This is a genomic window from Paraburkholderia sp. (genome assembly GCF_035501035.1).
Classification (GTDB): domain Bacteria; phylum Pseudomonadota; class Gammaproteobacteria; order Burkholderiales; family Burkholderiaceae; genus Paraburkholderia.
Window position 1 is genome coordinate 1 of record NZ_DATJWR010000268.1, and the last position, 48,728, is coordinate 48,728.

38 protein-coding genes, 1 tRNA gene and 1 riboswitch are annotated in these 48,728 nt (G+C 65.8%); of the genes, 18 read left to right on the top strand and 21 right to left on the bottom strand.

Features of this window, described 5'->3' with window-relative positions; translation table 11 throughout:
* The first annotated feature begins 281 nt into the window (after window positions 1–281).
* From pheS to VMJ11_RS19710, 6 genes are all read left to right on the top strand, one after another.
* Window positions 282–1,295, top strand: a complete 1,014-nt coding sequence (gene pheS, locus VMJ11_RS19685) for a phenylalanine--tRNA ligase subunit alpha (protein ID WP_325621056.1) — start codon at window positions 282–284, stop codon at window positions 1,293–1,295.
* 107 nt (window positions 1,296–1,402) lie between these two features.
* Window positions 1,403–3,856 carry a phenylalanine--tRNA ligase subunit beta gene (pheT, locus tag VMJ11_RS19690; RefSeq protein WP_325621057.1) on the top strand — a complete coding sequence of 818 codons (2,454 nt, stop codon included), beginning with the start codon at window positions 1,403–1,405 and terminating at the stop codon, window positions 3,854–3,856.
* An 82-nt stretch (window positions 3,857–3,938) separates the two neighbouring features.
* The gene (locus VMJ11_RS19695) at window positions 3,939–4,349 is read left to right on the top strand and encodes an integration host factor subunit alpha (protein ID WP_028216809.1); all 411 of its coding nucleotides are present in this window, start codon (window positions 3,939–3,941) and stop codon (window positions 4,347–4,349) included.
* 146 nt (window positions 4,350–4,495) lie between these two features.
* Entirely contained in the window at window positions 4,496–4,894 is a 399-nt protein-coding gene (locus VMJ11_RS19700) for a MerR family transcriptional regulator (protein WP_325621058.1), read from the top strand.
* 92 nt (window positions 4,895–4,986) lie between these two features.
* Window positions 4,987–5,063: transfer RNA gene (locus tag VMJ11_RS19705), tRNA-Pro, on the top strand.
* 267 nt (window positions 5,064–5,330) lie between these two features.
* Window positions 5,331–6,269: a DMT family transporter gene (locus VMJ11_RS19710; RefSeq protein WP_325621059.1), complete on the top strand. Its 939-nt coding sequence runs from the start codon at window positions 5,331–5,333 to the stop codon at window positions 6,267–6,269.
* A 126-nt stretch (window positions 6,270–6,395) separates the two neighbouring features.
* Here VMJ11_RS19710 and VMJ11_RS19715 read toward each other — a convergent pair whose 3' ends face one another.
* Window positions 6,396–7,781, bottom strand: coding sequence for an MFS transporter (locus tag VMJ11_RS19715; protein ID WP_325621060.1), 1,386 nt, complete (start codon window positions 7,779–7,781; stop codon window positions 6,396–6,398).
* Window positions 7,782–8,568: 787 nt separating this feature from the next.
* Between VMJ11_RS19715 and VMJ11_RS19720 the strand changes: the two genes are divergently transcribed.
* Both VMJ11_RS19720 and VMJ11_RS19725 read left to right on the top strand, forming a co-directional pair.
* A complete protein-coding gene (locus VMJ11_RS19720) occupies window positions 8,569–9,138 on the top strand; it encodes an acyloxyacyl hydrolase (protein WP_325621061.1) in 570 nt (189 codons plus the stop codon).
* A 295-nt stretch (window positions 9,139–9,433) separates the two neighbouring features.
* Window positions 9,434–10,294: a 3-hydroxybutyryl-CoA dehydrogenase gene (locus VMJ11_RS19725; RefSeq protein WP_325621062.1), complete on the top strand. Its 861-nt coding sequence runs from the start codon at window positions 9,434–9,436 to the stop codon at window positions 10,292–10,294.
* 77 nt (window positions 10,295–10,371) lie between these two features.
* On the opposite strand, the gene VMJ11_RS19730 is transcribed toward VMJ11_RS19725, so the two are convergent.
* Both VMJ11_RS19730 and VMJ11_RS19735 read right to left on the bottom strand, forming a co-directional pair.
* Window positions 10,372–11,469 (bottom strand): aldose epimerase family protein, encoded by a 1,098-nt coding sequence (locus VMJ11_RS19730; protein ID WP_325621063.1) that lies wholly within the window; start codon window positions 11,467–11,469, stop codon window positions 10,372–10,374.
* A gap of 55 nt (window positions 11,470–11,524) precedes the next feature.
* Window positions 11,525–12,739, bottom strand: a complete 1,215-nt coding sequence (locus tag VMJ11_RS19735; RefSeq protein ID WP_325621064.1) for a DNA-binding transcriptional regulator — start codon at window positions 12,737–12,739, stop codon at window positions 11,525–11,527.
* A gap of 307 nt (window positions 12,740–13,046) precedes the next feature.
* Here VMJ11_RS19735 and xylA point away from each other — a divergent pair, with 307 nt between their 5' ends.
* The 6 genes from xylA (at window position 13,047) to VMJ11_RS19765 (ending at window position 23,288) form a co-directional block, all read left to right on the top strand.
* A complete protein-coding gene (gene xylA, locus VMJ11_RS19740) occupies window positions 13,047–14,369 on the top strand; it encodes a xylose isomerase (RefSeq protein ID WP_325621065.1) in 1,323 nt (440 codons plus the stop codon).
* A 115-nt stretch (window positions 14,370–14,484) separates the two neighbouring features.
* The gene (xylB, locus tag VMJ11_RS19745; RefSeq protein ID WP_325621066.1) at window positions 14,485–15,975 is read left to right on the top strand and encodes a xylulokinase; all 1,491 of its coding nucleotides are present in this window, start codon (window positions 14,485–14,487) and stop codon (window positions 15,973–15,975) included.
* Between the two features lie 195 nt (window positions 15,976–16,170).
* Window positions 16,171–17,199 carry a D-xylose ABC transporter substrate-binding protein gene (gene xylF, locus VMJ11_RS19750; protein ID WP_325621067.1) on the top strand — a complete coding sequence of 343 codons (1,029 nt, stop codon included), beginning with the start codon at window positions 16,171–16,173 and terminating at the stop codon, window positions 17,197–17,199.
* 59 nt (window positions 17,200–17,258) lie between these two features.
* Window positions 17,259–18,824 carry a D-xylose ABC transporter ATP-binding protein gene (xylG, locus tag VMJ11_RS19755; RefSeq protein WP_414694430.1) on the top strand — a complete coding sequence of 522 codons (1,566 nt, stop codon included), beginning with the start codon at window positions 17,259–17,261 and terminating at the stop codon, window positions 18,822–18,824.
* Window positions 18,821–20,032, top strand: a complete 1,212-nt coding sequence (locus VMJ11_RS19760) for a sugar ABC transporter permease (RefSeq protein ID WP_325621069.1) — start codon at window positions 18,821–18,823, stop codon at window positions 20,030–20,032. The genes xylG and VMJ11_RS19760 overlap by 4 nt, the downstream gene beginning before the upstream one ends.
* A gap of 406 nt (window positions 20,033–20,438) precedes the next feature.
* Window positions 20,439–23,288 carry an ATP-dependent Clp protease ATP-binding subunit gene (locus VMJ11_RS19765; RefSeq protein WP_325621070.1) on the top strand — a complete coding sequence of 950 codons (2,850 nt, stop codon included), beginning with the start codon at window positions 20,439–20,441 and terminating at the stop codon, window positions 23,286–23,288.
* A gap of 75 nt (window positions 23,289–23,363) precedes the next feature.
* Here VMJ11_RS19765 and VMJ11_RS19770 read toward each other — a convergent pair whose 3' ends face one another.
* Window positions 23,364–25,655, bottom strand: coding sequence for an ATP-dependent DNA helicase (locus VMJ11_RS19770; protein ID WP_325621071.1), 2,292 nt, complete (start codon window positions 25,653–25,655; stop codon window positions 23,364–23,366).
* Window positions 25,652–27,415, bottom strand: a complete 1,764-nt coding sequence (locus VMJ11_RS19775; protein ID WP_325621072.1) for a VRR-NUC domain-containing protein — start codon at window positions 27,413–27,415, stop codon at window positions 25,652–25,654. Before VMJ11_RS19775 ends, VMJ11_RS19770 begins: the two co-directional genes overlap by 4 nt.
* Window positions 27,416–27,607: 192 nt before the next feature.
* Between VMJ11_RS19775 and VMJ11_RS19780 the strand changes: the two genes are divergently transcribed.
* Window positions 27,608–28,195, top strand: a complete 588-nt coding sequence (locus VMJ11_RS19780; RefSeq protein WP_325621073.1) for a hypothetical protein — start codon at window positions 27,608–27,610, stop codon at window positions 28,193–28,195.
* A gap of 114 nt (window positions 28,196–28,309) precedes the next feature.
* Here the strand turns inward: VMJ11_RS19780 and VMJ11_RS19785 are convergent, their stop codons facing one another.
* Together VMJ11_RS19785 and VMJ11_RS19790 are read right to left on the bottom strand one after the other, a co-directional pair.
* Complete coding sequence (locus tag VMJ11_RS19785) at window positions 28,310–29,614, bottom strand: DUF3443 domain-containing protein (protein WP_325621074.1); 1,305 nt, start codon at window positions 29,612–29,614, stop codon at window positions 28,310–28,312.
* Window positions 29,611–30,084, bottom strand: a complete 474-nt coding sequence (locus VMJ11_RS19790; protein ID WP_325621075.1) for a DUF2844 domain-containing protein — start codon at window positions 30,082–30,084, stop codon at window positions 29,611–29,613. The genes VMJ11_RS19785 and VMJ11_RS19790 overlap by 4 nt, the downstream gene beginning before the upstream one ends.
* A 376-nt stretch (window positions 30,085–30,460) precedes the next feature.
* Between VMJ11_RS19790 and bamC the strand changes: the two genes are divergently transcribed.
* Window positions 30,461–31,705, top strand: coding sequence for an outer membrane protein assembly factor BamC (gene bamC / locus VMJ11_RS19795; RefSeq protein ID WP_325621076.1), 1,245 nt, complete (start codon window positions 30,461–30,463; stop codon window positions 31,703–31,705).
* A 101-nt stretch (window positions 31,706–31,806) separates the two neighbouring features.
* On the opposite strand, the gene VMJ11_RS19800 is transcribed toward bamC, so the two are convergent.
* From VMJ11_RS19800 to VMJ11_RS19825, 6 genes are all read right to left on the bottom strand, one after another.
* Window positions 31,807–33,405 (bottom strand): L-lactate permease, encoded by a 1,599-nt coding sequence (locus tag VMJ11_RS19800; RefSeq protein ID WP_325621077.1) that lies wholly within the window; start codon window positions 33,403–33,405, stop codon window positions 31,807–31,809.
* A gap of 365 nt (window positions 33,406–33,770) precedes the next feature.
* On the bottom strand, window positions 33,771–34,205 hold the full coding sequence (locus VMJ11_RS19805; protein WP_325621078.1) for a hypothetical protein: 435 nt from the start codon (window positions 34,203–34,205) through the stop codon (window positions 33,771–33,773).
* Window positions 34,206–34,557: 352 nt separating this feature from the next.
* Complete coding sequence (locus VMJ11_RS19810) at window positions 34,558–34,779, bottom strand: glycine zipper 2TM domain-containing protein (protein WP_325621079.1); 222 nt, start codon at window positions 34,777–34,779, stop codon at window positions 34,558–34,560.
* 353 nt (window positions 34,780–35,132) lie between these two features.
* Entirely contained in the window at window positions 35,133–37,064 is a 1,932-nt protein-coding gene (thiC, locus tag VMJ11_RS19815; RefSeq protein WP_325621080.1) for a phosphomethylpyrimidine synthase ThiC, read from the bottom strand.
* Between the two features lie 195 nt (window positions 37,065–37,259).
* Window positions 37,260–37,389: riboswitch (TPP riboswitch) on the bottom strand.
* An 86-nt stretch (window positions 37,390–37,475) separates the two neighbouring features.
* The gene (locus VMJ11_RS19820) at window positions 37,476–37,883 is read right to left on the bottom strand and encodes a GreA/GreB family elongation factor (protein ID WP_325621081.1); all 408 of its coding nucleotides are present in this window, start codon (window positions 37,881–37,883) and stop codon (window positions 37,476–37,478) included.
* A 487-nt stretch (window positions 37,884–38,370) separates the two neighbouring features.
* A complete protein-coding gene (locus VMJ11_RS19825) occupies window positions 38,371–38,541 on the bottom strand; it encodes a hypothetical protein (RefSeq protein WP_325621082.1) in 171 nt (56 codons plus the stop codon).
* A 132-nt stretch (window positions 38,542–38,673) separates the two neighbouring features.
* Here VMJ11_RS19825 and VMJ11_RS19830 point away from each other — a divergent pair, with 132 nt between their 5' ends.
* Window positions 38,674–39,603 (top strand): EamA family transporter, encoded by a 930-nt coding sequence (locus VMJ11_RS19830; protein ID WP_414694431.1) that lies wholly within the window; start codon window positions 38,674–38,676, stop codon window positions 39,601–39,603.
* Between the two features lie 223 nt (window positions 39,604–39,826).
* Here VMJ11_RS19830 and VMJ11_RS19835 read toward each other — a convergent pair whose 3' ends face one another.
* Window positions 39,827–39,964, bottom strand: a complete 138-nt coding sequence (locus tag VMJ11_RS19835) for an entericidin A/B family lipoprotein (protein WP_325621084.1) — start codon at window positions 39,962–39,964, stop codon at window positions 39,827–39,829.
* 292 nt (window positions 39,965–40,256) lie between these two features.
* Between VMJ11_RS19835 and VMJ11_RS19840 the strand changes: the two genes are divergently transcribed.
* Window positions 40,257–40,799, top strand: a complete 543-nt coding sequence (locus VMJ11_RS19840; protein ID WP_325621085.1) for a ferritin-like domain-containing protein — start codon at window positions 40,257–40,259, stop codon at window positions 40,797–40,799.
* Window positions 40,800–40,851: 52 nt separating this feature from the next.
* Here VMJ11_RS19840 and VMJ11_RS19845 read toward each other — a convergent pair whose 3' ends face one another.
* The 7 genes from VMJ11_RS19845 to VMJ11_RS19875 all read right to left on the bottom strand — a co-directional run bounded on the left by VMJ11_RS19845 (window position 40,852) and on the right by VMJ11_RS19875 (window position 48,195).
* On the bottom strand, window positions 40,852–42,066 hold the full coding sequence (locus tag VMJ11_RS19845) for an MFS transporter (protein WP_325621086.1): 1,215 nt from the start codon (window positions 42,064–42,066) through the stop codon (window positions 40,852–40,854).
* A 127-nt stretch (window positions 42,067–42,193) separates the two neighbouring features.
* The gene (locus tag VMJ11_RS19850; RefSeq protein WP_325621087.1) at window positions 42,194–43,021 is read right to left on the bottom strand and encodes a phosphodiesterase; all 828 of its coding nucleotides are present in this window, start codon (window positions 43,019–43,021) and stop codon (window positions 42,194–42,196) included.
* A gap of 22 nt (window positions 43,022–43,043) precedes the next feature.
* Window positions 43,044–44,084 carry an ABC transporter ATP-binding protein gene (locus VMJ11_RS19855; protein WP_325621088.1) on the bottom strand — a complete coding sequence of 347 codons (1,041 nt, stop codon included), beginning with the start codon at window positions 44,082–44,084 and terminating at the stop codon, window positions 43,044–43,046.
* On the bottom strand, window positions 44,081–44,971 hold the full coding sequence (locus tag VMJ11_RS19860) for an ABC transporter permease (RefSeq protein ID WP_325621091.1): 891 nt from the start codon (window positions 44,969–44,971) through the stop codon (window positions 44,081–44,083). Before VMJ11_RS19860 ends, VMJ11_RS19855 begins: the two co-directional genes overlap by 4 nt.
* Window positions 44,972–45,032: 61 nt before the next feature.
* Window positions 45,033–45,857 carry an ABC transporter permease gene (locus tag VMJ11_RS19865; protein WP_325621089.1) on the bottom strand — a complete coding sequence of 275 codons (825 nt, stop codon included), beginning with the start codon at window positions 45,855–45,857 and terminating at the stop codon, window positions 45,033–45,035.
* A gap of 20 nt (window positions 45,858–45,877) precedes the next feature.
* Window positions 45,878–46,861, bottom strand: a complete 984-nt coding sequence (locus VMJ11_RS19870; protein ID WP_414694432.1) for an ABC transporter substrate-binding protein — start codon at window positions 46,859–46,861, stop codon at window positions 45,878–45,880.
* 242 nt (window positions 46,862–47,103) lie between these two features.
* Window positions 47,104–48,195: a LacI family DNA-binding transcriptional regulator gene (locus VMJ11_RS19875; protein WP_325621090.1), complete on the bottom strand. Its 1,092-nt coding sequence runs from the start codon at window positions 48,193–48,195 to the stop codon at window positions 47,104–47,106.
* Window positions 48,196–48,728 lie beyond the last annotated feature (533 nt).

The window sequence follows — 48,728 nt, forward strand, 5'->3', positions numbered from 1 at the left end:
TGCTGCGATCGTCAAGCAGGTGAAGGCCGCCGTCGCTGCCTGATAGCAGGTATTGCGCAGGTTCGTTGCAGCAGACATTCCGGTAGTCTCGGTGATGCTGCAACAAAAACGGGGCTCCTCACCGAGCCCCGTTTTTGTTGGCGAAGCGGTTCCTGCGCGCCTTCTGGCGCATCTTGCGCCGCTTCATGCAGTGCCTTCGCGCGGTCATTGCCACATTTTGTGATGGCGGGCCGTGAATGCTGCTCTAAGTCTCAAACTCTGAAGCTGAAAAGATGGGATCAATGGATCTGGACCAGATTGTCGCCGACGCGCAACGCGCTTTCGCTTCCGCCCCCGACGTCAACACGCTTGAAAACGAAAAGGCCCGCTTTCTCGGCAAGTCCGGCGCGCTGACCGAACTGCTCAAGGGCCTCGGCAAGCTCGACCCGGAAACGCGCAAGACCGAAGGCGCGCGCATCAACGCCGTCAAGCAGCAGGTCGAGGCGGCTCTCAACGCGCGCCGCCAGGCGCTCGCCGACGCACTCCTGAACCAGCGTCTCGCCGCCGAGGCGATCGACGTCACGCTGCCGGGCCGCGGCACGGGCACCGGCAGCCTGCATCCGGTGATGCAGACGTGGGAGCGCGTCGAGCGCATTTTCGGCTCGATCGGCTTCGACGTGGCCGACGGTCCCGAGATCGAAACCGACTGGTACAACTTCACCGCGCTCAACAGCCCGGAAAACCATCCGGCACGCTCGATGCAGGACACGTTCTACGTGGACGGCAAGGACGCCGATGGCCGTCAGCTGCTGCTGCGTACGCACACGAGCCCGATGCAGGTGCGCTACGCGCGCACGCACACGCCGCCCATCAAGGTGATCGTGCCGGGCCGTACGTATCGCGTGGACAGCGACGCCACGCATTCGCCGATGTTCAACCAGGTCGAAGGCCTGTGGATCGAAGAGAACATCAGCTTCGCAGACCTGAAGGGCGTCTACACCGATTTCCTCAAGAAGTTCTTCGAACGTGACGACATTCAGGTGCGTTTCCGTCCGTCGTACTTCCCGTTCACGGAGCCCTCGGCCGAAATCGACATGATGTTCGAGCACGGCAAGAATGCCGGCAAGTGGCTCGAGATCTCGGGCTCGGGCCAGGTGCATCCGACCGTGATCCGCAACATGGGCCTCGACCCGGAGCGCTATATCGGCTTTGCGTTCGGCAGCGGCCTTGAACGCCTGACGATGCTGCGTTACGGCGTGCAGGATTTGCGCCTGTTCTTCGAAGGCGACCTGCGCTTCCTGCGTCAGTTCGCCTGAGCTCATGCGACGCATCCGTTAGCACAGCGCGAGGCGGACGCAGCACTGGAACAAGGTGCGCGAGAAACCTTCGCTGCGGTCACAATCTGTCTGGAACGTAAAACCAAATGCTATTCCCCGAATCCTGGCTGAGAAGCTTTGTCGATCCGAAGCTCACGACCGATGAGCTTGCTCATGCGCTCACCATGGCCGGCCTCGAAGTCGAAGGTCTGCGCCCGGCCGCGCCGCCCACCGAGAGGATCGTAGTAGGCCGCGTGCTCGAAGTCGTCAAGCACCCGGACGCGGACAAGCTGAACGTGTGTCAGGTCGATGCCGGCACGGGCACCACGCTGCAGATCGTTTGCGGCGCACCCAATGTGTCGCCCGGCATCAAGGTTCCGGTCGCGCTCGTCGGCGCGGAGCTGCCGCCCGCCGAAGAAGGCGGCAAGCCCTTCGCGATCAAGCTCTCGAAGCTGCGCGGCGTGGAAAGCCAGGGCATGCTCTGCTCGGCACGCGAGCTCAAGCTCTCCGAAGACCATAGCGGCCTGATGATCCTGCCGGAAGCCACGCCGGTCGGTCAGGACATTCGCGAAGCGCTGAACCTCGACGACACCATCTTCGAAATCAAGCTCACGCCGAACAAGGCCGATTGCCTTTCGGTGTACGGCATCGCGCGCGAAACGGCCGCGATCACCGGCGCGCCGCTCAACGCGCCCGTGTACCCGAAGGTCGAAGTCAAGCTCAACGAAACGCTTCCCGTGAAGATCTCGGCGCCGGACCTGTGCGGCCGCTTCTCGGGCCGCGTGATCCGCGGCGTGAACGCGCACGCGAAGACGCCGCTGTGGATGGTCGAGCGCCTCGAGCGTTCGGGCCAGCGCAGCATCTCGGCGCTCGTCGACATTTCGAATTACGTGATGCTCGAGCTGGGCCGCCCGTCGCACGTGTTCGATCTCGACAAGATCCACGGCTCGATGGACGTGCGTTGGGGCAAGAAGGGCGAAACGCTCAAGCTGCTCAACGGCAACACCGTCGAAGTCGATGAAACCGTGGGCGTGATCGCCGACGATCGCGAGATCGAAAGCCTCGCGGGCATCATGGGCGGCGACAGCACGGCCGTGACGCTCGACACCACGAACATCTATCTCGAAGCCGCGTTCTGGTGGCCGGACAGCATTCGCGGCCGCTCGCGCCGCTACAACTTCTCGACCGATGCGGGTCATCGCTTCGAGCGCGGCGTGGACTGGTCGACGACCGTCGAGCACATCGAGCGCATCACGCAGCTGATTCTCGATATCTGCGGCGGCGAGGCCGGCCCGATCGACGATCAAACGGTGAACGTGCCGAAGCGCGAGCCGGTCAAGATGCGCGTGGCGCGTGCGAACCGCATTATCGGCGTGAAGATCGGTACCGATGAAATCGCGCAGATCTTCACGCGCCTTGGCCTCACGTTCGAGCGCAGCGTTGATAACGAGGGCGATACGTTCAGCGTGACGCCGCCGCCGTACCGCTTCGATATCGAGATCGAAGAAGACCTGATCGAAGAAGTCGCGCGCATCTATGGTGTCGAGAAGATTCCCGCGCTGCCGCCCGTGGCTCGCAGCGAAATGCGCGCGACCAACGAAACGCGCCGATCGATCCATGCGATCCGTCATGCGCTCGCCGCGCGCGACTACGCGGAAACGATCAACTTCAGCTTCGTCGACGCCGAGTGGGAGCAGGACTTCGCCGGTAACGACAAGCCCGTGAAGTTGCTGAACCCGATCGCGAGCCAGCTCTCGGTCATGCGCACGACCCTGTTCGGCAGCCTCATCAACGTGCTGCGCCACAACTTGAACCGTCGCGCGGACCGCGTGCGCGTGTTCGAATCCGGCCGCGTGTTCCTGCACGATCCGTCGATCAAGGCAGGCGAGATGACGGTGGAAGGTTTCGCGCAGCCGAAGATGATCGGTGCGCTCGCATACGGTCCCGCGCTCGAAGAGCAGTGGGGCGCGCAAACGCGAGGCGTGGACTTCTTCGACGTGAAGGGCGATCTGGAAGCGCTGTTCGCTTCTCATGGCGTGGCAAAGGCACCGCGTTTCGTGAAGGGCGAACATCCCGCGCTGCATCCGGGGCGCAGCGCGCGCATCGAAGTGGATGGCAAGGCCGTTGGCTGGATCGGCGAACTGCATCCGCGCTGGATGCAGAAGTACGACCTGCCGCACGCACCGATCCTCTTCGAAGTCGAGGCCGAAGCGCTGATGGCGCGCGACCTGCCCACGCCTGCCGAAGTCTCGAAATTCCCGCCGGTGCGTCGCGACATCGCGCTCGTCGTCGATCAGAAGATCGAGGTGCAGGCGCTGCTCGACGAGTTCCAGAAGGGCATGCAAGACGAGGCTTGCCGGATTGTGCAGAGGGTTGCACTTTTCGACGAATTTCGTGCAAAATCAAATACTTCCGGACTTGGCGCGGACGAGAAAAGCCTTGCCTTCCGGGTGACCCTGCAAGATACTGGCGGAACCCTTCAGGACGAAACGGTCGATGCGGCCATCAAGTCCCTGGTGGATCGTCTGGCTCGAGTGTATGGCGCCCGGCTGCGCGGATAAGCTCATCGGCTCATCACGTACCGACATCGGCTTCCGGTTTGCGATGTCCCAAGCAACCGGAAGCGCGCCATTTCATAGATAGATGAACGAAATGAACTCGAGTGATTTCGAAGCCCTTCTTGCGGCACAGCGTAGCGCCATGATTCGCGACATTCCTGCCTCGTCGGCAAGCGCCACGAACGACACGCCCACGCTGACCAAAGCCGAACTCGCTGAGCTGCTGTTCGACAATGTCGGTCTCAACAAGCGCGAAGCGAAAGACATGGTCGAGGCTTTCTTCGAAGTGATTCGCGACGCGCTCGAAAGCGGCGACAGCGTGAAGCTGTCCGGCTTCGGCAATTTCCAGTTGCGCGACAAGCCGCAACGTCCTGGCCGCAATCCGAAGACAGGCGAGGCGATTCCCATCGCCGCGCGCCGCGTCGTGACGTTTCATGCGAGCCAGAAGCTGAAGGCGCTCGTGGAAAGCGGCGCCGAGGCGAGCTTCACGCGTTGACCTTCTGATCTCGTACGCCCGCGCCGGTGGCAATATGGCGGGCGTGCAGGGAGCGGACGGCATGAGCTGACCAGACTGACCAGACCGACCAATCGGACCCAGGCGGCGACGCCTCATTGCGCAACCACCACGACGGCAACCCGGCGATGACATCGACAAGTGAAAAGGTCGTCTTGCCTCCCATACCCGCCAAGCGTTACTTCACGATTGGCGAGGTGAGCGAACTGTGCGGCGTGAAGCCCCACGTGCTGCGGTATTGGGAGCAGGAGTTCACGCAGTTGAAGCCGGTGAAGCGGCGCGGCAATCGCCGCTATTACCAGCACCATGAGGTCTTGCTGATCCGGCGGATTCGCGAACTGCTCTACGAGCAGGGGTTCACGATCAACGGTGCGCGCAATCGTCTCGATTTGCATGGCGCGATGGCCGGCGAACCCGCGCCGTCCGAAGCATCGGGCGAGCCCGTTGACGAAGGCACGAAGGCGCTCGTCGACGTCGATCAGTTGCGCAAGGAATTGCTGCATGTGCTCGACGCGCTCGGGCGCTGAAGCCGTAGTCGAACGCTTGCTTGCCCGTCGTACGAGAATTGCGCTTGAAGCGGTTCTAATTAGAGAAACTGTCTGTTATACTCTCTAGCTCTCGGGGCGTAGCGCAGCCTGGTAGCGTACCTGCATGGGGTGCAGGTGGTCGGAGGTTCAAATCCTCTCGCCCCGACCAGAAATAGAGCCCGCGTAATCGAAAGATTGCGCGGGCTTTGTCATTTACGCGCTCGCCAGGCGCGTAAATGCGGGCATGAATGCGCGGGTGAATGTGCGAGTGCGAATGACACCGCAAGATCCGGCTGTCAATTTTTCTCACATATCGGTGAGAATCCTTCGTTATACGGCGTGCGGCGCTCGCCTTACGATACGCATACCTTTGCGCCCGTCATACGCAGAATGCGCGCGCCCGCGCGCAACCCGTGCTCATCCAGGGCCACTTCACATGAATCCGATCGAACTCGCGCAACTCGTCGTTCTCGCCGCCCTGTGGGGCGGATCGTTTCTGTTCATCCGCGTCGGCGTGGCCGATTTCGGTGTGGCGCCGCTGATGGCGCTGCGGGTGGGCATCGGCGCGCTCTTTCTCCTGCTGGTGCTGTTTTCGCGACGCCCCGCACGTGAAGCGCTCGGCACGCTCCGCGAGCGCGCGTGGCCGCTGTTCGTGGTCGGCATCCTGAATTCGGCCGCGCCGTTTTGTCTCTTCGCGTGGGCCGAACTCACGCTTTCTGCAGGCGTCACGTCGGTCATCAACGCGACCACGCCGCTATGGGGCGCCGTGGTCGCGTATGTGTGGCTCAAGGATCGTCTGAGCGGATTGCGAGTGGCCGGGCTTGCGATCGGCTTCGCGGGCGTGCTTGCGCTGGTCTGGGATCAGATCGCGACGCGCGCCGGCGACGGCGCTTCCACGACGAGCGCGGCGCTCGCCGCCTGCGCGGCTTTGCTGGCGGCGGCGCTCTACGGGGTGGCCGCCAGCTATACGAAGCGCCACCTCACGGGCGCCGATCCGCTCTCGGTGGCTGCCGGCACGATGACGGGCGCGACCATCGTGCTCGCGCCGTTCGCCGTGGCGACCTGGCCCGCCGCGCCGATTTCGCTGCACGCCTGGGGCGCGGTGCTCGGCCTCGGCGTGGCGTGTACGGGGGTCGCATATCTGCTGTTCTTCCGGCTGATCGCGGCTGTCGGGCCGGCGCGGGCAATCACGGTCACGTTCGTGATTCCCATCTTCGGCATCTTGTGGGGCGCGCTCTTTCTCAGTGAGCGTGTTTCGTTGGGTATGGTCGAGGCTTGTGCGGCGATTCTCGTGGGCACCGCGCTCGCAACCGGTTTCGTGAAGCGCTTGCCGGGGTTCTCCGCACGGCGCAGCGGAGCAGGCGCGGAACGCTAACGCGAGCGCCTGCCCGCGCGCAGTGGGCGAGGCTACATTGCGTGCGCTGCGAGTTGGGCGCAACGCAGTCGCCGGTCTATCAGGTCTGAAAATCGCACGGCGCGCGCCGCCGCGCGATTCGTGCGCTCAGGCGGCCGCGCGCGGCACCGCCTTCACTTCCTTCTCGCGGCCGAGCGGCAGCGTCGCGACGATCACCGCACCCAGCACGAGCAGTACCGCGGAATAGACGAGCCCCGCGGCGTAGCTGTGCGTCGCATCCTTCAGCCAGCCCACCACGAGCGGATTGGCCGCCGAGCTGATATTGCCGATCGCGTTGATCACGGCGATGCCCACTGCGCGTGCCTGTGGCGTGAACGCCTGATCGGGCGTCGTCCAGAAGATCGACATCGCCGTATACGAGCCCGCCGATGCGAGGCACACGCCGAGCAATTGCAAGAGCGGCGCACCGCCTTGTGCGGTCAGCACGCAGCCGAAGCCGGAGAGCAGCATCGGCGCGGCGAGATGCCATTTGCGCTCCTGCAGCCTATCGGAGCGGCGCCCCCACACGATCATCGCGACGATGGTGACGAGCTGCGGAATCGTCGCGACGAGGCCCACGGTGACGTTGCTCGCGCCGGTGCTGAAGCCCTTCACGATCAACGGCGCCCATACGGCGACCATCGCGAGCGTGTTGACGAGGCAGAAGTATGCCGCTGCGAAGCGCAGCACCACGGGCGAACGCAACTGCTGCCAGAGGCCTGGCTTGTGCGCCGGCTGGACATGGGAGGCCCCTCGCATGTCGGAGGCTTCGGCGAGCGCGGCTTCGAGCGTGCGCTTTTCTTCGGCGCTGAGCCAGCGTGCGGCGCCCGGCGTGTCGTCGAGATAGAAGAACGCCACACAGCCGAGAAGCACGGCCGGCATGCCTTCGAGCACGAAGAGCCACTGCCAGCCGGCGAGTCCCGCATGGCCGTCGAGCTTGAGGATGTAGCCCGAGACCGCGGAGCCGAGCGCGGCGGTCACGGGCATGGCGATCATGAAGAGCGCGTTGGCGCGTGCACGCCACGCGCTCGGGAACCAGCAGGTGAGATAGAGCAGCATGCCGGGCAGGAACCCGGCCTCGGTCACGCCGACGAGCATGCGTAGCCAGTAGAGCGTGGTGGCATTGGTGGCGAACATCGTCGCCGTGGAGGCGAGGCCCCACGCAATCATGATGAAGCTGATCCAGCGGCGTGCGCCCACGCGCGCGAGCATGAGGTTGCCGGGAATGCCGCACGCGATATAAGCGACGTAGAAGAGGGTGGTGGCGAAGCCGAACTGCGTGCTCGACAGGCCAAGGTCCTTCATCATCGTCAGGCCGGCGAAGCCGATGTTGATGCGGTCGAGGAACGAGACGACGAACAGCAGGAACAGGAAGCCGAGCAGATGGCGCGACACCTTGCGTGTCACCTGCTCGGTAGCTGCGGCATGATTCGACTGCACTTGCGCGGACGATTGCGGCACGCGCGAAGCGTGCCCTTGCGGGATTGGGCTCATGGGTCTCCTCCGAAGCAACGGGACGTGAGCGCGGCAAGTGTTATGGCATTGTTGTTTGCCGACGATCACAATTCACGCGGATTATGCGAGCGCCTGGCGCGCTGTCTGTCCTCAATTTGGGTACAGCAGCCGCGCGCGATCTGGGGTGTGCGGGAATACCCGAGCCCGCATGCAACGTTGGTTTTGCTGAGCCGAGTAGGAGCCGAGTAGGAGCGATGGGGCAGCCGGCGCGCGCGGCGGCCGGTTCAATAAATTCCCGGCGATAAGCGACTCGAGCAAATGTACTTGCCGAATTCGAATGCTCCGGTAATCGAAAAGTAATCATTGGTGCAATGCCATTCGGAAATGCGCTGGCTAATATCTGCGATTGCTTTCTGCGGATGATTGAAGCTAGGTATTTAGTGGATTCGGCCATTTGCAGTGAAAGCTTTTAGTTAGAAGTCTCGGCGCCGCGCGGTTTGCGTGGTTACGATGCGATGGAGCACCAACGAGCGCTTTCGTTTTTTCAAGGCTAAACTCGAATCTCATATGCGCGCGGATCCCCTCATGAACGTTGCAGGGCGCCTGCGTTTCGCTTTGCACGGCAAATTGCGCTTTTGACTGTTTATTCATCCCTGCAGAACCCGTAGTTTTGTGCCCCACGTCGTGTTTCGGACCGAGCCCATCAGACGGCCGCGCGCCGCGAACCGGGAAGTTGATGTGAGGCATGGCGGCCCGCAATCCGGCCGCCGGCGCAAGCTGCGCCACATGCTGGCCTCGTGCTGAATCGTTCGAATCGGGGAAAAAGATGACAGAAAGAAACTCGATCTGGCGGGCTCGAGTCGCGCGCGGGGCATTTGCCGCACTCTGCGCGTTCGGCGCGGCCAGCGCGCATGCGCAGAACACGTTTGGCATCCAGTTGGGCGCGGGCGTGGCGGACAACGACGTGAAAAAGCTCGATCTCGGCTTTGTATGGGATCCGGCCCTGCAGTGGTGGCACTTCGGCGGCTTTCACTTCACGCTGCTTGGCGAGGCGCACGTCGCGTACTGGAAGCTGGACGACCCTGATGCCATCTATGCGAACACCTGGGAATTCGGCGTGACACCGGTTTTTCGCATCATCAAGGATACTGGCTGGTTCCGGCCGTTCTTCGAGGCGGGCGTGGGCGTGCGCCTGATCTCGCACGTGCGCCAGACGCCGTACCGCACGATGTCGTCGTCGTTCCAGTTCGCGGACATGGTTGGCGTCGGCGCACAGTTCGGCGAGCACGGGAATTACCAGATCGGATTTCGTTTCCAGCACCTCTCGAACGCGGACATCAAGCAACCGGACCCCGGCCTGAACTTCAGCGAGATCTACATCCAGTACAACTTCTAGCGCGGCGGCGGCCGAAGGGGCGCGTATCGGAATGATTCTGCATGCCGTCCGTCGCGCGGTGCATGGCGCCTGGTGACTGCATGGTGTTTTCCATGGTCGCAGGCGGCCAGCCCCCCTTCATGTTCCCGGCGCGTCGGCATCATTTTGCCGCGCCCCCCCGTCGCTCCAGTTCCGGTCGTGTTCCGCAACCCGTTACACTGTGGGTTTTGGTGCGGTGCACCACGCGCCGCGCCGCATGACCGGCATTTTCCATAGGCGACACGCCGGCGTCGCAGACAAGGAGTGAGGAGCAGGCATGGCAATCGAATCAGTAGGGATCGTGGGCGCGGGCACGATGGGCAACGGCATTGCCCAGGCGGTGGCGGTGGCGGGCCTGAAGGCGGTGATGATCGACGTTACCGACGCGGCTCTCGCCAGGGGCGTGGCGGCGCTCACGCACAGCCTCGAGCGGCTCGTCTCGAAGGGCAAGCTCGAAGCCGGCGCGCGCGACGCGGCGCTCGCGCGCATCGAAACGACCACCGACTATCAGCGTCTGTCCAGCGTCGATCTCGTGATCGAGGCGGCCACGGAGAACGCTGAGCTCAAGGCGCGCATTCTCAAGCAGATCGAGGCCGCAGCCCGCCCCGATGCGATCATCGCGTCGAACACCTCGTCGATCTCGATCACGGCGCTGGCGACGACACTCGCCGATCCGTCGCGCTTCATCGGCATGCACTTCTTCAACCCGGTGCCGATGATGCCGCTCGTAGAGGTGATTAGCGGCCTGCAGACGCGCCCGCAGGTTGCACAAGCGGTGCGCGAGATGGCGCTGCGTCTGGAGAAGACGCCGATCGCCGTGAAGAACGCGCCGGGCTTCGTGGTGAACCGCATTCTGGTGCCGATGATCAACGAGGCGTTCTTCGTGCTCGCGGACGGCATTGCGAGCGCCGAGGAAATCGACGCGGGCATGAAGCTCGGCGCGAATCACCCGATCGGTCCGCTCGCGCTGGCGGACCTGATCGGCCTCGACGTGTGCCTTTCAGTGATGGACGTGTTCCTGAAAGACTTCGGCGACTCGAAGTATCGTGCATGTCCGCTGCTGCGCGAAATGGTTGCAGCGGGCCAGCTTGGCCGCAAGACCGGCCGCGGTGTCTACCAGTACGACAAGGCTTCCTGATCCGCATAAATACTGCGTAATGCGACGTGAGTGCAGGCGGTGAGCCACACTGCCTGCCCAGCGGCCGGAATCTGGCTTCAGTTGAGCACGCTGACCTGGTACTGGGTGAGCTGGCGATACGTCTTGCCGGGTCGTAGCACGACTTCTTCGCACGCGGGTGCTTCCATGTTGATCTGGTTCGGGAAACCGCCCGCTTCCAGGCACAGGCCCGCGTAGCGCACACACGGGGCCCCGTGGCGCCCCGGCTGCCCCTCCAGATAGTTCCCCGTGTAAAGCTGCAGGCCGCGCTGATCGGTCGAGACGGCGAGTTCGCGCCCGCTGCCCGGCTCGTAGACGCGCGCCACGGCGCGCACGGGCCAGCGGCCCGGCGCGGCGTGCAGCGTGCCCGCCGTGCTCTCGGGCGCGCGCAGCACATAACAGTGGTCGAAGCCGCGCGCGCGGGCGAGTTGCGCGTGCGGCCAGTCGAGCCGCGCGCCGAGCGGCGCGCCATGGCGAAAATCGAAGGCGCTGCCCGAGACATCGGCGATGCGCACGGGAGTCAGCTGTGGGTCGACCTCGAGGAATGCGTCCGCGTCGATCGTCAGCACGTGGCCGCGAATGTCCGAATTCGCCTCGCCGGTAAGGTTGAAATAACCGTGGCTCGTGAGATTGAGCGGCGTGGGCGCGTCGCTCACGCCCTCGTACTCGATCGTCAGCGTGCCGTCGTCGTCGAGCGTGTAGCGCACCTGCACGCTCACGTTGCCGGGAAAGCCGCCGTCGCCTTCGGGTGAATCGAGCCGCAGCAGCAGTGAGCCGCGATCGTCTTCCACCTGCCAGAGCTGCCGGTGAAAGCCGTTCGCGCCACCATGCAGCAGATTGCCGTTCTCGTTGCGATCGAGTGCATAGTCGATGCCATCGAGCGTGAAGTGCGCGCCTGCAATACGGTTGGCCCAGCGCCCGATCAGGCCGCCCATGTACGTGGTGGCGGCAAGGTAGGCGGCGGGTGTGTCGTGGCCGAGCAGGATGTCGCCGAGGCGGCCGGCGCGATCGGGCGCGAGCCACGAGACGAGCGTTGCGCCGAGGTCGCTGATCGACACTTTCATGCCCTGCGCGTTGCGCAGCGTGTAGAGCCGGACGGCATCGCCGCCGGGCAGGGCGCCCCACGGTTCGGAAGGCAGATGGGCGAGACTGTTCATGAGGCGAAGAAAGCGTGCGAAGTGGGCATGAATTCCCGGGCGGCCGATGCCGGCGTCATGGTGTAGACAGGCGCGCGCCAGAGGCGTTCGCAACGCTGTCCTGGTATTCGCGTGGCGTGCATCCCAGTTCACGCCGGAAAACTGCATACATATATTGCAGCGAGGTGAACCCGCAGCGTATCGCCACCTCGGCGCTCGAGGCATCGCGGCTCGCGAGCATCGCCTTCGCGGCGTCAAGCTTGTGGCGCAGGATCTCCTGGTGGACCGTGCACTGGAGTTCACGCCGGAAATATTCTTCCAGCGACGAGCGCGACACGCCCACATAGTCGGCCACCTGTTCGGTCTTGATGCCCTGGCAGGCGTACTGGCGGATGAAGTGGCGTGCACGCATGACGTGCGGGCTCGACAGCGGTTCATGGCGTGTCGATTCGAGCACATTGATGCCGACAGGCGGAACCAGAATGCGCTGTCCCGGAAAACGTGCACCGCGCAGCATCTGGTGCAGCAGGTGGGCGGCCGTCCTGCCCATTTCCTCCGTGCCCTGAATGACCGATGAGAGCGGGATGCGCGTGAGCGTGCGCGTCAGCGGATCGTTGTCGATGCCGATGATCGCGACCTGCTCGGGCACCGCGATGCCGTGGATCAGACACGCCTGAAGCAAATGCCGCGCCCGGGCATCGGTGACCGCGATCACGCCCACGGGCTTGGGCAGACTGTGCAGCCAGACGCTCAGCTGCTCGATGGCCTGGTTCCAGGCGCTCGCACTGGTGGCAAGGCCACGGTAGATCGGCGCCTGCATGCCTTCTTCGCGCGCGAGCGCCTGGAAGGCCACTTCGCGCTCCTGTGCCCAGCGGTTCTCCTGCGCGACGGGCAGGCTGTACATCGCGAGATTCGGCAAACCCGCGCCGATCAGATGCGTCCATGCGAGCGAGACGAGCTTGCCATTGTCGGTCGCGATGTAGGGCAGTTCGGGCGGATACTGCGCCGAATCTTCGAACGACGAGCCCACGGCCACGACGGGCAGCGGGCAGCCGCGCAGCGCGTCGGCCACGGCGGGGTCGTCGAAGTCGGCAATGATGCCGTCGCCGTCGAAGCGTTCGATGCCCGCAAGACGGCAGCGGAAATCTTCCTCGAGAAAAAGATCCCACGCTACGCGCGTGGAGCGCAGATAGTGGCCGATCCCTGCGATGATTTCGCGGTCGTAGACCTTGTTCGCGTTGAACAGCAGCGCGATGCGATGCGGCGTCTGGGACGCGGGGGCACGGGTCATGTCGTGTCGGCAGCGTTTGCACCAGCGCGGTGCCGAGGTGCTCGCGGCCATCTCTCCAGTTCGGGCGCGCTGCGCGTGAGGGGGCGCAGCGCTACGATGTCTCTTGCGCCCTGGGGCGCGTCTCGTTTTAAGCGTCCGGTTATTTTAGGCCGACATCCGTGCCTGCGGGTGTGGCCCTCGTGCTTGTCGGCAGGAAACATTAAAGCTGTCACGCAATTTCGCAATTGCCGCGCTTTGCCCGACGCGGGCAGTATGGCGTCACACAGATGGATGCGCGCCGCTGCGCCGCAACAAAACAGGAGACATCATGTCGTACTTCGAACACATCCCCGCGATTCGCTATGAAGGCGCGCAATCGGACAACCCGCTTGCATACCATCACTACGACCGTACGAAGAAGGTGCTCGGCAAGACGCTCGAAGAGCACCTGCGCATCGCGGTCTGCTACTGGCATACGTTCGTCTGGCCCGGCAACGATATCTTCGGGCAGGGGGCCTTTCATCGTCCGTGGCAGCAACCTGGCGATGCGATGGAGCGCGCGCGCCAGAAGGCGGACGCGGCATTCGAGTTCTTTTCAAAACTCGGCACACCTTACTATACGTTCCATGACACCGATGTCGCCCCGGAAGGCAAGGACCTGAAGGACTACACGGAAAACTTCAAGCGCATGGTCGATTATCTCGGCGAGCGCCAGCAGGCAAGCGGCGTGAAGCTGCTATGGGGCACGGCGAACCTGTTCTCGAATCCGCGCTATGCGGCCGGGGCGGCCACGAACCCCAACCCTGAAGTCTTTGCCTATGCCGCGACCCAGGTTTGCCATGCGCTCGACGCGACGCGCAAGCTCGGCGGCGAGAACTACGTGCTGTGGGGTGGCCGCGAAGGCTACGAGACGCTGCTCAACACCGACCTCAAGCGCGAGCGCGATCAGTTCGCACGCTTTCTTTCGATGGTGATCGAGCACAAGCACCGCACCGGCTTTACGGGCACCCTGCTGATCGAGCCGAAGCCGCAGGAGCCGACCAAGCACCAGTACGACTACGACGTGGCGACGGTGCACGGCTTTCTGACCCAGTATGGCCTGCAGAACGAAATCCGCGTGAATATCGAAGCGAATCACGCGACGCTCGCGGGTCACTCGTTCCACCACGAGATCGCGACGGCGTTCGCGCTCGGCGTGTTCGGCAGTGTCGACGCGAATCGCGGAGATCCGCAGAACGGTTGGGACACCGACCAGTTTCCGAACAGTGTCGAAGAACTCACGCTCGCGTTCTACGAGATCCTGCGCCACGGCGGTTTCACGACGGGCGGCATGAATTTCGACGCGAAGGTGCGGCGTCAGAGCGCCGATCCGGAAGACCTGTTCTACGGCCACGTCGGTGCGATCGACGTGCTCGCACTCGCGCTCGAACGCGCGGCTGTCCTCGTGGAAAACGACCGGCTCGAGCAGTTCCGCCGTCTGCGCTACGCGGGGTGGGACAGCGAGTTCGGCCGCAAGATTCTCGCGGGCGGCTACTCGCTCGAGTCGCTCGCCGTCGACGCCCTTGCGCGCGGCATGAATCCGCAGCACGTGAGCGGCCACCAGGAGCGGCTCGAAAATGTCGTGAACCAGGCGATCTACGGACAGCGCTAGCCGTGCCGCGGGGCGCGAGAACGCCCCGCGAAAAAACATTAGCGCACGCCGTCAAATTCGCAATTGCGCCGGTTGGCGGTGAAGGCAAACTGGCGCAAAAAAGAAGGAAGGAGACATGTTCATCGGTATCGACCTCGGCACGTCCGGCGTGAAGGCCGTGCTGCTCGATCGCGCGGGCGAGGTGCTCGGCAGTGCGAATGCGCCGCTTACGGTGAGCCGGCCGCAGCCGCGCTGGTCCGAACAGGCGCCGCAGGACTGGTGGCTCGCCACGCAGAGCGCATTGCGCGCGCTGCTCGACGAGGCACGCGGGCGCGGCATCGACGCGGCGCACATCGAGGCCATGGGGCTTACCGGCCAGATGCACGGTGCAACGCTGCTCGACGCGAAGGGCGAAGTGCTGCGCCCGGCGATCCTGTGGAACGATGGTCGTTCGGACACCGAATGTGTCGAGATCGAGCGCGCGGTGCCGCAGTTGCACGCGATCGCAGGCAATCTCGCGATGCCGGGATTCACGGCGCCCAAGCTGCTATGGGTGCGCAAGCACGAGCCGGAGATCTTTGCGCGCATCGCGCACGTGCTGCTGCCGAAGGACTATTTGCGCTGGTTGCTCACGGGCGTGTTCGCGACGGACCCCTCGGATGCAGCCGGCACGCTGTGGCTGGACATTGCGAAGCGCGACTATAGCGACGCGTTGCTCGCGGCGTGCGGCCTCACGCGCGCGCAGATGCCGGACGTATTCGAAGGCAACCAGGTGACCGGCACGCTGCGGCCCGAACTCGCACGGCAATTCGGCCTGCGCGAGATTCCGGTCGTGGCGGGTGGCGGCGACAACGCGGCGGGCGCCGTGGGCGTGGGCATCGTGCGGCCCGGCGATGCGATGCTTTCGCTTGGCACCTCGGGCGTCTATTTCGCGGTGTCGGACGGCTTTCTCGCCAATCCCGATTCCGCTGTGCACAGCTTCTGCCATGCACTGCCGCACACCTGGCATCTGATGTCGGTGATGCTCAACGCCGCTAGTTGCCTCGACTTCACGGCGCGGCTCACGGGCTACGAGAGCGTTGCGGCGTTGCTCGCGGACGCGCAAGCGAACTCGAACGCAGACCTGGACGCGCGACGTCCGTGGTTCCTGCCGTATCTCACGGGCGAACGCACGCCGCACAACAACGTCAACGCGAAGGGCGTGTTCTACGGCATGACCCCGCAGACCTCTCGCGCCGATCTCGCGAACGCAACGCTCGAAGGCGTGGGCTTTGCGCTGCTCGACGGCATGGACGCACTGCATGCGGCGGGGCTCGTGCCCGAGACCATCACTGTGATCGGTGGTGGCTCGCGCAGTGCCTGGTGGACGCAGATGCTCGCCGATATCAGCGGTCGCGCACTCACGCTGCGCGCGGGCGGCGAAGTTGGCCCGGCGCTGGGCGCCGCTCGCCTCGCGCATCTGGCGCTCGAGCCCGGCGCGACACTCGACGAGGTATGCCCGCAGCCGCCCGTGCACGCGGTGCGCGAGCCCGATGCCGCGCGCCACGCGTGGTACCGCGAAGCGCGCCGTCCAACTTTCCGCGCGCTCTATCGCGCACTCGAACCGGTTTTCGCAACCGGCGCCTGACGAAGCCGCCGGCGAAGAAAAAGCTGCGCGACCAGTGTAGCCGCGCAGTCGATTGGCAGTCCTATGGTTATACCGCACGCCATGCCTTTTCGTGTGCGTCTTGCAATCATCCTGGCAACTATCCGGCAACTAATAACCGGGGCGGCGGCACGTTCGCACGTGAGCGTGCACCGCTATCAAGAGGAGTATGGAGACATGAGATTCGCCAAACGTCGTTCAGTCCTGGGCTCGCTGGTATGTGGCGCCGTGCTTGCGAGCCTGACGCTCGCCGCACCGCTCGCGCACGCGAGCAAGGAACATCCCGAAATCGGCTTCTGCATCGACGACTTGCGCGTTGAGCGTTGGTCGCGCGATCGCGATTACTTCGTCGCGGCGGCGGAAAAGATGGGCGCGAAGGTGTCCGTGCAGTCCGCCGACGCGAGCGAGGAGCGTCAGGTCTCGCAGATCGAGAACCTGATCTCGCGCGGTGTCGACGTGATCGTGATCGTGCCGTTCAATTCGAAGGCGCTGGGCAACGTCGTGGCCGAGGCGAAGAAAGCGGGCATCAAGGTCGTCTCCTACGACCGCCTGATCCTCGACGCCGACGTGGACGCCTACATCTCGTTCGACAACGAAAAGGTAGGCGAGCTGCAGGCGCAGGGTGTCTACAACGCGCAGCCCAAGGGTAACTACTTCCTGTTGGGCGGCGCGCCCACCGACAACAACGCGAAGATGCTGCGCGAAGGACAACTGAAGATCCTCAAGCCGGCTATCGACCGTGGCGACATCAAGGTGGTTGGCCAGCAATGGGTGCCTGAGTGGAGCGCTTCTACGGCGCTGCGCATCATGGAAGACGCGCTCACGGCAAACAACAACAAGATCGACGCGGTCGTCGCCTCGAACGATGGTACGGCAGGCGGCGCCATCCAGGCACTCGCCGCGCAGCATCTCGCGGGCAAGGTGCCCGTGTCGGGCCAGGACGCCGATCTCGCGGCGGTCAAGCGCGTGATGGCGGGGACGCAGACCATGACGGTCTACAAGCCGCTCAACCTCATCGCCAGCGAGGCGGCGAAGCTCGCCGTCGATCTCGCGAAGGGTGAGAAGCCCGCGTACAACGCGCAGTACGACAACGGCAAGAAGAAGGTCGATACGGTGCTGCTGCAGCCCACGCTGCTCACGAAGAGCAATGCGGACGTCGTCGTGAAGGACGGCTTCTATACGCAGGCGCAGCTGGCCAGCCAGTAATCGCCATTGGGCAGGCGGCCCGCGTGCGCCACAGCGGCGCGCGCGGGCCTTCGCAGCGAGTGAACCAGCGTATGACCGAACCCTTGCTGACGATGCGCGGCATCGTCAAGTCCTTTGCGGGCGTAAAAGCGCTCGACGGCATCGACCTCACGGTGCGGCCCGGCGAATGCGTGGGCTTGTGCGGCGAGAACGGCGCCGGCAAATCCACGCTCATGAAGGTCCTTTCGGGCGTGTATCCGCACGGCACCTGGAGCGGCGAGATCCGGTGGGAAGGCGCCCCGTTGCAGGCGCAAAGCGTGCGCGACACCGAACGCGCGGGCATCGTCATCATCCACCAGGAGTTGATGCTCGTGCCCGAGCTTTCCGTGGCCGAGAACATTTTCCTTGGCAATGAGATCACGCTGCCTGGCGGCCGCATGAATTACGCAGCGATGTACCAGCGCGCCGACGAACTGCTGCGCGAACTGAATATTGATGCGATCAACGTGGCGCAGCCGGTGATGAACTATGGCGGCGGCCATCAGCAGCTCATCGAGATTGCGAAGGCGTTGAACAAGCGCGCGAAGCTGCTGATTCTCGACGAGCCTTCCTCGTCGCTTACGGCGGCGGAAACGAAGATCCTGCTCGATATCGTGCGCGACCTGAAGCGGCGCGGCGTGGCGTGCGTCTACATCTCGCACAAGCTCGACGAGGTCGAGGCCGTGTGCGACACCGTCTCGGTGATCCGCGACGGCCGCCACGTGGCCACGGAACCGATGGCAACGCTCACCACCGACCGCATCATCGCCATGATGGTGGGGCGCGAAATCCGCAATCTCTTTCCGCGCGAGCCGCACGATATCGGCGACGTCGTGTTCGAGGCTCGCAACGTCACCTGCCACGACGTAACGAATCCGCGCCGCAAGCGCGTGGACGACGTGTCGTTCTCGGTGCGCCGCGGCGAGATCGTCGGCGTGGCCGGGCTCGTGGGCGCGGGCCGCACGGAGACGATGCAGGCGATCTTCGGCGCCTATGCGGGCACGTGCTCGGCGAAGGTGCTGCTCGACGGCAAGCCGCTCAAGATCCGCTCGCCGCTCGACGCGATCAAGGCCGGCATCGCTATGGTGCCGGAGGACCGCAAGCGTCACGGCATCGTGCCGCAACTGGGCGTGGGCCACAACATCACGCTCTCGGTGCTGCAGCGCTTCTCGAAGCACGGACGCATCGACACGGCCGCCGAACTCGACACGATCCGCACGGAGATGCAGCGCCTCTCGGTGCGCGCGGCCAACCCCATGCTCTCGATCGCGAGCCTCTCCGGTGGCAATCAGCAGAAGGCGGTGCTCACCAAGATGCTGCTCACCGACCCGAAGGTGCTGATCCTCGACGAGCCGACGCGTGGCGTCGACGTCGGCGCGAAGTACGAGATCTACAAGTTGATCTTCCAGCTCGCGAGGCGCGGCGTGGCGATCGTGATGGTGTCGTCCGAATTGCCCGAGGTGCTCGGCATCAGCGACCGCGTGCTCGTGATCGGCGAGGGCGAGTTGCGCGGCGACTTCGTCAACGAAGGCCTCACGCAGGAAGACATTCTCGGTGCGGCGATCCAGAGCGCGCGCGCCCAACCCGATACAGCGAGTGCAGCATGACACCCGACGTCACGACCCAAGGCGCCCGCGAAGGCCTGCCGCAACACGACAATGAAGGCGGCAACGGCTACGCGCTACGCTTCCAGCAACTCTTCGCACGCTACAAGATTCTCGCGCTGCTGCTCGCGGTAGCGGCGATCTGGCTGTTCTTCTCGCTGCTCACGCACGGCGCGTTCGTGACGCCGCGCAACGTCTCGAATCTGCTGCGGCAGATGTCGATCACCGGCATGCTCGCGTGCGGCATGGTGTTCGTCATCATCGCTGGCGAGATCGATCTCTCGGTCGGCTCGCTGCTCGGTCTGCTCGGCGGCGTGGCCGCGATCCTCGACGTGAACCGCGGCTGGCCCATCGGCGTCACTGTGCCGGTGGTGCTCGTGCTCGGCGTGCTGGTCGGCCTCTTCAACGGCTGGTGGTCGACCTATCGGCGCGTGCCGTCATTCATCGTGGGCCTTGGCGGCATGCTCGCGTTTCGCGGCGTGCTGCTCGGCATCACGGGTGGCTCGACCATCGCGCCGGTGTCCGATTCTTTCGTGTTCCTCGGGCAAGGCTATTTGCCGCGCGTAGCGGGGGACGTGCTCGCGCTCGCACTCTTCGTTCTACTGATGGTGCTCACGGTGCGTCAGCGCGCAAACCGCAGACGCTACCAGCTCAACGTCGTGCCGCTCTGGCAGGACGCCGTGAAGATCGTCGGCGCGGGGGCGCTCCTGCTCGCCTTCGTGCTGATGCTCGACAGCTATGGCGGCATTCCGGTGCCCGTGCTGGTGTTGCTCGCACTGCTCGGCGTCTTCACGTGGATCGCGACGCAAACGGTGTTCGGACGCCGCATCTACGCAGTGGGATCGAATCTCGAAGCCACGCGCCTTTCGGGTGTGAACACGAACCGCGTGAAGCTCGCGATCTTCGCGTTGATGGGGCTCATGTGCGCATTCGCGGGCATCGTCAACACGGCGCGTCTCGCGGCGGGCTCGCCCTCGGCCGGGACGATGGGCGAACTCGACGCGATCGCGGCATGCTTCATTGGCGGCACGTCGATGCGCGGCGGCTCCGGCACGGTTTACGGTGCGCTGATCGGCGCGCTCGTCATGGCGAGCCTCGACAACGGCATGTCGATGCTCGACGTCGACGCCTATTGGCAGATGATCGTGAAGGGCGGCATTCTCGTGCTCGCCGTGTGGATCGATGTGGTATCGGGGTCGAACCGGCGCTGAGCGGGCCGCGCCACGCCGGCGAAAAGCCGCTTTTCGCCGGCGTGCATGACAGTTGCTCTCAGTTGCTCTCCTCGCGCGCCTGACGCGCGCTCTCGGGGGCGGGACGCGTTTCCCGCCCCTTTTTCTGCCCGCAAGCCGAGCTATTTCACGCCTTGAGCGCTACACGTTTGGTGCGTTCATCGGGGAATCCTGCCACAATCGCTTCCACCTGTTCCGGGCAATCCGCGCATTCGAAGCGCACGATCCTCCTTGCCCGCACAGTCGACGTATGCCGCAGCGCCGCGCGCGCTTTGCGCGCTCCTCGCTGCTTTGTCGCTCATCAGGCGCACCTGCTGCACTGACTGTCGGGTCGCGCCGAATCGCGCCGCAAGTTGTAGCGCGATTGCGAACTGGAGACAAGCCGACCATGCCCACTCTCTGCGAAATCTGTCATGCGAGGCCCGCTATCGCACGCGTGACTGTCGTGCAAAACGGCCAGCGCAAGTCGATGTCGATCTGCGATTACGACTATCGCCAACTGATGCGTCACCAAAGCATGCTCAACCCGTTCGACTCGCTGCTGGGCGGCAGCGGCCTGTCGCGCTTCTTCGGCGGTCCCGGCGGCGAGGGCGAACACGACGACGAGGAGCGTGGCCTCGCGGCCGAGGTGCCGCGCGAATCCGTGGACGCCACCGACGCCTTCAGCGAGCAGACGCTGGAAATCCTCCAGCGAGCCGCGGAGAAGGCGCACGAACTGCAGCGCAATGAACTCGACACCGAGCATCTTCTCTACGTGCTTGCTGATACCGACGTTTGCGCAGCACTGCTTAAGGAATTGAAACTCTCGCCGCAGGACATCAAAGGCTATATCGACCAGCATGCGCAGAAGGGCACCGCCGGCCCTGATGCGTCCATCGAGAAGATGACGATCTCGCCGCGTCTGAAAAAGGCATTTCAGTTCGCGTTCCAGGCGTCGCGCGATCTCGGGCATTCGTACGTTGGCCCGGAGCATCTGCTGATCGGTCTTGCCGCGGTGCCCGACAGCATCGCGGGCACGTTGCTCAAGAAGTACGGCGTGACGCCCGAGGCGCTGCGCCAGAAAGTCGTGAAGGTGGTGGGCAAAGGGGCCGAGGACGGCCGCGTCGAGGCGCCTACGGGCACGCCCACGCTCGACAAGTTCGGCCGCGACCTCACGGCAATGGCGCGGCAAGGCAAGCTCGACCCGGTGCTCGGGCGTGCGCAGGAGATCGAGAGCACGATCGAGGTGCTGGCGCGTCGCAAGAAGAACAACCCGGTGCTGATCGGCGAGCCGGGCGTGGGCAAGACGGCGATCGTGGAAGGGCTTGCGCAGCGCATCGTCAACGGCGATGTGCCGGAGGTGCTGCGCGGCAAGCGGCTGGTCGAAGTCAACATCAACTCGATGGTCGCGGGCGCGAAGTACCGCGGCGAGTTCGAAGAGCGCGCGAAGCAGCTGATCGACGAAGTGAGCGCAAAGCACGACGAGCTCATTCTCTTCATCGATGAACTGCACACCATCGTCGGCGCGGGGCAGGGCGGCGGCGAAGGCGGCCTTGACATTGCGAACGTGCTCAAGCCCGCGCTCGCGCGCGGCGAGCTGAGCTTGATCGGCGCGACCACGCTCAACGAGTACCAAAAGTACATCGAAAAGGACGCAGCGCTCGAACGGCGCTTTCAGCCCGTACTCGTGCCGGAGCCCACGGTGGAGCAGACCATCGTGATCCTGCGCGGGTTGCGCGACAAGCTCGAGGCGCATCACCAGGTGACCTTCGCCGACGACGCGTTCGTGGCCGCCGCCGAAATGTCGGATCGCTACATCACCTCACGCTTTTTGCCCGACAAGGCCATCGACCTGATCGATCAGGCGGCCGCGCGCGTGCGCATCGGCTCGACCTCGCGCCCGGCCGACATGCAGGAGCTCGAAGCGGAGATCGCGCAACTGAAGCGCGAACAGGACTATGCGGCTTCGCGCAAGCGCTTCGACGAAGCCAAGGGTTTCGAGGAGCGCATCAACGAGAAGCAGGTCGAGCTGGACGAGCTCACCGAGGCGTGGCAGCGCAAGACGGGTTCGGAAACGCTCGAAGTCACCGTTGCCTCGATCGCGGAGGTGGTGTCGCGCCTGACGGGCATTCCCGTTGCGGAGCTCACGCAGGAAGAGCGCCAGAAACTGCTGAAGATGGAGGAGACGCTGCGCGAGCGCGTGGTGGGTCAGGACGACGCGGTGGCGGCGGTGAGCGACGCCGTGCGTCTTTCGCGTGCGGGTCTTGGCCAGGAGCATCGGCCGATCGCGACGTTCCTGTTTCTCGGGCCCACGGGCGTCGGCAAGACGGAGCTCGCGAAAGCGCTCGCGGAAACGGTGTTCGGCGACGAGCAGGCCATCATCCGCATCGACATGAGCGAGTATATGGAGCGCCATGCGGTGGCGCGCCTGATCGGTGCGCCGCCGGGCTACGTGGGCTACGACGAGGGTGGTCAGCTCACCGAGCGCGTGCGTCGGCGCCCCTATAGCGTGATCCTGCTCGACGAGATCGAGAAGGCGCACGCGGATGTCTACAACGTGCTGCTGCAGGTGTTCGACGATGGGCGCCTCACCGACGGCAAGGGCCGCGTGGTCGACTTCAGCAATACGATCCTGATCGCCACGAGCAACCTGGGCGCGTCGATCATCATGGGCAATCTCGAGCGCCCAGAGAAGTCGCGCATGGACGACAAGAAGGTTCGCGAAGAACTCATGAAGGTGCTCAAGGGCCATTTCCGGCCCGAGTTCCTCAATCGCATCGACGAGATCATCGTGTTCCACGCGCTCTCGCGCACCAACATCCGCGCGATCGTGCAGATCCAGCTCGAACGCGTCACGCGCACGGCGGCCGCGCAGGGTATCGCGCTCTATATGGGTGAAACGCTCGTCGATCATCTCGTGGAAGCCGGCTATCAACCGGAGTTCGGCGCGCGGGAGCTCAAGCGGCAGATTCGCCAGTCAGTGGAGACGCGTCTCGCCAAGGAAATACTCGGTGGCGCGCTGCAGTCGGGCGATACCGTCGAGATCGGCTACGACAAGGCGAACGACGAGGTAACGATCAACAAGGTGGCGTTCCCGCCCGACGTTAAGGATAGCAAACCGACGAAGAAGGCAAAGAAGGGCGAAACGCCGCCTGTCGAAGAGGTCGCGCCCGAAATTGCCGCGGACGACATGGAAGGCGACCCGCCTCCGCCCCCGAAAAAGAGCAGCAAGGGCGCGGGCAAGGCGAAGCCGGCCTGAACGGGGCGAGAGACGGCTGGCGCGGCGCAAGGCGCGCCAGCCGTTTTTTTCGCCCTGGTTGATATGGACTCTTAACTAACTGGACATGATGCGCCACCATGCGGGCAGCAGCGCGCGCACGTCCGGCTGCCCGAAGCGGTCGTCTAGCAGATGCACGACGCCGCGATCGTGCTCGGTGCGGATCACGCGGCCCGCGGCCTGTACGACCTTGCGCAGGCCGGGAATCAGATACGTGTAGTCGAAGCCCGCGCCGTAGAGCGTGTCCATGCGCGCGCGCATCGCCTCGTTCACGGGGTTCACTTGCGGCATGCCGAGCGTCGCGATGAACGTGCCGATGAGGCGCGTGCCCGGCAGGTCGATGCCCTCGCCGAACGCGCCGCCCAGTACCGCGAAGCCGATACCGCAGCCGCCTTGCGCGAAGCGCGCGACGAAGGCCTGCTGGCCGGCTTCGTCCATGGTGCGCGATTGCCGCCAGACATCCACTTGCGGGTGGCGCGCCGTGAACGCGTCGGCGGCTTGCTGGAGATACTCGTAGCTGCTGAAAAAGCACAGATAGTTGCCGGGACGCTCGGCATATTGCGCGGCCACGCGCGCCACGAGTGCGTCGAGCGAACGCTCGCGGTCCTTATAGCGCGTCGAGATCTGGCGCGCGATGTGCACGTCGAGCTGCTCGGCGCGAAACGGCGTCTCGATGTCGACGCTCACCGTGTTGGGCGGCAGGCCGAGCATGTCGGCGTAGTAGTGCGTGGGCGAGAGCGTGGCCGAAAAGAGCGTGAGACTGTGCGCCGCCGCGATGCGCGCGCGCAAGGCGTCCGCCGGGACGATGTTGCGGATCGCGAGCGTCGAGCGCGGGCGGCGCGCGCTCTGGCCCGGCACAGGCGTCACGTCGAAGAGCGAATGGGTGTCGAAACGCTCGGCGATGCGCGTGAAGTGCAGGGCGTCGAAATAAAAGCGCTCCAGCTCGGGGTCGCGCATGAGCGCGGGTTCGGCGAGCTGATCGCCTATCGCGCCGATCACGTCGCCGAGCGCCGCAACGAGGCCTTCGGGCAAGGTGTCGCTCGCGCGCCATGCGCCAGGCTGCACAGCGTTCTGCGCGTTCCAGTGCTTCTGCAGACGCGCGAGCGCGCGCTTGAGCGGCGCGCCCGCCGAGCGGCGCACGGCGTCGATGCGCGTCTGCACGAGTTCTGCCGAGTACATCGCGCGGGCGCGCTCGGGCAGGTTGTGCGCCTCGTCCACGAGCACGCTCGCGCGCCACTGGTTGTGCGCGGCGAGCATGAACAGCATTGCGCTCGTGTCGAACCAGTAGTTGTAGTCGCCGACGATCACGTCGCTCCAGCGCGCGAGCTCCTGGCCGAGGTAATAGGGGCATACGGCATGCACGCTCGCCACTTCGCGCAGCGCCGCGCGATCGAGTCGCACGCGTTCGAGCGCCGCCGCGCGCGCCGCCGGCAATCGATCGTAGAACCCGCGTGCGAGCGGGCACGATTCGCCGTGGCACGCCGCTTCGGGATGCTCGCAAGCCTTCTCGCGCGCAACGAGTTCGAGCACGCGCAGGGGCAGCAGCGCCGGTGCGGAATCTGCGGCCCGCTCGCCGTGCGTGTTGGCGAGCGTGTGAAGGGCGTCGAGCGCCAGTTGGCGCCCCGAACTTTTCGCGCTCAGAAAGAGCACCTTGTCGATTGCGGCGCGCGGGCAGGCCTTCAATTGCGGAAACAGCGTGCCGATGGTCTTGCCGATGCCGGTGGGCGCCTGCGCGAGCAGGCAGCGCCCCTGCGTCGCCGCGCGCCAGACGGCTTCGGCGAGCTCGCGCTGACCGTGGCGAAAGGCCGGATGAGGCAGAGCCAGCGCGGAGAGCGCTTCGTCGCGCGCGGTGCGGTGCGCGGCTTCCTGCTCGGCCCACGCGACGAAGCGGCGGCATTGCGCTTCGAACGCGGCGCGCAGATCCGGCGCGCGTGCCTGCTCGACGAGCGCCGTCTCGCGGCCCGAGCCGATGTCGTAGTACACGAGCGCGAGCTCCACCGTTTCGAGGCCGAGCTTCTCGCACAGCAGCGCCCCATACGCGCGCAACTGCGCCCAGTGCAGCGCGCGCTGGTTCTCGCGCATCGCGTCGAGGTCGCCCCGATAAGTCTTGAACTCTTCGAGCCGCTGCCGCGCCGGATCGTAGCCGTCCGCGCGGCCGCGCACGGTGAGCGTGCCGAACGTGCCGGAGAGCGCGATTTCGGTTTCGTAGCCGGGCGGGCGGCGCGCGGCGATGGCCGCGTGACCGGCGCGGCCATCGCTCGCGTCGGGCGAGGGCGTGAAGCGCAGGTCGAGGTCGCCGCGCTTCGCGGTGAACTCGCACAGCGTGCGCACGGCGACGGTGTAGCTCATGGCGCGGGCATTGGCTGCGCAGTGGCGCGATCGCCCATTTCGGTCGGCCAGCGCACCTGCAGTACGGAGACCGGCATGCCGTGCGTCGCGCAGTACGCGAGCCAGCGGCGCTGGTTGTCCTGCAGCCGGTCGCCGGGGCCCTTCACTTCGATCAGCTCGTAGCGCCGCTGCCGTGGCCAGAAGCGCACGAGATCGGGCAGGCCCGAACGGTTGGCCACCGGTTCGCGCAGCAGGCGCTCGAACCATAGGCGCAGATGCGTGGCCGGAAAGCAGTCGAGCGCGAGCGTGAGCAACTCGTCGCCGAGCGCGGGCCATGCAACGAAGGGCGACTGGATGCCGGTTTTTTCCGTGTAGCGCCGCAGGATCGACTCCCGGTACGCGTGGGTTTCGAGTTCGGCGAGGCAGGCTTCGAACTGCGCGGCGCGGCGTGCGACGAAGTCGGCGGCATGCAGGTCGGCGGGGCCGCGCTGGAACGGATGGAAGAACGCACCCGGCAGCGGCGCGAATAGCGCGGGCCAGCACAGAAGGCCGAAGAGGGCGTTGATCAGCGTGTTCTCGACGTAGAACACGGGGGCGTGCGGCGCGGCGAGCGAGGCTCGCGCGGCCTCCTCGACGCGCAGGCCCACGGGCGCCGCCGGCAGCGTGAGTTCGAGCTGCGTGAATTGTGGCGCGGCAATGGCGGCGGCGCTCGATGAGGCTGCCTTCGGTTTTGCGCGCACGCGTGCGAGACGCCCAAGCGTGCGCGCTGCGCGTTGGGCTTCTTCCTCGCTTTCTGGCGCATCGGCGATGGCCTGGGCGAGCGCGAGGGCTTCGTCGCGGCGGTTCAGTTGCTCCAGCACGCGCACGCGCCGGTAGCGCGACTCGGGGTGTGCGCAGCCGACGTAGGCGCGCCACGCGAGTTCAGGCTCACCCGCGCGCTCCGCGGCCAGTCCCGCCGCGTGGCGCAGCTTGTCGTGGCGCGCGCGCAGCCACGCATTGGCTTGCGTGCGCGGGGCAAGGGCGTCGAGCGAGGCGAGCGTCGCGGCGATTGCGGTGGCGACCGTCGTGGTGACCGCCGTGGCGGCGTCGAAGTCCGCAGCCTGCGCAGCGTGGTCGAGGCCATCGCGGCAATCGCGTAGCGCGAGATATACGTCGATGTCCGCGCGGCGCTGGAACGCGCGCGAGGTCGCGTCGAAGGGCACGCGCTCGTAGCGATAGACGCCGAGCTCGGCGAGCACGAACTCCGACCAGTCCTGATGCAGGTTGCCGAAAAACATGAGTCGCAGACGCTCGCACAGCGGTGCGGCGGCGAACAGCAGCACGGTGTCGCGCGAAGCCGGGAACCAGGCGCGCCACGCGCGCGGCTCGGGCGCGGCGGCGTAGAGCGTTTCGAGCGTGGCCGCGCGGGTTGCGCGCGCTTCGAGCGCAATGCCGAGGTGCGCGGCGAGCGCCTGAAGCTCGGCCTTCGTCGCGAGTGGCGCGAGCGCTTCGAGTTCCAGCGTGGGTGAGTCGTCGAGCCAGCGTACCGCGACGAGCGGCGCGGCGGCCGCGAGCGGGCAGCCGATTTCGTCGTAAGCGAGCCGGCTCGCGCGGAAATGCGGACCCTTGCGCATCAGCATGCGAACGAAGAGCGCGCGCGAAACTTGCGGCATGCGCGCGAAATCGTCGACGAAGCGGCGCTCGGCGTCGTCGAACAGGTCGGCGCAGCGCTCGTCGAGCCACGCAAGCGCGCGCTCGAAGTTCGTGAGGTAATAGAACGGATCGGGAGAGTCGGGAAACACGCGCGGCACTGTACGGATATACAGCAGCGATGATAGCAGGCTCGGGCGCCAGCGCCTCGAATCGTCCGGGCCCCGCAGCCATGGGTGCGAGGGCGGGCGGCGCGAGCGGCGTAAGAGTGGGCGACGCGAGCGCCGTAAGGGATTGCCCGGCCCTTACGCTACAATTGCCGCAGCCTGAAAAACGGAAGAGCGATGAACAAACGGAACGCATGTTTCGCCGGCCTGGCGGCCGCCGTCACCCTGCTCGCGGGATGCGCGGCGCAATACCGTAATCCCGACGCCTGCGAAGAGGAGATGCGTAACCGCCTTGCCAAAACGACGCTCGGCGAGCTGAAAGTCACGCATAGCGCGACGACGTATCGCGGCACGCGCGTCGTGATCGAAGGGAGGCTCGAGCATGGTGCGGCGAGCGCCGTAGCGGCGTCGTCTGCATACGCGGCGCAGGCGGCGCAAACGGCATCGGGCGCGGTGTATGCCTCGTCAGCCGCGCCGGTGAGCGCGCCTCAAGCGTCGGCGATCACGGCGCCCTCAGCTGTCGCCGCCGTGGTGCCCGGCATGATGGCCGTTCCGTCGTCGCCGGCCGTCGCAACCGGAGGCGGCGCCCAGGACACACCAACCACGCCAGTCGCCATACTCGCCGCGAAACTCGGCATCAGGAAGCACCCGGTGACCGCTGCGGCCGCGGAGTGCATCTTCAACGAGTCCGGCCTCACGGCATTCCGTTGGCTCGCGCCGGCGGCCCTCGCGAAAACCACGCCCGCCCCGAACGCCGCCGACTAGCGCGGCGAAAGCGCCACGCGGCGGCGCTTTGCGGATCCTCGGCAAGCCTGGCGCGTCACGCGTGTTCATGGCGGCTTCGCAGGACGCCTTCGCCGTCCATGTCCGCCGGCGCGCTCAGAACGCAAAGAACGGACCGGGACCGGCGGGCGTGTTCTGTGCCTCGATTGCCGTGAATATGCGTCGCCCGTAGAAGAACGGCAGTCCCCAGCCGAACACGCGAGAGGTGTAGGCCGCCAGATTATCGAAAGCCCAGTTGCCGCTGCCGAAGAGTGTCTGCGCGTTCGTTACCGAGAGGTCCACGGAAGCGCTCACGCCATCGGTGCCGGAGATCGTCGCGCCGAGGCTCACGGGCGAACTCGGGCAATACCAGACGCCGCAGCGCGTTAGCGTCGAACTGCTGAAGAACAGCGCGTTCGAGCCGCTGTCGAGGTAGCTTTGCGCGTAGACGGAGCCGTCGGATGTCGTCGTGCGCACGTAGCCCGTGCCCGTGTTCGAGCGCAGCACGGTCGCGCTGCCGAGCGCGTTGTTCGACTGCGAGCCGATACCGAAGATCAGTGAACCACTAATCGAAGACGCGCCGCTGTCGGCCACGGCGGGCAGGTCGATCACGACGCCGTTGTTGTCGGTGGCGAAGTTCGCCACCGGATTGCTGACCTGTTGTGCGAGTGGTTGAACACTCGGCGTGCAACCACTCGCCGGGCATGTGTAATACCACGAGGGCAGCGCCGTATTGACACAGCCCGCACCGCAATCGGCATTGAACGGACCCACGCCGAGAATGCCGTTCGCGCGCAGCGTGGCGGGGCTGTTCATCGCGAGGCCGAGGCCCGCGCAGCCGGATGGCGCGGCGGGCACCGCGGGGTCGGCGATCACCTGGATGGGGAGCGACGCGGCGACTTCACCCGCGAGCTTCACGTCGGCGCGGCGCACCGCGCCCCACGTATAGCCCGTGCCGAACGCGGAGCATGCGCCCGCAGGGTCGGAGCCCGCGCCCGCCGGCACCGCAGGCAGCGCGAAGCCCGCCGGCAGCGCCGAGGCGAGCAGGCGCAAGCCCTGCGAGCCGGTATCGACCTGCACGTTGTCGATGGTCGCGCAGTCGGTGGTGCCCGGCACGCAGACCATGACGCTCGTCATCAGCATGTTGCGTGTCGAGGTGGGCGTGGAGCTGACCGTCACGGCAACGACGTTGGGGGTGCTGGATTGCGCCACGGTGCCGTTCGTGTTGCCGGGCGGTGTCGTGCTTCCCGTGTTCGCCGTGCTGCCGGTGCCCGGCGCACTGGCGGCCGCGGAGCCGCTCGCGTCCGCGCCGGCCGGGCTGGAACCACCGCCGCCGCAGGCGCTCAGCGCCGCGCAGAGCGCGAACGCGCCGATTTGCGCGACGCCCGGCGCGCGCGCGAATCGCTGCGGCCGGGCGCTCATTGCAGATCTCCTTCGCTGACGCCCGCGGGCAGCGCGGCGGGTAGCCACGCGCGTCCCATGTAGGCGCGCATGTGGCCGCTGGTCTCGACCACGACACGAGCGCCGTCCACGCGCGCGGTGTGCAGGTCGTCGCGCCCACTTGCGCGCTGGGCGGCGGCGTCGTTGCGCCAGTCGGCTGCGTAGCGGCCGAGCAGCGTGTCGAGGTTCGGTTGCGTCGGCCCCTGCCAGGTGTAGGCGAAGATCGTGCCGGTGCCGCTCGTCACGTATTCGTTGATTTGCGTGCCGCCGCCGTCGAGGTAGCTGACAACTTGTGCGGCACCACCCGCGAGGGTGCGGGTGGTGGCGCCTGCCGGCACCGATGCGGCTTCGCCGAGCGCGGCGTGCGCCGGCGCTGCGGCGAGACACAGGCCGCCTAATGCGCAAGCGAAGGCCGCGGCGCGGCCCGCCTGTATGAGGCTGTAAGTTTTCATTGACGGTCTCCGGTCCTGCGCTGTGTAAGCTTCTTTTTTGAGATTTCATGGGCAAATTAGCATCAGGGAAAGTCTCGCAAGACGCCCGCGCTGAAAGCACGGCCTCACGCAAACTGGCGCCAGGTCCGGAGTCGAGGCTAATTACGTTGATAAAAAAGGAGATTTTCAGTTTGGAGGCGGATGCCGATCGTCGATTTGAATGTTGACAAATGTTACGTAGGAATGATTTGGGGTCGGTGCAGCCGCTGCTGGGGCGGGTCCCCTTCCCCGAAAGCGTCGCGCTGCCGCGGTTTTTGCACAGCGGGCCGCTGGCCCGGTAAAATGGTTGGTTGATCCACGGAAACTGGCCGTGGCGTAGCCGAAGGATTACCCGAACATGAGTGATTTTCATCAACGTCTTGCCACGCGCGCGGTTGCGCTCCTGATGGCGGGCGGGCTGGTCGCCGGCTGCAGCTCGCCGACGCCAGGCAAGATCGATTACCGTAGTGACGCGAAGGCGAAGGAGTCTTCGCTGGCCGTGCCGCCGAACATGCTCGACGAGACGGCCGACCAGCGGTCGCTGCCGCCGCAGGGCGGGGAAACCTCACTGTCGTCGCTGAAGCAGACCCAGGCCGCCGCGCCGGTGTCCGACCAGAGCCAGGTGCTCCCGCAGGTGCCGGGCATGCATATCCAGCGTGACGGCACGGAAAGCTGGCTCGTCATCGACAACCGCACGCCCGACCAGGTGTGGCCGCAGGTGCGCCGCTTCTGGCAGGAGCAAGGCTTCCTGCTGGTGGTCGACCAGCGCGACAAGGGCGTGATGGAAACGGACTGGAACGAAACCCATCCGAAGATCAGCGACGGCCTCGTCCGCAACACGCTCTCGTGGGCCATGGGCAACTCGTACGTGGGCGCCGAGCGCAACAAGTACCGCACGCGTCTCGAAACGTCGTCGGCTGGCGGCACTTACGTGTTCATCAGCCAGAAGGGTTTGAGCGAGCAGGTCACGGGTACCAACAACGACTCCAGCAAGTGGGTGCCCAAGCCCAACGATCCCGCGCTCGAAGCCGAATATCTCAAGCGCCTCATGATGACGCTCGCGAACGCGAAGCCGGGCGTGCCCGACGCGCAGATCGCGGCCGACGCCGACGCGAAGGCCAGCAGCAACTCCGCCTCGAAGTCGAAGATGCCGGACAGCGCGGCGGCGGCCACCGCTGCGCAGAACGTCGCGGCCGTGGGCCAGCAGTCGGGTAGCGGTTCGTCGTCATCGTCTGGCGCGCAAGGCACTTCGGGCCAGTACAGCTCGACCGAACTCACGCTCGGCGAACCGTACGAGCGCGCGTGGGTGCGCGTGGGCATCGCCCTCGATCGCGCCAACTTCACCGTGGACGATCGCGACCGCACGAAGGGCATCTATTACGTGCGCTACGTCGATCCGCAGGACAAGACTTCGGACGAGCAGGGCTTCTGGAATCAGATCTTCCACGGCCGCAAGGAGAAGACCGCGAAGCAGTACAAGCTCAACGTGCGCGCCGTGACCGAGAACCAGACGCGCATCGCGATCGTGGACGACAGCGGCCAGATCGACTCGTCGCGCCCGGCACGCGAGATCATGAACCTCATGGTTGGCGAGCTGCAGTAAGCCTCACGCTCACGCCAGCATTCGCTATTCGCTATTCGCTGGCGCAAAAAAAGCCCGCCTGCGCTTTGTCGCGCAGGCGGGCTTTTTCGTTGCTTGCGCACTCAGTGCGGAATCATCCAGGTCAGCACGTTCTGCTGCAGCCACACGAGTATGCCGAGCAGCACCGTCAGCACGATCGAATGCTTGAAGGTCTTCGCGAATACGTGGCCTTCCTTGCCCTTGAGGTCGGTGGTGGCGACGCCCGTCGCGATGTTTTGCGGCGAGATCATCTTGCCCATCACGCCGCCCGACGAGTTGGTCGCCGCCATCAGAATCGGAGTGAGGTTGAGCTGCTTCGCGGCCACCACCTGCAGGTTGCCGAACAGCGCGTTGCCCGAGGTGTCGCTGCCCGAAAGGAACACCGCCACCCAACCGAGGAAGGCCGAAACGAGCGGGAAGAGCGCACCGACCGAAGCCACCCCGAGGCCGAGCGTATAGGTGAGTCCTGAGTAGTTCATGAGGAACGCGAGCCCGACGATGGTCGCAACGGTCAGGATGGCGATGCGCGTCTGCACCCATGTGTCGACGATCGCACCGCCGAAGTCCGCGGGCTTCAGCCGCACGACGAAAGCGGTGATGATCGCGGCGACGAGAATCGCCGTGCCGGTGGCGAGCGGCTGGAAGTCCCAGATCGCGCCATAGGGCGTCTTGTAGAGCGTGATGAAGACGGCCTTGTCGAGGCCGGGCCACGGCACCTTCACCTCGCCGATCGTGAAGACCTTCACGAGCGTCCACACGATCACGACAGCCGCGACGATGATCCACGGATACCAGCCCTCGGTGCCGGTCACGGCGCCGCGCACCTCGCTCGCGCGGTCGACCTTGATGGCGAAATTCGGGTCCGGCGCCGGTTTCCATACGCGCAGGAACAAGACCGTGAGGATCAGCGAGACGAGCGACGAGAGCACGTCGGTGAGGCTGTAGTTGATGAAGTTCGAGGTCACGAACTGCGTGATGGCGAAACTGCCGCCCGAGACTAGCAGCACCGGCCAGATGCGCAGCATCCCGCCCATGCCCGCGTAGATCGCGATCACGTAGAACGGCAGCAGCAGCGCGAAGAACGGCAACTGACGCCCGACCATCTGCCCGAGCACGTCGGAGGGCAGGTGCGTGACGGCGCCGAGCACGGTGATCGGCACGCCGAGCGCCCCGAACGCCACCGGCGCCGTATTGAAGATGAGCGTGAAGGTGAGGGCTTCGAGCGTGGGGAAGCCGAGCATGATGAGCAGCGAGCTCGTGATGGCGATCGGCGTGCCGAAGCCGGAAATGCCTTCGAACAGCGCGCCGAACGAAAAGCCGATCACGACGAGCACGATGCGCCGGTCGTTGGGCAGATTGTCGAGCAGCCACATGCGAAAGGCCGCGAAGCGACCCGAGCGCAACGCGATGTTGTAAAGCAGGATGGCCGTGACGACGATCCACATGACCGGCCACAGCGCGAACACCGCGCCTGCGAGCACCGCACTGATCGCGAGATTGACCGGGAATTGCCAGCCGGCAATCGCGACGATCAGCCCGACCACGAGGCCCGCGAGCGAGGCCTGCCAGGCGGGCCGGCGCGCCCAGCCGAGCAGGGCGAGCACCGTGGCGATGGGCAGCACGGCCACGATGAACGAGAACGCTAGTGAATTGCCTATGGGAGTCAACAGCTGGTGGAACATTACGTCTCCTTTGTGCTGGTTCGTTATTGGCGCAGCGTTGCGGCGGGCTGTGCCGTCGGCTTTGGAGTGCATTGTCCGGCGAGGCGTGTGGCAGGCGAGGCGGCCACGCAGGCAGGCTTAGTTAAGGCTGTGCTTCAATCCCCGATAGCCCACTTGGAGGATAGAAAACGTAACGCGAGCGTCAAGGAGGGAAAGTACGGTCCGGCACCGTTTGGCCGCGATGCTGGTGGCGCTCCCTGGCGGTGCGGTTGCGTGGCACGTTTGCCGGCACCGCTTAGCGGCACGTTTAGCGGCACCTTTTTTGCGGCGCAGCGAGGGCGCGCAGCGAGTGCGGCCCCGCTGCAGCCTGGATTTGCGTGTCGCCGTTAGTGATGCCAGCTTCCGCCGCCACCCCAGTAGCCGAAGCCGAACGAGACCGCGGGCGCGCCCCATCCCCATGCCGGATACGGATACGCAGGGTAATACGCAGGCCAGGGCGGATACGCAGGCCACACGGGCACGGCGATCGCGACGGGAGGCGAGGCATATAGCGGTCCTGGATATTGCGCATCGGGCATGGCCGCGGGCGCGGGGTTCGGTGCGGTTTGCGCGGCCGCGGTTTCCTGCTGCATGCCCGCCACCGGCACGGTGCCGGGGTAGTAGGGGGCGTAACCGGCGGGGTAGTAATAGCAGCCGGAAAGCGCGAGAAGCGTGCTGGCGGCGGCGCCGAGCTTCAGCGCGTCGCGCAGCATGCGCGTAGCGCGCGGATTGGGGAGCGACGAAGGCGCGGTGGCAATCACATGCACAGACGGGCAATTCATGGCGGGCTCCGCGAACGGGCGAACGGCCGGGCAGGCATACCGTGCCAGGGTTTCAGGCCGTGATCTTTCGAGCTTACGCCGCATGCGCGCGCCTCGCGTTGCGACTCTTTAACCGAATGTTTCGCGTGGCGCTGTCCGCCATCACTTGCAAGCGCAAGCGGCCAAAGCAAACGCGGCGCAGCCCCAGGGAGGGTCTGCGCCGCGCATCCTGCCCTGATGCACGCCGTGTCGCGCGTGTTGCCTGTCGTATCGTTCCTGTTCTGTGCCGTCGCTTCGATCGTGCGGCTAGCCGTTTCGATGGCATAGCCGTACCGCCCGTATCGCCGCGCGTATCGGCTCGGGCTTGCGCGGCTTACTTGCCCACCTGGTTGCCTATCACGCCGCCTACTGCCGCGCCGCCCACCGTGGAGAGCGCATTGCCGCCGACTGCCGCGCCCGCGGCGCCGCCGACGCCCGCGCCGATTACCGTGTCGCGGTCGCGTCTCGACATGTCGTCGCAAGCCGCGAGGCTGCCGAGCACGGCGACGAGCGTCGTCACCGTGAGTAGAGTGCGTGCACGTACGAGGGATTTCATTTTCGGCTCCTGTCGACCAGAGTTTGGCGCCTAAGCTGTCGGCCGGAGTGAGTGCTTCAGCACTTACTCCGGGCCCATGCAAAGCACTTACTCTCGTCACACGCAACGCTGTCGATCACAGTCGGGGCTTTGGCGCCTCGCGCGATCCCAGGCGATGCCGTATTGAGACTGCTGTGCGACATGCGCTGCAGAACACACCGCACCTTCCATACCTGCATCGTAGGCACCCGACCCGTATCCGGGTGTGTGCGCTTGTCAGCGAATTGTCGGAGTCGTTAGAAAATGTTTCGCGCCGGGCGGCGAGCCGCAAGCGGCGGAGCTGCCGCTTGCGCTATCCCGTCGCCATGGAACGCTTACTGCCGCTGATAAATCTCGGCGCCCTGCTTGATGAACTCGACGGCCTTCACTTCCATGCCCTTCTTCAGCGCCTCGTCGTCGCTCACACCCTGCTTCGCTGCGAAGTCGCGCACGTCCTGCGTGATCTTCATCGAGCAGAAGTGCGGGCCGCACATCGAGCAGAAGTGCGCGACCTTCGCCGAGTCCTTGGGCAGCGTCTCGTCGTGGAACTCGCGCGCCTTGTCCGGATCGAGGCCGAGGTTGAACTGATCTTCCCAGCGGAACTCGAAGCGCGCTTTCGAAAGCGCGTTGTCGCGCACCTGCGCGCCCGGATGTCCCTTCGCGAGATCGGCCGCATGCGCCGCGAGCTTGTACGTGATGATGCCTTCCTTCACGTCGTCCTTGTTCGGCAGGCCGAGGTGCTCCTTGGGCGTGACGTAGCAGAGCATTGCCGTGCCGAACCAGCCGATCATCGCCGCACCGATGCCCGAGGTGATGTGGTCGTAGCCCGGCGCGATGTCGGTGGTGAGCGGCCCGAGCGTGTAGAAGGGCGCTTCCTTGCACCAGTCGAGCTGCAGGTCCATGTTCTCCTTGATGAGTTGCATCGGCACGTGACCCGGACCTTCGATCATGACCTGCACATCGTGCTTCCACGCAATCTGCGTGAGCTCGCCGAGCGTCTTCAGCTCGCCGAGCTGCGCTTCGTCGTTGGCGTCGTAGATCGAGCCGGGACGCAGGCCGTCGCCGAGCGAGAAACTCACGTCGTACTCCTTCATGATTTCGCAGATCTCTTCGAAGTGCTCATAAATGAAGGACTCCTTGTGATGCGCGAGGCACCACTTGGCCATGATCGAGCCGCCGCGCGAGACGATGCCCGTCATGCGGTTCGCGGTGAGCGGCACGTATTGCAGGCGCACGCCCGCGTGGATCGTGAAGTAGTCCACGCCTTGCTCGGCCTGTTCGATGAGCGTGTCGCGGAAGATTTCCCATGTGAGGTCTTCAGCTTTGCCGTTGACCTTCTCGAGTGCCTGATAGATCGGCACCGTGCCGATCGGCACCGGCGAGTTGCGCACGATCCACTCGCGCGTTTCGTGAATGTGCTTGCCGGTCGAGAGATCCATGACCGTATCGCCGCCCCAGCGGATGGCCCACGTCATCTTGTCCACTTCCTCGCCGATCGAGGACGTCACTGCCGAGTTGCCGATGTTCGCGTTGATCTTCACGAGGAAGTTGCGCCCGATGATCATCGGCTCGCTTTCCGGGTGATTGATGTTCGCGGGAATGATCGCGCGGCCGCGCGCCACTTCGTCGCGCACGAATTCGGGCGTGATCTCCTGCAGCGCCTCGGCGCCGAACGCGGCCGCGCCGAACGCCTGGCCCGCGTGCTGGCGGCCCATCATCGCTGCGAGCTTCGCGCCGTTCGGGCCGCTTGCCTTCAGGCTTTCCAGATATTCCGCGCGGCGCTGGTTCTCGCGAATCGCAATGAACTCCATCTCGGGCGTGATGATGCCCTGACGCGCGTAGTACATCTGAGTGACGTTCTTGCCGGCTTTCGCGCGGCGCGGCGTGCGATGCAGGCCCGGGAAGCGCAGTTCGGCGGTGGCCGGGTCGGCGGCGCGCTCGCGGCCGTATTCGGAGGAGAGGCCCGGCAGCGCTTCGGTGTCGCCGCGTTTTTCGATCCAGGCCTGGCGCAGTGCGGGGAGGCCCGCGCGAATGTCGATCTTCGCCTCCGGGTCGGTGTACGGGCCCGAGGTGTCGTAGACGTAGATCGGCGGGTTCTTTTCGCCGCCGAAGCCCGTGGGCGTGTCCGACTGCGTGATCTCGCGCATCGGCACGCGGATATCGGGCTGCGACCCGCTCACGTAGATCTTCCGGGAATTGGGCAGCGGCGCGATCGCGGCTGCGTCGACGTGTGCAGTGGCAGAAATGAACTTCGGATTCGCGTTCATGCGACTCTCTCCTATCTCGACCGGCGTCGGCACTTGGGCTTTCGGCCGGAGTTAGTGCTTTTCAGCACTTACTCCGGGCCCGCGCAAAGCGCTGACTTCGGTCCTGTGCAAAGCAATGTGGGAACAGCGGCTTCGCAGGAGACGAGACGGAACGTGAACGGACTTCGCTATGAAGATTTGAGGCACCAGGCGATGCTGCGAAGTCCGGACGCTTCCCTGCGCTGGCATTATCCAGATCAGGTTCAAAGGGTATTTCTCACCCGCGCAATACGCTGCTCGACTTTCGTTCGAAGCGGCGCATGACGCAGGACCCCCGCGTAAGCAGGCCAAACGATACACCCCGCTGCGACGATCTGGCAAGTGCCTTCTCGCGCGAGATGCGCTACGCGTGGCGCTCGGCGTGCGTGGAACTTACAGCGTGAAATCGTTCGAGGCTTCGGGCTGGAACACGATGCGCTCGATCTTCAGCGCCTCGATTGCGCCGCCCGGCGTCGTGAAATGCACGGTGCTGCCGCGTTTCGCGCCGATGAGCGCAAGCCCCGCGGGCGAAAACACGTTGAGCCGGCCGGCATCGACATTGGCGCCTTGTGGATAGACGACGGTGTACGTGAGCGCTTCGCCGGTGCGTTCGTTCACGAGTGTCACCTGCGAGTTCATCGTGACGACATTGGCGGCGACCTCGCGCGGTTCCACGATCACGGCGAGTTCGAGCAGTTCGTCGAGCATGGTCTGGCGCGCGTGCGCGGCGCCGGGCTCGGCGGCGCATTTTTCGAGGCGGGCGACATCGAGCTCGCTGAGATAACGGATTTTCTTAGACATTGCGGTTCTCCTTGCGGTCCAGAAAAAGGGACGATATGTGCACGAAGGATAGATAGCGAAACGTTACAAATGGAACGCGGCACAAATGGGACAAGCGGCACAAAGCGGTATCAGCGGCGCAAACGGATCGGCCCGGAGTCCGACCGAACGGGCTCCGATAAGGCAGGGAGGCAGGTTCAGTGCGGGCGCCGGGCGGCGGGAAGCGGTGTGTGCGGGGCCGGCAGGGCCAGAGGGCGGGTGACGGGAACGCGCGCGTCAGTTCGCATGCGGATCTCCCGCGCGCGCGCGGACGCGCTGCGCAAACTGCGCGGCGGCAAGGCGATGAGAGGGCGCGAGACGAATGGAAGCACGGCGAACGGCTGTTTCGAAAGAAAACTGAAAGATTTTGCCATGCTAGCACGAACTTCCTCCCGTGGCTCACAACATGCCGTCGCATTTTCGTCGCGCGTGGGGGCTCGATTTGCCCCCTTTGTTGTCTTCACCGCCTTCACAGCTTTCGCCGCGTTTGCCGTGCAACAACGCCGTCGCGCATAAAGCGTCCTGAAAGCATCCGAAACGTCAGACCTTGTTGCATAATGCGGGTCGCCCGCTTCGGGTGTCTTTCGTACTCCGTCTTTTTTGCGTCTTTGCGCACCTGCACCATGCCGTCGAGCTTCACCCGTCCCGCCGCATTGCCGCCGGGGCGCCCGCGGTCCGTCTCTTCACCCGCCGCGGCGGTATGACGATGCCTCCCCGTTTGCCATCCCGAGCTTCGACCGGCGTGTGGACCCGATACCTGGCCGTTGTGGCCGTGCAGGGCGCGGCGACGCTCTGGCGTCTCGCACGCGCGGTGCGGCTGCCGCAGTCGCGCAGCGGGCGCGTCGCGCTCTCGCTCGCCGTCGTGTACTTCGTATGGGGCTCGACCTATCTCGGCGTGAAGGTCGCGCTCGATTCGTTCCCGCCGCTCCTGCTCTCCGGCATGCGCAACCTGTTTGCCGGCGTTGGCCTCTTCATCTTCGCGATGCGCCGGCGGCCCGTCATGCCGACGCTCATCGAAGTGCGCAACGCGGGCGTGGTGGGGACGATGCTCGTGGGCCTGTCGAGCGGCATGCTCGCCTACGGCATGCGCACCGTGGGTACGGGCACGGCGGCCGTGATGATCGCCACCGTGCCGCTCTTTGCCACGATGATCTCGGCAGTCACGGGGCGGCACATCGCGAAGGCCGAATGGGCCGCGGTCGCGCTCGGGCTCGTGGGCATCGCGATCCTGAGCCATGGCGGCGGCGCATCGGCCGCAGGCTCCGCGGGCGGCAGTCTCGCGATCCTGTGCGGCGCGCTCTTCTGGGCGATCGGCGCGCATCTGGCCGCGCGGCTCGCGTTGCCGGCCGACCTCTTCATCGCCACGGCGCTGCAGATTGGTCTCGGCGGAGCCATTTCGACGGCGGTGGCGTTGATCAGCGGCGAGCGCATGGCGCCGCTGCATTTCCTGCCGCTTGCCGCATTCTTCTACCTGCTCTTCATCGGCACGATGGCGGCTTACGTCGCCTATGGCTATCTGATACGCCACACGAGTCCACTCGTCGCGAGCAGTTGCATGTATGTGAATCCGGTGGTCGCCGTCGCGCTCGGCGCGCTGCTGCTAGGCGAGCCGGTGACGCGTGGCACGGTGATCGCAACCGTGCTGATCCTTGGCAGCGTGGGGCTGTCGTTCTTGTTCGACGACCGGCGCCGCGCTTCTTGAGATTGTGTGAATTCCTGGGTTGCTGAGGTCGCGCATCCGCTTGCCTTGCGTCACGCGAAAATTGCGTGGCCGACGCACACGAGCGCACATGGGTGCAGCCGCGCCACATAGTCCGCACGCCGCGGCGCGGCCGGTCATCCCACCATCGACTATCGTTGCAGCGGCCAACCGCACCCGCACGGGGCGCGCGCGGGTGGTCGGCGTCATTACTGTCGGTCGCTCACTACTTCGCCTTTTCGGCGGTGTTCGTGATGGCGTGGCCGCCTGCGGAGACGTCCTCGCCGGCGCCCGCGACCGTATTGCAGGCCGACAGCGCTGCGACCGAAGCAGTAACGAGAAAGAGGGCAATCAGGCGTTTCATGAGGAACTCCTCCACGGTGTCAAGGAAGCCCTCATACAGCACTTCGCGTGCCCGGTCATTCGGTATGCCTGGCGCCTCCCGATGCCATGCACCGGTTGCGTCGGGCCCGGCGATTGCGCACAGGGATGCCAGAGCGCGGCGAGTCACCTTCGCTTCCCGCTCGCGGCCGCGAGATCGCCAGGATCCTGTTCGACAGCTTCATCGTGGTCAGGCAGCGGCGAGGCGTGCTGCGTCAATGACGCGCGCAAACTTCTCGGCCCATCCAGGCATTCAACGTTCCAAGGAGAGTCAGATGTCGAAGACACACGCTTCGTTTGATTTCGACCTCAAGCGCGTGCGCGAAGCCGCACGCCACAATCTCGAGCAGGGGTCGGTCACGGCGGGCTACGCTGCGGATCGCGAAACCGTGCTCAAGCTGCTCAACGATTCGCTCGCCACGGAGCTCGTGTGCGTGCTGCGCTACAAGCGGCACTATTTCATGGCGAAGGGCATCGAGTCGGAGTCGGTTGCGGCCGAATTTCTCCAGCATGCGAACGAGGAGCAGCAGCACGCGGACATGCTTGCGGCGCGCATCGTGCAGCTCGGCGGCGAGCCTGACTTCTCGCCCGCGCACCTGAGCGAGCGCTCGCATTCGGAGTACAAGGAGGGCACCGACCTGCACGACATGATCCGCGAGAACCTGATTGCCGAGCGTATCGCCATCGAGAGCTATCGATCGATCATCCAGTACCTGGGGGATGGCGATACCACCACGCGGCGCATCTTCGAGGAGATCCTCGCCGTCGAGGAGGAGCACGCGGACGATATGAGCGACCTGCTCAACGCGGGAAAATAGCGCGGCGAAGTTCCGCGCACGGCGTTGCGCCATGCGCGGGCTGCGGCTGGCGTCAGGAAGAAGCCTGTGCGTCGGCGCTCACGCGCGGGCGCGTCGCGTAGTGGATCCACGCCGCGAGCGCGGTGAACGCGAGGCCGGCCACGCACACGCCGCTCCAGCCGAATGCGTGCCAGGCGGCGACGCCCACGGCCGAGCCGGTCGCGCCGCCAATGAAGTAGCAAACCATGAAGACGGTATTCACGCGGCTGCGCGCCTCGGGGCGCAGCGCGTAGATGCGCGACTGGTTCGAGATCTGCGCGGCCTGCACGCCCACGTCCAGCACGATGACGCCGACCACGAGACCGATCAGGCTCTTGCCCGATACCGCGAAGATGAGAAATGCGACTGCCATGAGCGCGATCGACATCGTGATGACCGCGCGCGTCCCGCGCTTGTCGGCGGAGCGGCCCGCCATCGGCGCGGCGAGCGCACCCGCCGCCCCCACGATGCCAAAGAGGCCCGCCGCCTGCGGCCCGAGATGGAACGGCTCGCCCGCGAGTAGCAGCGTGAGCACGGGCCAGAAGAGGCTGAACGCGGCGAAGAGGCACGCGCCTGTAGCGGAAGCCTCGCGCAGCCCCCGCAGTTCCACCACGAGATGCCACATCGAGCCGAGCAGCTTGCCGTAGCCGAGCGTCGAAGTCGGCTGGCTCTTCGGCAGTTTCTTCACGATCACCAGCGCGAGCACGAGCAGCGCGACGATCGATGCGCCGAACACGGCGCGCCAGCCGAAGAACTGTCCGACGAAACCGGCGGCCGTGCGCGCGAGCAGGATGCCGAGCAGGAGCCCGCTCATCACCGTGCCGACTGCATGGCCACGTGCTTCGGGCGGCGCGAGTTCGGCGGCGAACGGCACGGCCTGTTGCGCAATGGTCGCGACCACGCCGATCGTGAGGCTCGCGCCCACCAGCACGCCAAGCGTTGGCGCGGTGGCCGCGGCGAGCAGGGCGACGCACAGGGCGGCGGTCTGCAGGAGGATGATGCGGCGGCGGTCGTAGCGGTCGCCCAGCGGCGCCAGCAGCAGCATGCCGGCCGCGTAGCCGAGCTGCGTGGCGGCCGGCACGGCGCCGATCCAGGCAGCGCCGGCGGGGAAGCTCTGACGGAAGTCGTCGAGGAGCGGCTGGTTGAAATAGATGTTCGCGACCGTGACGCCCGCGATGGTCGCGAGCAGGAGCAGCAGGCCGCGCAGCGACTGGCTTTCGCCAATGGTTGCGGAATCGGATGTGGACATGTGCGCAGTGCGGGCGGCGCCCGGTAGGAAGGCAGGCTTCGAGCGTGCCGATCATACCGGAGCGCGTGCAATCGCGCTGGCGCCGCCGTGGCCGCGGATGCGCTTGAGCAAGCCGGCCGTCGGACCTCTAGTCGATCAGGTCGCCCGAGGGTTCGTGGAACGGGTACGGGCCCTCGAACGTTTCGACGTAGCCGTGGTGCGTCACGATCCCGCCGCGCGGGTCGTAGCGATGCAGCGCGAAGGCGGGAGGCTCGAGCGTGAAGGTGGAGGGCGCTTCGGGCGAGAGATCGAGCGTCACTTGGTGCGCGGGCGCGGGCACGGCCGAAGCGATCGTGCCGCCAAAGCGCACGAACATGGGCCGGTGCACATGGCCGCACAGCACGCGCTCGACGTTGGGGTGCTGCGCGATGAGCGCTTCGAGCGCCTGCGCGGCCGCGCTGTCGAGACCGATCGCGTCCATGTGGCCGATGCCGCAATCGAAGGGAGGGTGATGCAGCGCGACGATCACGGGCTTCTCGCGCGCCGCGTCGAGCGCGCGCGCGAGCCAGGCGAGGCGCGCTTCGCAGAGCGTGCCTGCGCTCTGCCCGGGCTGCATCGAGTCGAGCGCGATCACGCGCAGCGGGCCGATGTCGACCGTGTAGTGAACGAACTCGCCGCCCGCGCGCAGTTCGGGCCGCCCGGCGAACACCTCGCGCAGCGGCTCGCGCGCGTCGTGGTTGCCGATCAGCAACCACCAGGGAATCTCGAGCTTGTCGAGCAGCGTCTTGAGGTGCCGGTATTCGTCGGCCGTGCCGCGATCGACGAGATCGCCGGTCACGAGCACCGCGTCGGGGCGCGGCGCGAGCGCGTTCAGCCGTGCGATGGCGCGCGCGAGGCACGCGGCCGTATCGACGCGGCGATAGGCGAGCGCGCCCGGTTGCTTGATGTGCAGGTCGCTGAGCTGGACGAGCAGCATGGAGGTCCTCGCTTTGTAAGATTTACGCGAGCGCGATGAGCGCTTCGGGGGCGATCGAGATGCCGACCGGCGTGCCGCGCGCGAGTTCGACGCGGCCCGCCACGTCGACAAGAAGCGCGTCGGGCGCGGCGCCGCCGATGGTGAGGCGCGTGCGCTCGCCGAGGAAGGTCGCCTGCTCGATCACGCCGCGCAGATGCGCTGCGGCGGGGTCGGCGAGCATGGCGTCTTCGGGGCGGAAATAGAGCTCCGCGGCACCCGTCGTCCGCGCTGTGCCCGCCGGGACCGCGCCGCCGCTCGTGCGCAGCATGCCGCCTTGCCATTGTCCCGCGATGCGATTGAGCGTGCCGACGAATTGCGCGACCGCGCGGCTCGCGGGCTGATAGTAGATCTCGCGCGGCGTGCCGATCTGCTCGATGCGGCCCGCGCTCATCACCACGATACGGTCGCCCAGCTCCATCGCCTCGGCCTGGTCGTGGGTCACGTACACCGTCGTCACGCCAAGCTCACGCAAGAGCGCGTTCATCTCGCCGCGCAAGGCGTCGCGCAGGCGCGCATCGAGCGCGGTGAGCGGCTCGTCGAGCAGCAGCACGCGCGGGCGCGGCGCCAGCGCCCGTGCTAGCGCGACGCGCTGGCGCTGGCCACCCGAAAGCTGGGTGATCGGCTTCGCGGCGTGTGCTTCGAGCCGCATCATCGCGAGCAGTTCGTCGACGCGCGTGCGCACGTGAGCTGCACTCACGCGCTGGATCTTCAGGCCATAGCCGATGTTGCCGCGTACATCGAGATTCGGAAAGAGCGCGTAGTTCTGGAACACCATGCCGACCTTGCGGTGCTCGATGGGCAGCGCGGTCACGTCCTCGTTGCCGAAGGCCACGCGGCCGCCCGCGTCGGGAGTCTCCAGACCGGCGATTATGCGGAGCGTGGTGGTCTTTCCGCAACCGGAGGGGCCTAGCAGTACGAGCGTTTCACCCGCGCCGATCGTGAGGTCGAGCGGTTCGAGCACGCGCGTGCCGCGAAACGTTTTCGCGCAGCGCGTGAGGGTGATCGGGATCGATTCGAGTTTCATTCGGAATCCTTGTTTTCATTCTGCGTGCCTGCATTGCGCCGCTTGCTGCCCGTGCCCGGCACGTCCACGCCGAGCCATTGAATCGCCACGAGCAGCGGCATGGTCATGAGGAAGAACAGGATCGTGTAGGCGCTGCCGACTTCGATGCGCAGCGACGCGTAGGTGTCCGCAAGACCGACGGGCAGCGTCTTGGTGTCGGGCGTGTGCAGCATCCAGGTCAGGTTGAATTCGCCGATGGAGAGCGTGAGCACCGCGAGCGCGCCCGCCACGATGCCGGGCCGCGCGTTGGGCAGCACGATCGTCGTGAAACGCTGCACGAAGGTCGCGCCGAGGCTCGCCGCGCCTTCTTCCAGCGTGCGCAGGTCCGCCGACGCGCACACGGCCGCCACCGGCCGCACCATGAACGGCAGCGTGAACACCACGTGGCCGACCACGATGAACGCCGCGCTCATGCGAAACGCGCTGAAGCCACCGTACACGACGAGCAGCGCGAGCGCCGAGGCAAGGCCGGGCAGCGCCACGGGCAGCACGAGCAGTTCCTCGATCAGGCGCGAGAGGCGCGTGCGGCTGCGCGCGAGCGCATAGCCTGCGGGCACGCCGGTCGCGAGCGTGATGACGAGCGTGGCGGCGGCCACTTCGAGCGAAAGAAACACGCTCGAGTGATACTGCGTCCACACCTGATCGAGCCAGCGCAGCGTGAGGCCGCTGGCCGCACCGCGAAAATAGTTGACCGTGAGTCCCGCGATGATCGACATCGCCACAGGCACGACGAGAAACGCACAGGTGGCGAGCGTAACGACCCATTGCGCGCAGGCAAGCCACGCGCGCGCGGAGCTCAGCGCGAGGCGCCGCCGCGTGGCGGGCGGCTGGCCCGGCGCATCGTGCATGCCGGGCGCAGTGGGATTGACGAGCGAATTCATGCGGGGATCCTCGATTGCAGGAGGGCGCTCATGCGGTGGCCGCCACGGCCCCGCCCGTCATGCTGCGCGCGAGCGTGAGCACCGCCCACGTGACGAGGCCGAGCACGATGGAGAGGCCTGCCGCGGTCACCATGTTCGCGTTGAGCGTGAACTCGGTGTAGATGGTCATCGGCAGCACGTCGATGTCGGTGGCGAGCGTGAAGGCCGTGCCGAACGCGCCCATCGCGGTGGCGAAGCAGACGGCGCCTGCCGCGACGAGGCCGGGCGCGAGTGCGGGCACGATCACGTCGCAGAGCACGCGCCACGACGAGGCGCCAAGCGAGCGCGCGGCCTCTTCGAGCGAGGCGTCGAGCTGGCTCGCGCTGGCCATCACGGTCACGATCACGCGCGGAATCGAGAAGTACAGGTAGCCCGCGAAAAGCCCCGCCATCGAGTATGCGAACACCCAGCGCTCACCCGTCAAGCGCAGCGAGAGCGCACCGATCAGCCCCTGGCGCCCGGCGAGCATGATGACCATGAAGCCGACCACCACACCCGGAAACGCGAGCGGAAACGTGAGCAGCGCAACGAGCGCCCGCCGGCCCGCAAACGCGCGCCGTGCGAGCAGAAGGCCGCAGATCGTCGAGATCACGAGCGTCGCCGCGGTGACCGCGGCCGAGAGTGCGACGGTCGCGCCGAGGCTTTTCATATAGCGGCCATTCGTTAGCAGTGCGCGATAAGTCTCGATCAAGTGTCCGTCTGCGCTCACCTGCACGAGCGCGACCATCGGCAGTAGCCAGAACGCAAGGAATACCGCGAGCGCGGGCGCGACGAGCGCCACGCGCCAGCGCAACGGGAAAGTGAGGTCGTGCATGGGCGGGCTCGGCTCGAGTATCAGTGCATGATCTGCAGATAGCGCTCGCCGAAGGCCTGCTGCTGGGCCGCCATCCTCGCGAAGTCCACCGGCTTCGCGCGTGCGTAGTCGCTCGCGGGCAGGAACTTCGCGGCCGCCTCTGGCGAGAGCGCGCTCGCGCGCACCGGGCGAAGATACGCATTGGCCCAGAGCTTCTGGCCTTCGTCGGAGAGCACGAAGTCGAGCACCTTCTTGCCGTTGGCTTCGTGCGGCGCGTTTTTCACGAGGCTCATCACGTAGGGCACCGAAATCGTGCCTTCCTTCGGGATCACGAACTCGACGTTCGCGTGGTCCTTGTATTTGGCACGGTAGGCGTCGAAGTCGTAGTCGAGCAGGATAGGAATCTCGCCGGAGAGCACGCGCGCGTAAGCCGTTTGCTTGGGCACGATGGGCTCGTTGGCCTTGAGCTTGCTGAACCAGTCGAATGCGGGCTGGAAGTTATCGAGCGTGCCGCCCAGTGCGAGATTCACGGCCACCGCGCCGGCGTAGCCCACGAAGGCGCTCGACGGATCGAGGTAGCCGATCATGCCCTTGTACTCGGGCTTGAGCAGGTCCGCCCAAGAGCGCGGCACCGGCTTGCCTTCGAGCGCGTCCTTGTTGACGAAGAAGCCGAGCGTGCCCGAATGGATCGCGAACCAGTAGCCTTGCGGGTCCTTCAGGTCGGCGGGAATGTCGTTCCAGTGCGCAGGCTTGTATGGCGCAATCACGCCCTTGTCCCTGGCCTGGAACGCCGACGAAACGCCAAGGTAGACGACGTCGGCGACCGGGCTCTTCTGCTCGGCCATGAGTTGTGCGATGGATTGGCCGGAGTTCTTGTTGTCGAACGGCACGCGAATGCCGGTTTCTTTCTGGATGGCCTGGATCTGGCTTGCCCAGTCGGCCCACTCGGGCGGGCAGTTGTAGCAGATGGCGGTTTGCTCGGCCTGGGCCGCTAGCGGCGCACACAGGCCGGTCAAGCCGGCCATCAGCGCGGCGGCGCTTGCGGCGAGCGGCAGCGCGCGGGAGAGGCGTTTCATGCGCAGCAAGGGCGCGGCGAGCGTGCGCAGGGCGCTGCGCGCGGACGCAGACGAGAGCGGGCCGGCAAAGGCGGGTCGGCGGATCACGGCGGGTCTCCGGGTCGGTTGGGAAATCGTTCTGGTGGATGGGGGCCGCGTGCGGGCGCGGCCCGGGTTGTTCGAGCTGTCGTTCCAGCGTGCGTGCGTTCGATTCAGGAGAGCGCGTCGCCAAGTTCGAGGTCGCGTCCGGTTGGTCCGCCGTGCACGACATGCGCGCGGGGTCCGTGGGTAGCGAGCGGCGCGTGCGCGATCGCTGCGATGGTGTCGCCCGTGCGCAGCGTGTGCGGCAGCGTATTCGAGAGCGCGCCCGCGTGCTCGCCGCCGATGCGCGCCATCAGGCATTGCCAGGCAGTGCGACCGATCTCGCGGTTCGGCGTGGCGATGCTCGCGAGCGGCGGCGCGAGAAGCTCGCCCATGGCGAGGCCGTCGAAGCCGAGAATCGACATGTCCTGCGGTACGCGCAGGCGGGCGCGGCGCAGGCCGCGCATCACGACCATGGCGAGCAGGTCGTTACTGCAGAAGAGCGCCGTGGGGCGCGCAGGCCCGCTCGTCAGATGCGCGAGAACGGAGGGCGCGAGTGTTTCGGCATTGAAATCGATTTCGAGCGCGGGAGCCGGGGTGAGGCCGGCCTGCTGCATCGCGTACGTATAGCCGGCGTGGCGTTGGCGTGCACGGTCGGAGGCGGCGAGCGTGCCGGCGAGCATGAGGATGCGGCGGTGACCGTGCGCGATGAGCATGCGCACGCCGTCGCACGCGGCCTCGCGGTTGTCCACTGAAACCGAAGGGCGGCGTTGCGTGTCGTTGTGCATCAGCACGTAGAGCGGGCCGTCAGCGTCGAGCTCGTCGAGCAGCGGGTGGGTGTCCGCGTCGGCGACGGTCAGGATCAGGCCCTCCACACGTTGAGCGCGCAACGTTTCGATCGCGTGACGCTCGCGATCGCGGTCGTACTGTGTGGTCATCAGCATAAGGCGAAAGCCGTGCGCGGCGGCGAACTCGTCGATGCCTTGCAGGCACTCCGCGAACACCGGGTTGGTGAGCGTGGGCAGCACGACGCCGATCAGGCGCGTGCGCTCGCCGCGCAACTGGCGGCCGAGCGGATTCGGGCGGAACTTCAGGGCGTCGATCGCTTCGCGCACCCGCGCGAGCGTGACGGGGTTGACCGTATGAGGCGCGTTGATCGCACGCGAAACGGTGGCAATCGAGAATCCAGCGTGTGCGGCGACATCCTTGATGGTTGGCGTCATGCAATCGGCCCCGTTCGTCGTTGTAAACGTTTTCGATGGGCGGATTATGGAAAGCGCTCATGACGCGCAGATGACGGGCGAAGGGGTGCCGCACAGTGTTCCTGGCATGCCGGCACTGTGTCCCTTTTGGGTGGGCACCGTGCAATGGTAGAATCGCGTCCGCCCTGCCGGGGTGATGAAATTGGTAAACATAGCGGACTTGAAAGACGATTGAGTGCCCGACCGGAAACGGCCGGTGCAGAACCCCTCAAATTCGGCGAACCCCCTGGGCCTCGAGGCGCACTGCGCCGGGCGCCGAGGCAACGCCGAGCCAAGCCGGCTGCCACGCTACGTGGCGGCGCGGAAGGTGTAGAGACTAGACGGGGGGCGCCTAAGGCGGCGCGCGGCGTGCGAACGCAGCGTGCAGCGACGGCGAAGGCATAGTCCAGCGCACGAACGCGCGCCCATGCGAGGGCACGTGGCGTCGAAAGACGTGGTGTGACGAAAATCCGCCGCCTTACGGCTTGCCGGTTCGAGTCCGGTCCCCGGCACCA

Bases quoted from the DNA above. Each gene is read 5' to 3' on its own strand.
- VMJ11_RS19800 (WP_325621077.1), bottom strand. From the start codon at position 33,405: ATGTTCCACCAGCTGTTGACTCCCATAGGCAATTCACTAGCGTTCTCG.
- VMJ11_RS19720 (WP_325621061.1), top strand. From the start codon at position 8,569: ATGACAGAAAGAAACTCGATCTGGCGGGCTCGAGTCGCGCGCGGGGCA.
- VMJ11_RS19875 (WP_325621090.1), bottom strand. From the start codon at position 48,195: ATGACGCCAACCATCAAGGATGTCGCCGCACACGCTGGATTCTCGATT.
- VMJ11_RS19710 (WP_325621059.1), top strand. From the start codon at position 5,331: ATGAATCCGATCGAACTCGCGCAACTCGTCGTTCTCGCCGCCCTGTGG.
- xylA (WP_325621065.1), top strand. From the start codon at position 13,047: ATGTCGTACTTCGAACACATCCCCGCGATTCGCTATGAAGGCGCGCAA.
- VMJ11_RS19820 (WP_325621081.1), bottom strand. From the start codon at position 37,883: ATGTCTAAGAAAATCCGTTATCTCAGCGAGCTCGATGTCGCCCGCCTC.
- xylF (WP_325621067.1), top strand. From the start codon at position 16,171: ATGAGATTCGCCAAACGTCGTTCAGTCCTGGGCTCGCTGGTATGTGGC.
- VMJ11_RS19860 (WP_325621091.1), bottom strand. From the start codon at position 44,971: ATGCACGATGCGCCGGGCCAGCCGCCCGCCACGCGGCGGCGCCTCGCG.
- VMJ11_RS19780 (WP_325621073.1), top strand. From the start codon at position 27,608: ATGAACAAACGGAACGCATGTTTCGCCGGCCTGGCGGCCGCCGTCACC.
- VMJ11_RS19850 (WP_325621087.1), bottom strand. From the start codon at position 43,021: ATGCTGCTCGTCCAGCTCAGCGACCTGCACATCAAGCAACCGGGCGCG.
- VMJ11_RS19765 (WP_325621070.1), top strand. From the start codon at position 20,439: ATGCCCACTCTCTGCGAAATCTGTCATGCGAGGCCCGCTATCGCACGC.
- VMJ11_RS19725 (WP_325621062.1), top strand. From the start codon at position 9,434: ATGGCAATCGAATCAGTAGGGATCGTGGGCGCGGGCACGATGGGCAAC.
- pheT (WP_325621057.1), top strand. From the start codon at position 1,403: ATGCTATTCCCCGAATCCTGGCTGAGAAGCTTTGTCGATCCGAAGCTC.
- VMJ11_RS19805 (WP_325621078.1), bottom strand. From the start codon at position 34,205: ATGAATTGCCCGTCTGTGCATGTGATTGCCACCGCGCCTTCGTCGCTC.
- VMJ11_RS19760 (WP_325621069.1), top strand. From the start codon at position 18,821: ATGACACCCGACGTCACGACCCAAGGCGCCCGCGAAGGCCTGCCGCAA.
- VMJ11_RS19855 (WP_325621088.1), bottom strand. From the start codon at position 44,084: ATGAAACTCGAATCGATCCCGATCACCCTCACGCGCTGCGCGAAAACG.
- VMJ11_RS19840 (WP_325621085.1), top strand. From the start codon at position 40,257: ATGTCGAAGACACACGCTTCGTTTGATTTCGACCTCAAGCGCGTGCGC.
- thiC (WP_325621080.1), bottom strand. From the start codon at position 37,064: ATGAACGCGAATCCGAAGTTCATTTCTGCCACTGCACACGTCGACGCA.
- VMJ11_RS19715 (WP_325621060.1), bottom strand. From the start codon at position 7,781: ATGAGCCCAATCCCGCAAGGGCACGCTTCGCGCGTGCCGCAATCGTCC.
- VMJ11_RS19770 (WP_325621071.1), bottom strand. From the start codon at position 25,655: ATGAGCTACACCGTCGCCGTGCGCACGCTGTGCGAGTTCACCGCGAAG.
- VMJ11_RS19835 (WP_325621084.1), bottom strand. From the start codon at position 39,964: ATGAAACGCCTGATTGCCCTCTTTCTCGTTACTGCTTCGGTCGCAGCG.
- VMJ11_RS19845 (WP_325621086.1), bottom strand. From the start codon at position 42,066: ATGTCCACATCCGATTCCGCAACCATTGGCGAAAGCCAGTCGCTGCGC.
- bamC (WP_325621076.1), top strand. From the start codon at position 30,461: ATGAGTGATTTTCATCAACGTCTTGCCACGCGCGCGGTTGCGCTCCTG.
- VMJ11_RS19700 (WP_325621058.1), top strand. From the start codon at position 4,496: ATGACATCGACAAGTGAAAAGGTCGTCTTGCCTCCCATACCCGCCAAG.
- VMJ11_RS19785 (WP_325621074.1), bottom strand. From the start codon at position 29,614: ATGAGCGCCCGGCCGCAGCGATTCGCGCGCGCGCCGGGCGTCGCGCAA.
- VMJ11_RS19865 (WP_325621089.1), bottom strand. From the start codon at position 45,857: ATGCACGACCTCACTTTCCCGTTGCGCTGGCGCGTGGCGCTCGTCGCG.
- pheS (WP_325621056.1), top strand. From the start codon at position 282: ATGGATCTGGACCAGATTGTCGCCGACGCGCAACGCGCTTTCGCTTCC.
- xylB (WP_325621066.1), top strand. From the start codon at position 14,485: ATGTTCATCGGTATCGACCTCGGCACGTCCGGCGTGAAGGCCGTGCTG.
- VMJ11_RS19735 (WP_325621064.1), bottom strand. From the start codon at position 12,739: ATGACCCGTGCCCCCGCGTCCCAGACGCCGCATCGCATCGCGCTGCTG.
- VMJ11_RS19790 (WP_325621075.1), bottom strand. From the start codon at position 30,084: ATGAAAACTTACAGCCTCATACAGGCGGGCCGCGCCGCGGCCTTCGCT.
- VMJ11_RS19695 (WP_028216809.1), top strand. From the start codon at position 3,939: ATGAACGAAATGAACTCGAGTGATTTCGAAGCCCTTCTTGCGGCACAG.
- VMJ11_RS19810 (WP_325621079.1), bottom strand. From the start codon at position 34,779: ATGAAATCCCTCGTACGTGCACGCACTCTACTCACGGTGACGACGCTC.
- VMJ11_RS19730 (WP_325621063.1), bottom strand. From the start codon at position 11,469: ATGAACAGTCTCGCCCATCTGCCTTCCGAACCGTGGGGCGCCCTGCCC.
- VMJ11_RS19870 (WP_414694432.1), bottom strand. From the start codon at position 46,861: ATGGCCGGCTTGACCGGCCTGTGTGCGCCGCTAGCGGCCCAGGCCGAG.